The 57,671-nt window shown below is 47.0% G+C and carries 33 protein-coding genes and 1 riboswitch (2 of these 34 running past the window's edge); of the genes, 8 read left to right on the top strand and 25 right to left on the bottom strand.

What is annotated here, in order from left to right:
- The 3 genes from QUB63_RS18805 to QUB63_RS18815 all read right to left on the bottom strand — a co-directional run.
- A protein-coding gene (locus QUB63_RS18805; protein ID WP_332946786.1) for a CobW family GTP-binding protein crosses the window boundary here: on the bottom strand, positions 1-917 show its 5' portion. 55 nt of this gene lie to the left of the window's left edge; the window shows 917 of its 972 coding nt (coding positions 1-917); its start codon is at positions 915-917; its stop codon lies off the left edge, out of view.
- Positions 918-1,089: 172 nt separating this feature from the next.
- A complete protein-coding gene (cobW, locus tag QUB63_RS18810; RefSeq protein ID WP_332946787.1) occupies positions 1,090-2,124 on the bottom strand; it encodes a cobalamin biosynthesis protein CobW in 1,035 nt (344 codons plus the stop codon).
- 261 nt (positions 2,125-2,385) lie between these two features.
- Positions 2,386-2,796 carry a DUF1636 domain-containing protein gene (locus QUB63_RS18815; protein ID WP_332946788.1) on the bottom strand — a complete coding sequence of 137 codons (411 nt, stop codon included), beginning with the start codon at positions 2,794-2,796 and terminating at the stop codon, positions 2,386-2,388.
- A gap of 22 nt (positions 2,797-2,818) precedes the next feature.
- Positions 2,819-2,982: riboswitch (cobalamin riboswitch) on the bottom strand.
- 142 nt (positions 2,983-3,124) lie between these two features.
- On the opposite strand from QUB63_RS18815, the gene QUB63_RS18820 reads away from it, so the two are divergent.
- Positions 3,125-5,167, top strand: coding sequence for a bifunctional serine/threonine protein kinase/MFS transporter (locus QUB63_RS18820; RefSeq protein WP_332946789.1), 2,043 nt, complete (start codon positions 3,125-3,127; stop codon positions 5,165-5,167).
- Between the two features lie 205 nt (positions 5,168-5,372).
- Positions 5,373-6,629: a serine/threonine protein kinase gene (locus QUB63_RS18825; protein WP_332946790.1), complete on the top strand. Its 1,257-nt coding sequence runs from the start codon at positions 5,373-5,375 to the stop codon at positions 6,627-6,629.
- On the opposite strand, the gene QUB63_RS18830 is transcribed toward QUB63_RS18825, so the two are convergent.
- The 3 genes from QUB63_RS18830 to cynS form a co-directional block, all read right to left on the bottom strand.
- Complete coding sequence (locus QUB63_RS18830; RefSeq protein WP_332946791.1) at positions 6,621-7,223, bottom strand: type IV pilin-like G/H family protein; 603 nt, start codon at positions 7,221-7,223, stop codon at positions 6,621-6,623. The genes QUB63_RS18825 and QUB63_RS18830 overlap by 9 nt on opposite strands.
- Before the next feature lie 55 nt (positions 7,224-7,278).
- On the bottom strand, positions 7,279-8,661 hold the full coding sequence (gene clpX, locus QUB63_RS18835; RefSeq protein ID WP_332946792.1) for an ATP-dependent protease ATP-binding subunit ClpX: 1,383 nt from the start codon (positions 8,659-8,661) through the stop codon (positions 7,279-7,281).
- Positions 8,662-9,033: 372 nt separating this feature from the next.
- Positions 9,034-9,477, bottom strand: coding sequence for a cyanase (gene cynS, locus QUB63_RS18840; RefSeq protein WP_332946793.1), 444 nt, complete (start codon positions 9,475-9,477; stop codon positions 9,034-9,036).
- 570 nt (positions 9,478-10,047) lie between these two features.
- On the opposite strand from cynS, the gene QUB63_RS18845 reads away from it, so the two are divergent.
- The 4 genes from QUB63_RS18845 (at position 10,048) to QUB63_RS18860 (ending at position 16,381) form a co-directional block, all read left to right on the top strand.
- Entirely contained in the window at positions 10,048-10,392 is a 345-nt protein-coding gene (locus tag QUB63_RS18845; RefSeq protein ID WP_332946843.1) for a slr1659 superfamily regulator, read from the top strand.
- A 150-nt stretch (positions 10,393-10,542) separates the two neighbouring features.
- Positions 10,543-12,687, top strand: a complete 2,145-nt coding sequence (locus QUB63_RS18850; protein ID WP_332946794.1) for a PAS domain-containing sensor histidine kinase — start codon at positions 10,543-10,545, stop codon at positions 12,685-12,687.
- A 705-nt stretch (positions 12,688-13,392) separates the two neighbouring features.
- Complete coding sequence (locus QUB63_RS18855) at positions 13,393-13,665, top strand: hypothetical protein (RefSeq protein ID WP_332946795.1); 273 nt, start codon at positions 13,393-13,395, stop codon at positions 13,663-13,665.
- A 130-nt stretch (positions 13,666-13,795) separates the two neighbouring features.
- Complete coding sequence (locus QUB63_RS18860) at positions 13,796-16,381, top strand: PAS domain S-box protein (RefSeq protein WP_332946796.1); 2,586 nt, start codon at positions 13,796-13,798, stop codon at positions 16,379-16,381.
- 56 nt (positions 16,382-16,437) lie between these two features.
- Here QUB63_RS18860 and QUB63_RS18865 read toward each other — a convergent pair whose 3' ends face one another.
- The 13 genes from QUB63_RS18865 to QUB63_RS18925 form a co-directional block, all read right to left on the bottom strand.
- The gene (locus tag QUB63_RS18865; protein ID WP_332946797.1) at positions 16,438-16,899 is read right to left on the bottom strand and encodes a VOC family protein; all 462 of its coding nucleotides are present in this window, start codon (positions 16,897-16,899) and stop codon (positions 16,438-16,440) included.
- Between the two features lie 604 nt (positions 16,900-17,503).
- Positions 17,504-17,989, bottom strand: coding sequence for a glutathione peroxidase (locus QUB63_RS18870; protein ID WP_332946798.1), 486 nt, complete (start codon positions 17,987-17,989; stop codon positions 17,504-17,506).
- A gap of 360 nt (positions 17,990-18,349) precedes the next feature.
- Positions 18,350-19,243: a DUF2382 domain-containing protein gene (locus QUB63_RS18875; RefSeq protein WP_332946799.1), complete on the bottom strand. Its 894-nt coding sequence runs from the start codon at positions 19,241-19,243 to the stop codon at positions 18,350-18,352.
- 287 nt (positions 19,244-19,530) lie between these two features.
- Positions 19,531-20,400 (bottom strand): DUF2382 domain-containing protein, encoded by an 870-nt coding sequence (locus QUB63_RS18880; protein ID WP_332946800.1) that lies wholly within the window; start codon positions 20,398-20,400, stop codon positions 19,531-19,533.
- A gap of 390 nt (positions 20,401-20,790) precedes the next feature.
- Positions 20,791-21,306: a DUF1499 domain-containing protein gene (locus QUB63_RS18885; protein ID WP_332946801.1), complete on the bottom strand. Its 516-nt coding sequence runs from the start codon at positions 21,304-21,306 to the stop codon at positions 20,791-20,793.
- 72 nt (positions 21,307-21,378) lie between these two features.
- Positions 21,379-23,034: an adenylate/guanylate cyclase domain-containing protein gene (locus tag QUB63_RS18890; protein WP_332946802.1), complete on the bottom strand. Its 1,656-nt coding sequence runs from the start codon at positions 23,032-23,034 to the stop codon at positions 21,379-21,381.
- Positions 23,009-25,582, bottom strand: coding sequence for a response regulator (locus QUB63_RS18895; RefSeq protein ID WP_332946803.1), 2,574 nt, complete (start codon positions 25,580-25,582; stop codon positions 23,009-23,011). The genes QUB63_RS18890 and QUB63_RS18895 overlap by 26 nt, the downstream gene beginning before the upstream one ends.
- Positions 25,579-25,971, bottom strand: coding sequence for a response regulator (locus QUB63_RS18900; protein ID WP_332946804.1), 393 nt, complete (start codon positions 25,969-25,971; stop codon positions 25,579-25,581). Before QUB63_RS18900 ends, QUB63_RS18895 begins: the two co-directional genes overlap by 4 nt.
- 488 nt (positions 25,972-26,459) lie before the next feature.
- Positions 26,460-27,902, bottom strand: coding sequence for a hybrid sensor histidine kinase/response regulator (locus QUB63_RS18905; protein ID WP_332946805.1), 1,443 nt, complete (start codon positions 27,900-27,902; stop codon positions 26,460-26,462).
- Positions 27,903-27,908: 6 nt separating this feature from the next.
- Complete coding sequence (locus tag QUB63_RS18910) at positions 27,909-31,853, bottom strand: PAS domain S-box protein (protein ID WP_332946806.1); 3,945 nt, start codon at positions 31,851-31,853, stop codon at positions 27,909-27,911.
- A gap of 590 nt (positions 31,854-32,443) precedes the next feature.
- Complete coding sequence (locus QUB63_RS18915; protein ID WP_332946807.1) at positions 32,444-35,209, bottom strand: family 10 glycosylhydrolase; 2,766 nt, start codon at positions 35,207-35,209, stop codon at positions 32,444-32,446.
- Between the two features lie 58 nt (positions 35,210-35,267).
- Positions 35,268-35,426, bottom strand: coding sequence for a hypothetical protein (locus tag QUB63_RS18920; RefSeq protein ID WP_332946808.1), 159 nt, complete (start codon positions 35,424-35,426; stop codon positions 35,268-35,270).
- A 129-nt stretch (positions 35,427-35,555) separates the two neighbouring features.
- Entirely contained in the window at positions 35,556-38,297 is a 2,742-nt protein-coding gene (locus QUB63_RS18925; protein WP_332946809.1) for a DEAD/DEAH box helicase, read from the bottom strand.
- A gap of 419 nt (positions 38,298-38,716) precedes the next feature.
- On the opposite strand from QUB63_RS18925, the gene QUB63_RS18930 reads away from it, so the two are divergent.
- Complete coding sequence (locus QUB63_RS18930) at positions 38,717-39,850, top strand: succinylglutamate desuccinylase/aspartoacylase domain-containing protein (RefSeq protein WP_332946810.1); 1,134 nt, start codon at positions 38,717-38,719, stop codon at positions 39,848-39,850.
- Between the two features lie 69 nt (positions 39,851-39,919).
- Here QUB63_RS18930 and QUB63_RS18935 read toward each other — a convergent pair whose 3' ends face one another.
- From QUB63_RS18935 to QUB63_RS18960, 6 genes are all read right to left on the bottom strand, one after another.
- Complete coding sequence (locus QUB63_RS18935) at positions 39,920-40,576, bottom strand: serine/threonine-protein kinase (protein ID WP_332946811.1); 657 nt, start codon at positions 40,574-40,576, stop codon at positions 39,920-39,922.
- Positions 40,566-41,282 carry an FHA domain-containing protein gene (locus QUB63_RS18940; protein WP_332946812.1) on the bottom strand — a complete coding sequence of 239 codons (717 nt, stop codon included), beginning with the start codon at positions 41,280-41,282 and terminating at the stop codon, positions 40,566-40,568. The genes QUB63_RS18935 and QUB63_RS18940 overlap by 11 nt, the downstream gene beginning before the upstream one ends.
- A gap of 373 nt (positions 41,283-41,655) precedes the next feature.
- Positions 41,656-42,057 carry an endonuclease domain-containing protein gene (locus QUB63_RS18945; RefSeq protein ID WP_332946813.1) on the bottom strand — a complete coding sequence of 134 codons (402 nt, stop codon included), beginning with the start codon at positions 42,055-42,057 and terminating at the stop codon, positions 41,656-41,658.
- Between the two features lie 520 nt (positions 42,058-42,577).
- On the bottom strand, positions 42,578-43,972 hold the full coding sequence (locus QUB63_RS18950; protein WP_332946814.1) for a serine/threonine-protein kinase: 1,395 nt from the start codon (positions 43,970-43,972) through the stop codon (positions 42,578-42,580).
- 213 nt (positions 43,973-44,185) lie between these two features.
- Complete coding sequence (locus QUB63_RS18955; protein ID WP_332946816.1) at positions 44,186-46,231, bottom strand: phosphodiester glycosidase family protein; 2,046 nt, start codon at positions 46,229-46,231, stop codon at positions 44,186-44,188.
- A gap of 178 nt (positions 46,232-46,409) precedes the next feature.
- Entirely contained in the window at positions 46,410-51,833 is a 5,424-nt protein-coding gene (locus QUB63_RS18960) for a trifunctional serine/threonine-protein kinase/ATP-binding protein/sensor histidine kinase (RefSeq protein WP_332946817.1), read from the bottom strand.
- A 1,420-nt stretch (positions 51,834-53,253) separates the two neighbouring features.
- Here QUB63_RS18960 and QUB63_RS18965 point away from each other — a divergent pair.
- Positions 53,254-57,671, top strand: the 5' portion of a protein-coding gene (locus tag QUB63_RS18965) for a glutamate synthase-related protein (RefSeq protein WP_332946818.1). The gene runs 385 nt beyond the window's last position; the window shows 4,418 of its 4,803 coding nt (coding positions 1-4,418); the start codon lies at positions 53,254-53,256; its stop codon lies beyond the right edge, outside the window.

Raw genomic sequence — 57,671 nt, forward strand, 5'->3', positions numbered from 1 at the left:
CCGATGAATACGAGTTCGTTTTTCGGAGTTTCGGTGGCTTTCCAAAGTCTATCCGGCCGACCGTCGAACATCATGTGCACTCCTTGAAAAACAAATCGCTCGTTTTTTCCAGCTATGTTTAAAATGCCTTTCGTCCGAAAGATATTCGGGCCTTGAGTTCGCAACAATTCCTCAATCCAATCGCTAAATTTGTTGCCGTCAATAGCACCTGGTTCTACTATGGCTACGGAAGTTACTGTTGCGTCGTGTTCGTGTTCGTGTTCGCCCAAAAAGTCTGGTTCGATTTCTAAAGCGCGGTTCAAATCAAATGCTTTGACGCCCAACAAAGCATCCATTGCTAATTCAGCGTTGTGAGTGCGGTGGATTTTTGCCATTGCATTCATGGCGCGAATTCGCTTTTCTAATTCTGCCAATTCTGCCTCGGTCACTAAATCTGTTTTGTTGAGCAAAATAACATCAGCGAAGGCAATTTGTTCTTGAGCTTCATCTGCATCCCAATGCTGCCAGATGTGTTTGGCATCGACTACGGTGACAACTGCGTCTAGCAGCAATTTGTCCCGCATATCTTCGTCTACAAAAAATGTTTGAATTACGGGTGCGGGGTCGGCTAAGCCTGTGGTTTCGATAACCATGTGGTCGAATTTGTCGCGCCGCTTCATTAAGTTGCCGATAATCCGAATTAAGTCGCCTCGGACTGTACAGCAAATGCAGCCGTTGTTCATCTCAAAAATTTCTTCGTCGGCATCAATTATCAGTTGGTTGTCGATGCCTACTTCGCCGAATTCGTTGACGATGACTGCAACTTTTTTGCCGTGTTCGTGTGTTAAAATGCGGTTGAGCAGGGTGGTTTTGCCTGCACCCAAGTAGCCTGTAAGAACGGTTACGGGAACTGATTCGATCGCCCCAGCAGTCACCATACTTGACCTCGATTATTATATAATGATAACTATTGTCGCTATTTTACATGATTCTGAGGCTAAACGGTTAACTGCACTTGTAAGTTCGTAGTGAGGACTTTAGTCCGCATCCAGAAAAGGACTAAAGTCCTCACTACAAACCTTTGTAGGTATGACCGATGACTCAAGAGAATTAACTGCCAATCATAGCTGCAATTCGATCGCGCTCCAACTCTCTACCAATAATCACCAGTTTGGTTTGGCGGAGTTCCGAAGGTTGCCAAGGGCGATCGTAAAAATATTCTATACGCGAACCGACACCTTGCAACACCATCCGCATCGGTTTTTTGGGAACCGCCACAAACCCCTTAATCCGGTAGATTTCCTGTTGCTGCATCAAGGCTTGCAGCTTTTTCACCAAAGCATCCGGTTCAAATTCGCGATCGGCAATAAAGAAAGTCGAGTTAATATCATCATCGTGTTCGTGTTCCTCTTCCGTGTCGTGGTGACTCGGGCGGGACTCCAAATCATCCTCAACCGCCGCATTAAATCCCAACAGCACATCCGGGTTAATTTCGCCAGCCTTGCAGGGAACAATTTTCACGCTCGGGCGCAACTCTTGCTGCAACCAGGTTTGAACTTTCTGGTGAGTTTCTGAATTCACGCGATCGACCTTCGTCAACAGTACCATATCGGCACAGGCCAACTGGTCTTCAAACAATTCCTCGATCGGAGTTTCGTGATCCAAACTAGAATCAGCCTGTCGCTGCGCCATCAAAGCATCGATATCGCCGACAAAAGAACCGCTAGCAACAGCCTCGCAATCGACAACAGCAACCACACCGTCAACAGTAGCGCCCGTGCGAATTTCCGGCCAGCGAAAAGCTTGAATCAAAGGCTTAGGAAGTGCGAGGCCAGAAGTCTCAATTAAGATACAATCAATTTGGTCGCGGCGCTTCAACAATTCCTGCATAGTCGGCAAGAATTCCTCTTGAACAGTGCAGCAAAGACAACCATTTGTTAGTTCTACAATATTGCTGCTGACATTTTCTTCTTCGTCGCAAACTTGGCAATCGCGCAGCAGTTCTCCATCAATTCCGATTTCGCCAAATTCGTTAACCAAAACAGCAATGCGGCGGCCTTGATTGTTTTGCAACAAATGGCGAATTAAGGTAGTTTTGCCGCTACCGAGAAAACCAGTGATAACTGTAACAGGGATTTTGTGCATTAGTAATTTAGTTGTTGTGTGATTGAATATCTTTCAATTTTGGGTCAGTCAATTGCTGACAGGAAACTCGTTAAACCGACAGTCCGGCAGGGGTTTAAACCCCTGCCGATGGAGCGAAAGTCCTCTCAAGAGGACTAATGAGTTTAAAATTTTTATTCTCAGTCCTCTTTAGAGGACTTTCGCTATTAGCCAGGGACTTAAGTCCCTGGCGGAGTGGTAGCCTTAGTTATCGCCGATGGGCAAAGCCTGGAAGGAAAGAGCTTAATTTGGCAGCGGCGGGATTTTCGCCAAAACACCTTTTTTCAGAGCTTGAGGACGTTCAGCCCAAGGCAACAAACCGTCTGGTTTAGCATAGTATTGACCCGCGCATTCCAGTACAGCCTCGACACTTTCCGGTTCATTTGCGGGCAAATCACCAAACAGATAAGTATACTTTCCAGCAGCAGCAAAAGACACCGCACAAGAATGACTGCAAGCACTCATGCACTCAACTTCTCGAATATCAAACTGCTCGCAAAACTCCCAATCTTGAGCGAGTTTCGATAAATCTTCCATGAATTGTTGACCGCCGCTTTTACCTTCGCGCTTGCCGTCTTTCCAAACACTAGCGCAAGCAGTGCAAACCAAAAGACAGTGTTTTGTGCGTACAACCGTGTTAGTTCCATTCATCATCCGTACCTCGCAGATGCGTTCAAAAGTGAGTTAGATATCGGCGGGCATTCTGACTTCAAAGGCGAAGGACTGAAGTCCTTACTACAAACCTTATTACAGTTGCGGGACAGCGCCGGACTTGCACCGAACTTTCCCCGTTTCCTCTGGCGGCTGCTCCCCGCTAGAACCGATCGCGAATTCAAATCCTATCACACTTGCCGCCTTTTCCCAAAAAAGTTATCTTGGTAAAAGCAAGTTTTAATATCTAGCTACATAAATTAACCCGGTTCGTAGTAAGGACTTTAGTCCTCTGATATTTCTGCGGACTAAAGTCCTCACTACGAACCTTATGAACGCTTTTCGCGACTTTTCCGCACACGGCTATCAAGTAACCCGCGAACTCGGATACAACAGTCTGGGCGGCCGCGTCACCTATCTCGCCACAAAAATTAACACAACAAACTCCGTTGTCATCAAGCAATTTCAATTCGCCCAATTAGGTGCTAGCTGGACAGAATACGAAGCTTACGAACAGGAAATCAAAGTGCTCGAAAGTTTGGATTTCCCTGGAATTCCCCGCTATCTCGATGCTTTCGGGACTGACAGCGGTTTCTGCATGGTGCAGGAATACAAAAATGCCGAAAGTGCGATCGATCGCACTTTATCGCCGCCGGATATCAAACAAATTGCGATCGCCACTTTAGAAATTCTAGCTTACCTGCAATCCCAAAAACCGCCCGTAATTCACCGCGACATCAAACCGGAAAACTTGTTAATCGACGAAGAGTTAAATGTTTATTTAGTAGACTTCGGTTTTGCTCGGCTAGGAGGTGGAAATATCGCGGCTAGCAGCGTCGTCAAAGGCACGATGGGATTCATGCCACCCGAACAAATGTTCAACCGAAAATTAACCAAAGCATCCGACCTTTACGGCTTGGGGATAACGCTGATTTGCTTGTTAACTGGTACGAAATCTGGGGATGTCGGTAATTTAGTTGATGCCAATTATGGCATTCATTTCCGGCATTTAGTACCGCCGTTGCAGCAGGGTTGGATGAATTGGCTGGAAAGGATGGTAGCGTCGAGAATTCAAGATAGATATCAGTCGGCTGCGGATGCTTTAACTGCGCTACAATCTTTGGATGTCAGCAGCTTGCCGAAAGTTAGAATTTACCGCCATCGCATTGAATTCACCGCCACAGAATATGGAGAAATCTTAACAGGGACGATTGCCATTAGCAACCCAATTCCCGATACAATGCTTTGTGGCAGGTGGGAAGTCGCGCCGCATCCGAACGATCCGCCCCACACGCCCTACGACCACTCTTGGATCTCCTTTGAACCGCAGGCATTTGAAAGCAATAATATCGAGTGCAAAATCGCAGTCGATACGAGCAAATTGCTGGAAAGTCAAACTTACAACCGCCAAATCATCTTGCGCGCAAATTCTGAACCAGAAACTCATACAATAGAATTGCAAGCTACAACAGCCCCGCTGCCCGTACCGCAAAAAACTAATTTTTTGTCGGTATTCAGGCTGATTTTTATGTTCTGTTTGATATTAGCAAGTTTTATGTGCTGTTTGCTGTTAACAGTTTTGATAATTGACTGGATTGATTATGGTTTCGTCGCTCCGGAGGTTGACATCTTTTTGTATTCGGGGACTACTACTATCCTGCTCCCCCTCTGTTTTACGAGTGGCTTCTTGGGATTTGTAGTCGCCGAAATTGCCATTACAGCCCAATCAAAAAAATATGATTTTAATTGGTTTCTAGCTTTATGTGGAGGGTTAATAGGATTGATTTTTTCGGGTTTTATTAGCAGCCTATTAACCAGTATTTTTTTTGATATCGCGAAGGGTACGATCGATTACCAATTAATAAATTTTGTGTATGCTGGGTCAGTGCTGGTTTCGATCCCAGTAACTTTACTTGCAGCCTTAATACTAGGACGAAGGACTACGGATTTTACGAGCGAAAATGTTACGGTACAAGCAGCAGTTATTATGCTGTTTGTATTATTTACCTTGTATACTAGCTTTAGATTCCTCTGGATTCTAGCGCTGGCCTCCCTGATTTACAAAATAGTCTCTTCGGTATTTAACAAGCTGATTGACCAGCAGATAGCCCGACAAATTCTTGAAGTAGATGCTACCAAAAGAGCTTTTCTAACTGCCGGATTTTGTATGAGTTTGTCAGTAGCATTTATAAACTTTTTAAAGTTAAAATTTCACTTAGAAGGGGTTGAACCTAGAGAAATGTTAGTTGTAGGAGGAACGATAATGACATCTCTAGCCGTCACTGGAATTCCGTTAATTGACTCGCTCGTTTTTAAACCAAAAAGAATGCTTGCCAACTATCGCAAATCCAGACCAAATTTAATTAAACCGTAAAAACTTGTTCGCAGCAAGGACTTTAAACCTCAATGACTGAAGTTCTCACTAAAAACCTTACCAAACATTAAGAGCCTGCATTCCTGCCTGTTGTTGGCGGATTGTTTCGAGAGTTCGCTTTAAATCCAACTTTTAAAAACCTCGCTATTAACTATCACAACTCTCAACTACTAACTATCAACTATCAACTATCAACTATTTACCTATGAATGCTTTTCCTGACTTTTCCAACTACGGCTATCAAATAACCCGCGAACTCGGACACAATCGCGCTGGCGGTAGAGTTACTTATCTCGCTACCGAAATTAATACCAAACGTTCCGTCGCCGTCAAACAATTTCAATTTGCCCAAACAGGCGCTAATTGGGCTCAATATCAAGCTTGCGAACAAGAAATTCAGATTTTGCGAGAACTCGACCATCCCAGCATTCCCCGCTATTTAGATTCCTTCCCAACTGCATCGGGTTTCTGCATGGTGCAAGAATACAAAGATGCCCCTTCCTTGGCAAATTCTAACCGCTGGAAGCCCGAACAAATCAAGCAAATTGCTATCTCTGTTTTAGAAATACTCAAATACCTGCAAAATCGGGTTCCGCCAGTCATCCACAGAGATTTAAAACCAGAAAATATCTTAGTAAATGACCGGATGAATGTCAGCCTTGTCGATTTCGGATTTGCTAGAATCGGCGGGGGAGAAGTCGCCGCCAGCAGCGTTGTCAAAGGAACCTTGGGCTTTATGCCGCCAGAACAAATGTTCAACCGGCAGCTAACTGTTGCATCGGATTTATACAGTCTCGGCGCGACGCTAATTTGCTTGCTAATCGGCATCAATTCTACCGAAGTTGGCAGTTTGATGGACGATACGGGGCGGATTAATTTTAAACATCGCTTGCCGCAGCTAACTCCAGAGTTTCTTGACTGGCTGCAAAAAATGGTGGAACCTAATTTCAAACACCGCTATCCTTCGGCGGATGCTGCCCTCCATGCTTTGATTCCCCTAGAGGTAGTTCAGCAGCGTAACAAGTCAAAACTCGCACTGATATCAGTCGGATTATTAACAGCAATTGCTGCTATTTTTATTCCTTTGCTCTGGAAATTTGTCGATCTCAAACCAGTAATCACCGCAGAAAAGTTAAATCCTCAGACTCAAGTGATGTTAACTGACGAACTAGAATCGACAAAAACTAGAGATTTTTGGTCTTTGAAGCAAAAAAAAAAAGTCTATTTTGCTGTCAGTGCTGCTAACTTGCCAGAAGGAAAATATAGAAGTTATTGTAAGGTTGTCAACCCTCAAGGACTATTCGCAGCCCAGAGTCAATCTTATTTAAAAACGACGGGCGATCGATTAAATACTTGGTGCTGGTACAATTTTAAAAAAGATGACAAACCGGGCAATTGGCAGTTTCAATTTTACTTAGGGGGTCAAAGAGTGGCGCAAAATAGTTTCAAGGTTTTACCTTAACATAGTTGTTCCGGGCTGGCATTTAATTTCTTTGCCGTCAAAAGTTGGCGGGTTCCAAGTTTCTGCATAAGTTCCGTTCTCGCGATCGCTCTCGCATATAGCCCAAATAGTTTTTATTAGATTGCTACCCTTTTCTTTGTAAGCAAATACTGCGCCAGTGTAGGATTTCCCGGGGTTCCTAGCAGTAGGTTTGGCGCTCGCGATCGCGCTTTCAAATTGTGCTGGTTCGCGGTGATTGTGCCTAGTTTGAACCGGACCCATTGATGAGACGATCGTGTAATTATAGTTCTTGGTCTGTTCTTTAAGTCCTAGATCCAGTTGGGGAATGTTATCGCTAAATTGACCGTACTCTGCATAGTAAGCTTGCTGCGCTCTATTGATGCTTGCCATATATTGTCTGGCTTCTAAAAATTTCTGACCCCTTGACGGGGACGAGCGCAGGACGATCGTATTGAGTTGAAAATCGTAAAATGACGCCATCATGCCAGCCACAAGCGCGCTGTAAATTGCAATCCTCGGCAGCAAACTGGATACTGACAATCTCGATTTTTTACTGGCTTTAGCTACATTGGCTGACATTTTTTTGACTGTCATAAAGTAAATTTGCCAAGCTTGTAGGGTGCGCTGCACACACCCTACAAACTATAAACTATGCAGTTTCGTGTTGTTTGCGCCATGCGGGATGCCACAGCAATTCGGCAGTCGATCGCTTCTCGACCATTTCCTTCGTAATCGTACAGCGAGCAACATCCTTGCGAGAAGGCAACTCGTACATCACATCCAGCATTAACTCTTCTAAAATGCTGCGGAGAGCTCTGGCGCCAGTTTTGCGGCGGTAGGCTTCCTGGGCGATCGCCCGCAGCGCCTCCGGGTCAAATTCCAACTCCACGCTATCCATCTTCAACAGTTTTTGATACTGCTTCACCAGCGCATTCCGGGGCTCAGTCAAAATCTGCATCAAAGCCGCTTCATCCAGCGGCGAAATCACCGTCACCACCGGAATCCGCCCCACAAACTCAGGAATCAAACCAAACTTGACCAAATCATCCGGCTGTACCTGCTGCAAAATATCAGCAGCCCGCTTATCCTTCGCCGGCAGAGTCGAGTTGCTTTCGGTTTCTGTTGGCTGAATAAAGCCCAAGGATTTTTTACCCAAACGCTGGTCAACTATCTTTTCTAAACCGACAAAAGCACCGCCGCAAATAAACAGAATCTTGCTAGTATCAACTTGAATAAAATCTTGGTAAGGATGTTTGCGGCCGCCTTGGGGGGGCACGTTAACCACCGTTCCTTCCAACATTTTTAGCAGCGCTTGCTGCACTCCTTCTCCCGATACATCTCTGGTAATCGAAGTGTTTTCGCTTTTGCGAGCAATCTTGTCAATTTCGTCAATATAAATAATCCCCCGCTGTGCCGCTTCGACATCAAAATCCGCCATTTGCAACAGCCGCAGCAAGATATTTTCTACATCGTCGCCGACATATCCAGCTTCTGTCAGCGTCGTCGCGTCGGCTACTGCAAACGGGACTTCCAGCATTTGCGCCAAACTTTGCGCTAACAGAGTTTTGCCGCAGCCTGTCGGCCCGACTAGCAGGATGTTGGATTTTTGCAGTTCGACATCGCTGTCGGGGGAAGATTTGCCGTTTTCTTTGGTTTGGTCTGCGCTCAAGCGCTTGTAGTGGTTGTAAACTGCTACAGAAAGGACTTTTTTTGCTGAGTGCTGGCCGATGACGTGGTTGTCTAGATGCTGTTTAATTTCTGTGGGTTTGGGAATTTGGGCTAGAACGATTTTCGATTTGTTCGATCGACCAGGGCGCCGCGTTCCTTGTCCCTGAGACTCTCGCACCTCTGACTGGGGACTCTGTTGACCAATTGTTTTGCTGGAGTCAAAGAACTCCTCCTCTAAAATTTCATTGCACAGTTCCACGCATTCATCGCAAATGTAGACGCCGGGCCCAGCTATTAACTTGCGGACGTACTCCTGCGACTTGCCGCAAAAGGAGCATCTGAGATGGGAGTCATATTTTGACATATTTAGCCTCTTACTTTACGGTTCCGGTTGCTTGTTTCGACAGGGAAGTTGGGCCGGGATCGACCGATTCTCTGCCCTAGAAAGGTTTCCCGATCGGACACCCAAGCCAGTCAGTCGATTTGAGATTTTTCGATTTGAGATTTTAGATTTTAGATTTACTCGCCTTGATGAATTTTGGAGCTTGAACTTCGATCTAAAATTTTGGGCGGCTCACGACTCCTGTCGCGGGCACGGTATCCGTTTTTGGGCGGGGGTCAAGCTTCGCTATCTCTATTTCTAAGTTAACACTTTTGAGCCATGAGTCATTAGTCATCAGTGATTCGACCAAATTTTTAATTTTTAATTTTCACTCTTGAGCAAAGCGGCACGGGCTTACCATTTTTTGTATTCCAAAAATTTTCCCGACATAATTATTTTCACTCGATCGCCTTTTGGGTCTGCTTCTTTCTCGACATCCAATGTAAAGTCGATCGCGCTCATAATCCCGTCACCAAATTTTTCGTGGATCACTGCTTTGAGCGGCATCCCGTACACCTGCATAATTTCATAGAAGCGATAAATCAGCGGGTCAACCGGAACTGTTGCATCCAAAGAACCTTTTAACGGAGGTTCGCACAGCACCGCAGCCGTCTGGCTATCCAATCCCAAAGCCGAGACTATTTTCTCGGCTTCATCCACCGATGCGGTAGCTTGACGGTAAATAACCGCAGCAATCCAAACTTCGTCGCGACCCAAAACTTTTTCCAATTCGGCAAAACTAATTCCCTTAGCTTTTTTAGCAGCCAAAAGCTTTTCTGTTATTTCAGAAATTGCCATTAAATATTCTCCAACTCACTGGGGTGCCATATGAAACATCTCTCACATTTTGGTGAAATTGTCAATAGTAATTTGATAAAAAAACAGAAGTGATAAAGGAGGAACTTCAGCAAAAGCTTGTCTGGTCAACCCCACAACTCATACAATTTTAGATGGGAGATTAAAGAATTGAAGAATTGGCAATGACTGATGGCTACCAGGGTGGAGAGCGGGCCTACAGTTGCATTCTTGTTGAAAACTGGTATAGCAACTGATAAATCCCCAAATAACTCATAACAGCCCTGTGGCAATGGTACAGTTGGCAGTAGATCTAATGCAAGTTACACAAACTCATGCAAACGGCCTTTCATTCGATCGTGCCAGGCTGAACCCCGCCCAAAAACGGATACCGTGCCGCGCACGGGCTCGGGCAGCCCAAAATTTTAGACCCTAGTTGCTGCTCGCTGATTCACTGCGCTGCTTTGTAAATCTAAAATCTCCAAGGCCCGAATCTAAAATCTAATGACGCTCAATTCTCGCGGACGGAGCCAAAGCCCCTTTACCGCTCACAACCGACAACGCCAGAAAAGTATGGATATTCAGACCAAAGATTACACCATCGAGTACGATCGCGCTACCCAAACAGTCACCTGCTGCGGCTCGTTCCGGCTCAGCCAGATGGAAGAATACGCGCCGATCGTCGATCTGCTCAACGAAGTGGCTGACTCAAAGCCAAATACGATTACTCTAGACTTGCGAAAACTCGAATTTTTAAATAGTTCAGGGATTAATATTGTATCAAAATTTGTCATCAAAGTGCGCCAGCAAAAAAATATTCAAATCGCCGTCAAAGGCTCTAAACAGATACCCTGGCAGGGAAAATCGCTGAAAAACTTGCAGCGGCTGATGCCTTCCTTGCACTTAGAATTGGAATAGTAAATCGCACAAGGTAAAGGTGAGTCCCTCGCCAGCGTCCGGGAAGCTGAAGGAGGGCGGCTGAAGTTAATGCAAATAAGTCATAGTTAAGTTAGCACCAAACCGTAAAAAACTTCAGCACATACTAAAAATTACGAACAGTCAATTGCTATGCAGGAAGAAGCATCGAGAGAACAGCTACTTTTGGACGTTCAGCGACTGAGTGCGGAGCTTGAAAACTTGAAGCGCGAAAAAGCCGATCTAGAAATCTTGCTGGAGACTAACACCGAACATTCGGATACGATGGAAGCTCATTTGCTCTCTCAAGCTGAGTTGGCAGTGCGTTCGAGCGAAGAGCAGTTTCGGGCGATCGCCTCGGCCACTCCGGTTCCGGTATTGGTTTCTCGCCTCTCGGACGGCTTAATTCTGTATGCGAACGCTCAAGTGGCTTCTCTGTTGAACATACCCCTAGAAAAATTGATCGGCAGCAGCACCCCAGACTTTTACTTCAACCCCAGCGATCGCCCGCTTGTACTCGACGCCCTCGCCAAAGACGGATACCTGCAAAACTACGAACTCTACTGCAAAAAGTCAGACGGCACCCCTTTCTGGGCGACGATATCGGTTCAGTCCCTGCTGTTTAACGGTCAGCCGACGGCATTGTGCGCCTTGTACGACCTCACCCAGCGCAAGGAAGCAGAAAAAACCCTCCAAGAGAGCGAAAAGCGGCTCCGCCGCCAGAGTCTGGCTTTGTTGCAGCTAGGGCGGCAGAGGACTCTCAACAGCGGTGCGCTGAATGTGGGAATTCGCGAAATTACTGAGGCGGCCGCCCGCACTTTGGAGGTGGAAAAAGTCAGCGTCTGGCTTTACAACCATGTCAGATTTGGAACTCGTTACCCGACGATCGATCCCCAGCTAAATTTTACCAAGAGAGCGATCGCCCGCAACCAAACAGAATCACTCGATACAGAGGCGGCCGCCCGAGAGGAAAACGAGTCGGTCAATCCTTCTAAATTTAAAATCCCCAACCTCAAATTAGTTTGTCTCGACTTGTACGATCGCACTCACGAGAATCATTTGAGCCGCCAGTCCATATCGGCAAGCGATTTAAAATTTTCAATTTTAGATATCGAAGGCGACGCACCGGGCGAAAACTTAGCTGAGGACAACGGTTTAGAACCCGCGCCCAACACTCAAAACTCGATCGAAACAAATTTGTGCCACTTATCATCGATAGGCGAACATTCCGCTGTGCTGCCGAATAAGAACAAGCCAAATTCATCGATCTTAAATGTAGCAATTAGGCTCGGCGGCCAGATCGTCGGCATCCTCTCTCTGGAACATATCGGCGCGCCCCGCCAGTGGGCTCTGGAGGAGCGCACCTTCGCCGATTCTTTAGCAAATTTGGTCGCGCTGGCGATCGAAGGATTTGAACGCCAGCGGGCTCAGGAAGCACTCTCCAAAGCCAAAGCGCAGCTAGAAATGACCGTCGATCAGCGCACCGCTCAACTCACCGCCACCAATAAACTGCTCCGCATCGAAATTGCCGAGCGCAAAAGAGCCGAAATAGCCTTGCAAGAAGCCTTGCACAAAGCAGAAGCAGCTTCCAGAGCTAAAAGCACTTTTTTAGCCAATATGAGCCACGAGCTGCGGACGCCGCTCAACGCGATTATCGGTTACAGCGAAATGCTAGAAGAAGAAGCACTGGAATCGGGACTCGAAGACATCATTCCCGATACCCAAAAAATTCATAACGCCGGCAAACACTTGCTGACTTTAATTAACGATATTCTCGACCTTTCTAAGATAGAAGCCGGTCGGATGGAGCTTTACTTAGAAGAATTCGATCTCGGTAATTTAATAGAAGAAGTCGTTGCAATTTTGTACCCTTTGGCCGAAAAAAATCACAATCAATTGCAAGTTTCTTGCTCTCCCAATTTGGGAGTGATGTATGCAGATTTGACTAAAGTCCGGCAAATTCTGTTCAATTTGCTCTCGAATGCCCTGAAGTTTACCGAAGGTGGAACGGTGATCCTCCGCGCCACTCGCGAACCAGCAGGCGGCAGCGATTGGATTTATTTGCAGGTATCTGATACGGGGATTGGAATGTCTGCTGGGCAGCAGCAGGGTTTGTTTCAACCTTTTATGCAAGGGGATGCTTCGACTACTCGCAAGTACGGCGGCACTGGTTTGGGATTGGCGATCAGCCGCTTGTTTTGTCAGATGATGGGCGGCGATATTATTGTTGAGAGTCAGTTGGGTGTTGGCTCTACTTTTACTGTTCAATTAAAGGTTAAAGTAGATATTAGTCAGTAGTCATTGGTAATTGGTAATTGGTAATTGGTAATTGGTAATTGGTAATTGGTAATTGGTAATTGGTCATTAGTCATTAGTCATTGGTCATGTTTGGCGAGCACGCAAGAGCTCGCGAACGTCCGCCGTCATTAGTCATCAGTCACTAGGAAGAAGGAAGAAGGCAACGATCGCGCGATGGGAATTTAACGGATTTAACGGATTGGTGAAAGATGCAATAATAATTCGCCATTACCAATTCGCCATTACCAATAACCAATGACTAATGACCAATGACCTGTTTGACCAATGACTACTGACTACTGACCAATGACCTGTTTGACCAATTCCCCGTTAATTGTGACACCGATCGCGATCGACCTCTGTTACCGATCGCAAATTAGCATTTTTTTCCAGCCTAGAATACCTGTATTATCCCAAACTTGTGTCGCAGACAGGGTATAGCGCCTCGCTGCATTCAAAAGTCGCACCTCAACCTGATTAACGGGGGGTGGGGGGTTGCTTCTAGAAAGGCAATTTGGTAAAACTAATGCTAGGGTCGCTAACCAGTAGAAGGCAAAAGTTAACAGGAAATCAGGAATTATCAAACGTCTCTGGACGCAGAAACACAATTCTGCTTTTTGCCTGCACACTGCCGCCTCTACTGGCCCCATAGCAATGGGGCCTTCATCAGTGCGCAAGTTATCAAAATCACAGGAGTGCATCTACATGATTAAACCTTGCAGTCAACCGCTAAAAACAAATCCTTTCACTTCTTATCGCGATCCCGTTACAGGCAGATGGACTGTAGTTCCCACAGTTCAGAACGCTTGCGAAACAGACTCTAGTTTGAAAGCAAAAGCAGCAGGCGAAAACGAAAGTAAAGTAGAAACAACTCTTTCTGATTCGCCTGCTGTCTCGCTGCCGAAAAAACGCCTTTCGTTCTCCTTGCCTCCGCTTAAAAAGCTTGCTAAAAAATCTGCTGTCACTGTCAGTAGCTAGCGATCGCAAGGGCCTAATCTAGTTTCCACGGTTAGTCCCTGGCGATGCCAAACCAAAAAAAACGAACTTATCCCTAGCATAAATTGCCAAAAAGCGATATACTGGCAGCAAACTTTCTCCTTCAATATCCGTGAAGTATTTGCTCGATCGCTGCCTCCAATTTGTATGGACAGACCGACCAATTCGCCAGCGGGGAACAGTTATCGTTGCTATCCCCGTGATTTGTCTGTTTGCTTCGCTTATAGCAATTGCAGGGCTCCGGGATAGTACCCTACAGAGAAGAAGGCGAGCAGATACTAATAAGGCAATACTTCAGGAAACTAACCGCTTGTTAACCACGGTGGTGGATGCGGAAACGGGCATTCGGGGTTACGGGTTGACGAAGCGCCGCGAATTTCTAGAACCCTACTTAGAAGCAAAGAAGAGTTTGCCTCCGCTGCTGGCTAAACTCAAGGTTTCGGTGGCAGAAAATCAACTGCAAGCTCAGAGATTTGAAGAAATTAAAAAAAGTACCGAACAGCAAATAATTTTTTTGCAAAATACTTTGAATCAGCTCGACAGTTCCGCAACAAGCGTGCAGTCGCCGGCAACAATTCAGGTGTTCGCTAAAGGCAAATTGAAGATGGATAAGCTGCGCGAAAAAATAGATGCGTTTGCTGATGCCGGCGAAGCCTACCAGAACGCTGTAGAGCGGCAAATACGGGAGTTGGTAGATTTAACTAATTTCGTGCAAGTTGCTGGTTTGCTTGTCGGCTGTTTGGGTGCCGGGGCTTCCTGGTATTTATTTGATAGTTTAGAGAAGGAATTGAGGAAGCGGCAAGCGGGCTTGGAAGAAAGTAAAACTCGCATTCAAGCTGTGGTAGATAATGCGGCTGACGGGATTATTACTTTGGACGAACGGGGAAATATTGAGTCTTTTAATGCGGCAGCAGAAAAGATTTTTGGCCTTCGAGCCGATCGCGTAATTGGCTCGAACCTGCGCGGGCTGATAGCTCAACCGCAGCCGTACAGCAGTGCGGGGGATTATTCGATCGAATATTTTATGTTAAATCCCGATGCTAAGCTGAAGACTTACCAACAGGAAACAGTGGGAGTTCGCAGCGACGGAAGCAAGTTTCCGATGGAGTTGGCCCTCAGCGAGATGCGTCTGGCAAATCAACACTTGTTTATTGCGATTTGCCGCGATGCTAGAGGACGGAAACAAGCTGAGGAAACTCTGCGAAAGCAAGCGCAAATGCTGGATTTGGCGAACGATACGATCGCGGTACTCGACTTAAACTGGGTGATTTCTTATTGGAATTTGGGAGCAAAGTGGCTCTACGGGTGGCGGAAGTCGCAAGCAACCGACAAAAATATTCACGAGCTTTTGCAAACAGAATGGACGCAGCCTTTTGAGACCATTCAAAAAGTGTTTTTCGAGCGGGGCTCTTGGCAAGGGGAACTGGTGCGCACCAAGAAAGACGGCACAAAAATAATGGTGGCAAGCCGGTGGACTTTGCAATACGACGATCGAGATCAACCGGTGGCTATTTTGGAAATCAGCAACGATATTAGCGATCGCAAGCGCTCAGAAATTGCTTTAGCCCAAAGCGCGCAGCGGTTTCGCGCTACTTTTGAGCAGGCGGCAGTCGGCATGGCCCAAGCGAGTGTCGATGGCAAGCTGCTGTTAGTCAATCAAAAACTTTGCGAAATTTTGGGCTACAGCCGCCAAGAATTGATGGAAAAAAGATTTCAGGAGATTACTTGGCCCGGAGATTTGGCAAGCGAACTGGAACTTGTGCGCCAATTATTAGCAGGAGAAATTGAAAATTTCTCTCTGGAAAAGCGCTACATCCGCAAAGACGGAGAGTTGGTGTGGGCAAACTTGACGGTTTCGCTGCTGCGAGAAGAAAATGGCACTCAATTTCTGATGGGTGTGGTAGAAGATATTAGGGATCGCAAACAAGCTGAGGAATCGCTGCGGTTGCGCGCTCAAGAATTGAGTTGGACGGCGCAGACGCTGGCTCAAACGACGAGTATTTTGAGAAAGCGGAATCAAGAATTAGACCAGTTTGCTTATGTAGTTTCTCACGATTTGAAAGCGCCGCTCAGGGCGATCGCAAATCTCAGCAGTTGGATAGAAGAAGACCTCAGCGACGCGATGACAGAGGATACTGTGCACCAAATGAACCTGCTGCGCGGCAGAGTTCACAGGATGGAAGCATTGATTGAGGGACTGCTGCTATATTCCCGCGTCGGACGCATTCAAGTAGCTTCAGAAACGGTAAAAGTTGAGAAGTTATTAGCAGAAATTATTGATTCGTTGGCGCCGCCGTCGGGATTTGAGGTGAAAGTTGAACCGGGAATGCCAACTTTTGTGACCGAAAGATTGCCGTTGCAGCAGGTTTTTGCTAATTTAATTAGCAACGCCATCAAGCACAATCGAGGTGAATCCGGTCACGTAAACATATCGGTTAAAGAGTTAGAGACTGTTTACGAGTTTGCTGTAGCCGATGACGGGCCGGGAATTGCTCCTCAATATCACGATAAAGTTTTTGTGATTTTTCAGACCTTGGAAGCTCGCGATAAAGTTGAAAATACTGGCATTGGTTTGTCGCTGGTGAAGAAAATTGTCGAAGGTCAAGGTGGTACTATTTCTCTGGAATCTGCTGAAGGTGAGGGAGCAACTTTTAGGTTTACTTGGCCGAAGCAACCTATTAGCAAAGACGGAAAGTAAAATAACTTGCGCCTGTAGGATGCTACGCCGCCCACCGCCAGGGCAATAGCGACTGTTTAAACTGCATCGCAGCGGATTTCGATGATAAATCCGTCGGGATCGTAAAAGTAAATGCCGCGTCCTGTAGCGCGCGTTACCGGGCCGCTGTCGATCGCAATTTGATTTGACTTTAGCACTTCCAGAGCGCGATCGAACAAATCGCGATCGATATCGAAGGCCAAGTGGTTGGCGCGAGTAAAAGCTTTCTCGGGATCTGGGTTTGGCGGTTCCAAATCTGGCTGCCAAAATAAGTCAATCACAGTCCCGTCTGGAGTGATGAAATTAGCAACTTTACCATCCGCGACCATTTCTGTTAAACTTGCGGGAATTTCTGCACCTGTGAGTTCGTGCAAGCCGAGAATTGTACCGTAGAAGTGGCGGGAAGCTTTCATGTCTCGCACGTTTAAAGCGATATGGTGCACGCGGCGCAAGTTCCCCGGCGCGAGGACAATTTTGACGGTGCTTTCGGTAGTTTGCATGATTGTCAATTGCGAATGTTAAAATTGGATGCTGTGAGATTTATCCCGAGTTCGATCGTGAGGACTTCAGTCCTCAGAGAAATTGGAGGACCCAAGTCCGCGGAGGCGAACCAATTTTAAGTTTGATCGTGAGGACATAATCTCAATTATGGTTATTTTTCTTTAGGGAACGATGCCATACCTACAAATAGCATTGCCAGCCCGCCTCCCAGAATCGCGAAGGCAAGTAAACCTACAGCTAAATCTAATCCCGATGTATTTTCCATTAACTTAAAACTTTCTCCTATTAAATCCAATCACCGGCATTTGTTAATTGCTGATTGCTTGTCAACAATGGGGAAGAGAAGAAAAAAACAGGTAACTAATCGTAGGGTGCCCAGCGGGGGAAAAGTGTTAGTCTGTATGCAAAACATTCAGCCCTGACGCACCCTACAATAACTTGTCAACAATGGGGAAGAGAAGACAAAAACCAGCTAACTAATCGTAGGGTGCCCAGCGGGGAAAAATTGTTAGTCTGTATGCAAAACATTCAGTCCTGATGCACCCTACAATAACTGTCAACTGTCAACTGTCAACTGTCAACTGAAATCGGTTGCCGAACTTCTTATTTTGCCAATTCTCGCTCAATCGCAGCGATCAGTTCTGGCGAATCAGGGCCCACGCTGCTGCGGAATCGGGCAACCACTTCACCTTGTTTGCTAACTAAGAATTTCTCAAAATTCCACGAAACCTCGCCCTTGGGATCGACTGCATTCGTAAGCTTAGCGTACAGCGGGTGCTGCTGGCTGCCTTTAGCCCGTACTTTGTCAAATAATTCAAAGCTGACGCCGTATTTTGTAGTGCAGAAATTGACGATTTCTGCGTTACTTCCGGGTTCTTGAGCTCCGAAGTCGTTGCAGGGAAATCCTAACACGCAAAGGCCCGCAGCGCCGTACTTCTGGCTCAATTCCTCGAGTCCTTTGTATTGAGGTGTATAGCCGCATTGAGAAGCTACGTTAACTATCAAGAGTACCTTGCCAGCGTACTCTCCTAGCTGCTTGTCTGCGCCTGCGATCGTTTTTACATTAATGTCGGAGATGGTGCTGGGCATTTTCAAATACTTCTAAATTTGACCACGACAATCTTACCGCAATTCGGTACAATCTTGTCTAGATGCCGATCGCTCAAAAATTAAATATCCCGACCGGGGCAGGTTGACGGAGCTCGGGTTTATATTATAGATATTGGTGAACGCGCCCCTACCAAAATTACGGTTAATTTACCGAACACGATCGATCTTAGTAGATGGCCATGAAATTTCCCAATAGGTACGTAGTTGCGCTTTAGCGCTATATTATATATAAGATAGCGCTAAAGCGCAACTACGTACTTTTATTTGTACTTTTATTTAATGTGACAGTTGGGTCCAGGACTGTAATAGCTAAAGTCCACAGCGAAAAGGACGAACAGTTTAACTATCAGAGTGGCTTTGGGTCATCCATTTTTGGTACGTATCCTCAAGTTGCTTGTCTTCCAAAACTATTTCTAGGCGGACTTTGACGCAACCGTGGCGGGGTTGAGAGGCGATCGCATTTAAGATTTTGCTAGCTTTCTGCACCGAGGTAAATTCAGCCTTAACAGTCGGTTCCTGGCGATCGCTCTTAATCTCAGTCAAATCTATACCAGTAATGTTTCCCTCGCCCAAATCTATTTCGGCCAACACCTTCGGATCGTCGCCGACTTGTTCGACAATCAACTTTTCCCACTGGATCGGCACTTGTACCATCCGAGTTTCAATTTCTTTGCGGACAATGACTTCGCCGACTTTGCGCTTGCTGCGATTGATCACCAATCGTTCTTCTAGCAGGCGAATTACTTCTCGATCGACAATATCCAAGTTTTCCTCATGCTCATCAGTATCCAAATTTTCATTTGTGCGATCGGCATCTGTTAGATTTGACATAACTGTTGAGGGATGAGTTGACTCGCTGTTGCTCGCTTCACTAAGCTGTTCAGAGGGATTTTTCCAAGACTGAGGCTCGCCATTTGCCGAAATTCCCGGCAGCCGATCGACTTGTTCCGAATTAATACTTACATACAGCGCTTTTTGGTGATAATCCACTTTTTTGAGCAGCTTAATACTTACTAAAAAGATGCGGCGATTTTCGCTCCCTAGCCCTGCCACCACAAAGTTTAGCTGACCGTTAGCATCAAAATAGACATCTTTAATTTTGCCTACCAAGTGATCTTGGTTATCTTTGACGGTAAAACTTTTTAGCTTAGTTCTGACTTTTTCCGGCACCCGGTTGAGACGGGTCATTGATTGGGCAGTTGCTATTTTTGCGGCTGATGCTTGACCGTTCATTTTTTAAACTTTCCTGCTAATAAGACCTGGTTGAAACCCGGTTTATACAAACTTGCACCCGCTTGTATAGCGGGTTTCCGAGTGGGCGGTTAAAATTACGTTATCTTCTTGGGTCCGCGGAGGACGTTCGGCTTCGCGAGCGTCGAGCCGCGGACGAAAGTTTTTGTAGACGCGGTTTCAACCGCCGTCTGCATCTAGGAATTGCGCGATGCCACAATTCAAACCTGCGCGCTGACAGAATTATGTCATTAATGCGCAATTCCTATTCAATACCTCCTGCGGTTGGTTTAGATAGTTTTATTATCTACAACCGGAGTTCCATCGGTCTTAATGTCTAATTCTTCACGGCGCAAGGTTTCTTCGGCGTCAACCGTGCTGCGAACAACTTCTTTCTTGACGTTGACTTCTTCGCGCACGTAGGCTTCCTTGTGAATGTCAGCCGTTTCTTCGTAGACTTCCATGCGTGCAACTTCCCCTGATTGGAAGTCAGCTTCACCGACAGAAACTACTCTACCCGCTTCTACAGGTGTTACTCGCTCGATTACAACTCGTTCTTTTTCAATGGGAACTGAAGCTCTTGCTGTTTCAGTTTCCACGCGCTTACCAACTGCTACTTCGCCTGTTTTGGCGCGCTGTTTGTTGGCAATCAAGCGTTCTTCATAAAGCTTGAGATTTTGGTGGTTCTGTTCGTTGGTTTCGTAGAGGGGGCGATCCATATCGTAGCTGTAGTTGCTGCGATCGTAGCTAGCAGGAGTTGCTGTGCTTGCTGCTGCTGTGCTTGCTGCTGCTGTGCCTTGATTGCGGTAGACGCCTCTTACCTGTTCTTCGCGATCGTAATCTAATGGTTCTAATTCATTGTAAGCCGGCAGTTGTTCTGCTTGAGCTTTGCTGCGAAGGCCTGTTGCGTAGACGCGACGGGCTCCGTAGTCGAAGCGGGCCGAGCCGATCGGCAGCAATACTTTTTTGCCAAAAATCCAAATACCGGTATCAATTACCAGATAGCGAAAACGGCCTGTTTCATCAACCAAAGCATCATAAACGGTGCCCACTTTTTCATCAGAGTCGCCGGCATAAACATCAAATCCCTTGATGTCGTCTCCAGCAAAAATTTCTTCCTGGTAATTCGGATAAAATTCAGCTAATTTTTGAAGTGCCATGTGTTTTTTCCTCGTTGCTCTACTTAAATTAATAGTAGAAATTAATTGGTTGACTTCCCTCTCCCTAAAGTCAGAAGTGTATAATTTAGGGTGTTTAATACTAGAGGAATACTGCCCCTTCTCTTCTTTTGTGCTAGCGCGCTTAGCTATTTTAAAGGTTGTAAAACTTTACCACCCTCAATCTCATACCAATTATTAAAAGTCAAAGCGAACCGTAGGGACACGGCAATGGCGTGTCCTACTCCCCGCGCCGGACACGCCATTACCGTGTCCCTACTGTTAATAATTGTTAAGTAGGTGGTTAGAAATAAACATTACATAGTGTTACACAAAAATCCCAGCCCCTCATCTTGCGGGAGAGGGGCTTCGGGAAAGCTAGAAATTTTAAGTTCAGAGTTGATTGAGTTGAGTTCTGATAGTTTCTATCCGGCTGCGGTTGACTCCTAAATCAGACTCTCCCAGACGGGAAGCCGATCGCACGTGGATGACTTTTGCTGCATCATCTACCAAAAATTCCACGTCATCGACAAAACCCATCAAAGCACTGGTAAACTCCGCATACAGGTAATTATCAGTGGCGGTGATAATTTTAGTTTTTGCAGAGGACTCGATCGCCCCGAAGAGCTTGGCCATTGCTTCTTTCGCCGACGAAGTGTAAGCCAAAGGCTCAATCTGGTGTTCGGCATCTTGACTGAAGCTGCTGACGCAGTTGGGCGAAGCAGGGCACGCGGCGAGTTTTCCCGACACAATGCCGATATTGGCAGGTCTTTTTCCAGCAAACACGGTTTTTTCTCCGGGAATTAGGATAAAAGTAGCGATCGACAGTACCGCTACCGCTACCAGTGATATTAAAATAACTAGGACTCTTTTCAACCCAGCCGGCGATTTTGTTTCAACTGTTTGCATGCAGATTAGCCCTCCAGAAAGTGCAAATTCGATCTAATTTTAATATTAATTGAAATTGACCTCTCAAACTCATCAAAATTTTATTTGTTCTTCAATCAACCAGTAAGTCAGCATTGTTCCTTTACCTTTAACCGCTATTTTACCCCGTTCTTCAAAAATAAACTGCTCTTTCAGACGCTCGTAAGTCGGCGCCGTCACTTGAATTTTACCCGGCAATCCGTTCGACTCCATCCGCGAAGCAACATTCACAGTATCGCCCCACAAATCATAGCTAAATTTGCTAATCCCAATAATGCCCGCCACCACCGAACCGCTGTGAATTCCGATCCGCAATTCAAAACTTTCTCCTATTTTGACATTAAAATTTCTCAAAGCTGCCTGCATCTCCAAAGCTAAAAGTGCGATCGCCTCAGAGTGATCCTGCCTTGAAGTCGGCAAACCCCCTACCACCATGTAAGCATCCCCAATCGTCTTAATCTTTTCCAACCCGTGCAACTCAGACAACCGATCGAACTCCGAGAAAATCGCGTTCAAAATTTCTACCAACTGCGTCGGACTTTTGTGAGCCGAAAACTCTGTAAAACCCACCAAATCAGCAAACAATACCGTCACCTCATCAAAATGCTCCGCTATCAGCTTTTGCTCTTTTTGCAAGCGCTCAGCAATAGGTTTCGGTAAAATATTCAGCAGCAATTTCTCTGTTTGCTCTTGCTGCAATTTCAGCGCGGCTTCAGCTTGTTTCCGCTGAATCAGCGAACCGAGCTGCGTAGCAACTGCATTCACCAATTCCAACAACCGCGGCTGAGCTTCCAGAACTTTCTGGCGATAAAAAATCAAAACCGCTAAAACTTGCTTGTCCGCCACAATTGGCAAACCAAAAGCCGCTTTCAATCCCACATTCACCGCAATTTCCGATCGCAAAAAAACTTGTTCCGGTGCAGTAGAAACATCCTCGATCCATTCAAACTGCTGCGACTGCCAAATTCTCCCCGGGAGTCCCGCACCGGGAGGAAAAGTTAGCTGCCAACTTGCCTTTTGGAATTGGGCAAAACTCGAGTCGCTGACGTACCTGCCTTTAGCGCATCTTAAAACGCCGTCACTGCTAGGAATCCAAGCTTCGCCGAGATTCCATTCAATAGTTTGGCAAATTAAACCTAAAATCACATCTATAGCCGACTCAAAATCCTCAGATTTGCTAATAGCTTGAGTTGCCTCCAGCAGCAACCTCGTTTCCATTTCAACCTGCCGGCGTTCGGCAATTTCCTGGTGCAACTGAACATTTTGATCGGTCAACTTTTGATTTTTTTCTTGCAATTGCATTTGCAAGGAACGCACAGTAAGCTGATTGCTCACTCGCGCCAATACTTCTTTCAACTGAAAAGGTTTTGTGATATAATCGGCTCCGCCCACTTCAAAAGCTTGTGCCTTATCTATTCCTTCTTCTAGCGCGCTGATAAAAATGATGGGTATTTCCCTAAATTGCGGTTGTAATTTCAATTTTTTACACAGTTCGTAGCCGTTAATATCCGGCATCATAATATCGAGCAAAATCAAATCTGGTGCGCTCGATTGAATCGCATCTAGGGCCGAAAAACCATTAGTAACAGGTCGAACTTTATAGCCCTTTTTCTGCAAAATTCTAATCAACAAACGCAGATTATCTGGCGTATCGTCAACCACTAAAATATCTGCTTGATAGTTTTCAGTTTGTTCCGCCTTCATCTCCACGATCTGATTCCTCCGCCTCGGCAATTAAATTGAGAATTTTCTGGTAATCAAAATTATCGAGATGACCCTGAAGGATTTCGGCAAATTCAGGATGAGCATCCCTTAATTCCTCGATTGTCATCGCAATTAAGTCAAAATCAGCACTGCGGATTACCTGCCTCATGTTATCTATCCATTCTGCGGGAAGTGTGGGTAAATAAGCAAGCGCAGCATTAGAGGGTGAGTCAGATTGATTGTGGCGATCGCCTGTTGAGGTCATGTCCGTTGGGTTAGAGTAGAGATACTTCACACCCAAATGTTTGTTGAGGGTATCAAATATATCAGTTTTGCGGAATGGTTTGCTAATAAAATCGTCGCAGCCGACCAATAAAGCAAACGATCGCCTCCCTTCAATTGTACTGGCTGTCAAAGCAATAATCTTCGGAATCGGGGATTCTTGATGGTCCATATTGATTTCCCCGCTTCCTTGCTGCTCTTGCTCTCTCTGCTGTATTCTGTCCCTAATTTCTTTAGTAGCTTCGTAGCCGTCCATCACTGGCATTCGCACATCCATCAAAATTATGTGCGGGTGCCAATTTTCCCAGATTTCAACTGCTTCGCTGCCGTTGGCTGCTTGTTGCAGCTTGAAACCCAAGGGGGAAAGCATTTTGACTAAAAGTTGGCGGTTGTCTTCGCGATCGTCCACAATTAAAATCCGGTAGCACGGTTGATTTGGTTCCAACCCAGTAACTTCGCGGTGAATTTGCGGGGCGGGAATATCATCCGCATCAGCCACGCCGACTGGAATCTCAAATTTAAAAGTAGTGCCGACTTCCCGTTCACTTTCTACCACGATTTCTCCTCCCATCAGGCGGACAAATTGACGGCTGATCGTCAATCCTAAACCCGTGCCTTTCTGAGTTTTTTGACCGGAAGCTGTTTGCACAAATGCCTTAAAAACATTGCCCAATTCTTCCGGAGCAATGCCAACTCCTGTATCTTCAATTTCAAACTGAAGGAAAACCACCCGCTCCCGAGTTAAATCATCTGCCTCGTCCCTCAATTCAACTGTTGCAAACTCACTGCGATCGCTCGAAAACTCCCTAATAGTTTTTGTAGTATCAAAGCAAGCTGTTGGACTCGCCACTAAATCAACAATTCCCGAAGTTTCTAATTTTCTTACTCTTAATATAATCGCACCTGTTGGCGTGAATTTAATCGCATTGCTGAGGAGATTTATTAGCACTTGTCGCAGTTTAATGTCATCGGTTCGCACGTACTGGGGAAGGTTATCGTCGCGCTGGAAAATCAACTGCAATTCTTGATTTTGTGCCCGCAGTAAAAACATATCTTGCAAGTCGTCAAGCAAGCGGTAGAGGTCGAAGTCTTTCGGGTCGATCATCATCCGCCCAGCTTCGATTTTTGACAAGTCTAAGACTTCATTGATCAGGGCCAGCAAGTGTTCGCCGCTGCGGCGAATAATACTCAGATTGTCTCGGTTTTCGACGGTAAGATTTGGGCTGGGTTCCATGATTTGCGCAAATCCGAGTATGGAATTGAGAGGGGTGCGCAATTCATGGCTCATATTGGCCAGAAACGTGCTTTTAGCTTTGTTTGCTGATTCAGCAGCTAATGCGGCTTGTTGCAGTTGTTCTGTGCGTTCGTCAATTTGGGTTTCTAAGGTGTGCTGGTAATCTGCTAGTATTTTTTCGGCTTGTTTGCGATCGCTAATATCTTGAAAAGCTGCGATCGCGTAAACAATATTTCCGCTAGCGTCAAAAATCGGCGTAGTATTGATCTCGATCGCAATTATTCTGCCATCTTGACGGATTTCTACATCGTCAACCTTGACAAATTCTCCTTTCAGCGCGCGCAAAATTGGCAGATTATCCGGCGGGTAAAGCTCATCAGTATTGGCAACATAAAGTTGATAAGTTGCAGCTAATTGTTCCGCTGTGCTTTCCGGGATCGTGTCTGCACCCAGCAATTCCCGCGCTGTGTGGTTGAAATAGGCGATCGAACCGTCAGGATTGTAAACAGATACCCCCACTGGCAAAGCTGCTAAAAATTGATTCAGGCGGCTTTCACTCGCCGACAGCGCCTCATTTGCTAGCTTCAACTCCTCGTTTACTTCTTGCCGCTTCAGGATTTCATCTGTTAACTTTTGGTCTTGCAAGTAACTGTGAACTGCTTCTACTACCGTTAATTTTAAGTCTTCATTTTGCCAAGGTTTAGGGATATAACGGTACAATTTAGCATACTTTATCGCATTGCTCAGAGCTTCCAAATCAGCTTGTCCCGTCAGCATAATAGTCAGCGTATCCGGCGAGCGTTCGTGAATTCGTTTGAGCAGTTCATCCCCTTTAATATCCGGCATGATATAATCGGAAAGCACCAAAGCAATCTCGTATTCATCGGCCTGCAAATCAGACAGCAACTCTAAAGCATCTTCCCCCCCTTCCGCCGTTTCAATAATACACCGATCGCCGATCGCCTTTTTCAGTTCAATCTTTAAACTGTTCAAAACATCTGGTTCGTCATCTATACAAACAATCACAGGTTTTTTCATAACTTAGCCAGCCCCGATTTTATAGTTTCTATTAAGTCTTTGCTCTTCCACGGTTTGTACAAACAGCAGTATAAATCGGCTTCTTGTACTGCCCGATCGACTGCCGCTGCATCCGCTTGTCCCGTCAACATCACCTTAATAATTTTAGGATATTTTTGGTGAACTTTAATTAAAAGTTCGTCACCTTTGATTCCCGGCATCAGCCAATCAGAAACAACCACAATTACCTGAGCTTCTTCTTCAAAATCCTCAAGTAAATCTAAAGCTTCATCACCACTTTCAGCTAATTCGTAAAAATAATCATCTTTAAATTCATTCTTGAGCTGCATCTTGAGAGTATTCAAGATATCCGGTTCATCATCAACGCAAAGAATTACAGGCTTATTCATCTTTTGCTCTCTGCTTTTATTTTAGCGGGTTTACCGACATGACTTGCATCTATTTTATTGATTTCGGGCGAGGATGCACGATATCTGCCCCCTATCTTATTTTAAGAGGACTTCCGAAAAGAAACCCGGTTTATCGCAATAAATCTTATGTTTGTCAGCGAGACAGCCACTTGCGCTACCGGGAATCAGCCCCTGCGGGTAATACCATTTTCGCATGGGAGCATTGGGGATTTTCGATTGGGCATCACTAATGAGTATCGGGGTTCGGAGCTTGCTGAGAGTGGGATTTTTTTTAACGGGTGTAAGTTTTGTTTAATATAGCCGAGTCTCAAGAGCGGTGAGGTATGTCTGGTAATGGGTAATGGGTAATGGGTAATGGGTAATGGGTAATGGTAATGGGTGAAGCAAAATCCGCAATCCGCAATTACCAATCCGCAATTACCAATTCCCTTTTTCCCAATTACCCATTACCAACGATCCAGCGTACCTCATCTTACGCTCGAAGTGCTATAGATTGGCAGCGACACTGTAAAGGTTGTCTGCCCCGGTACAGACTCTACAGCAATTGTGCCGTCATGTTTTTCAACAATTTTTCTCACAATATCCAATCCCAAACCGCTACCTTCGCCCGCAGATTTAGTCGTAAAAAATGGCTGAAAAATTTTGGGAATAACTTCTGGGGGAATACCTTTGCCGTCATCAGTAAATTTCAGGACAATATTTGCCTCTTGCTGCTGAGTTTCGAGGGTCAAAATACCTTTATAATCCATTGCTTGCAGGGCATTGTGAATGAGATTAGTCCAAACTTGATTTAAGTCATCGGGATAGCACATAATTTTCGGTATATCCCCATAATTTTTAACTACTTCTATACCGTGTTTCAGTTGATTTTGATAAAGGGTTAACACCGTTTCAATGCCCTCGTGCACGTTCGCCTGGACTTTTTCTTGCTTGCTATCGAAATGAGCGTAGCTTTTCAAGGCAAATACTACTTTTCCAGACTTGGCTGTCGCTCTTTGGATCAGGCTAATACTTTTCTTAAAGCTCGCAAACTGGTAAGCAGTATTGAAAACCACTTCCCAATCCGGCAATTTAAAAAGCGGCAACAATTGTTCTATGTTATCGTAAATTTCCATATCAACTAAACTATCCGCAATTTCCTCAGCATTTTCAACAGAGCCTGCAATCAAATCGTTAGTCAACTGCTGCTTAATTTTTCGCTTCTCTCTGCTGGTAAATAACGTTTCTTGATGGGTAGACCTGTAGAGTAAAGTTAAAAAATAAGCTTGGGTTTCTTCAGAAAGTTGTTGAAAAAATTGAGGCATTTTTGCTAAATTATCGTCCCAAAAATTAGCGATATTATCAATAGAGGAACCTATAATGCCCAGGGGGGTATTGATTTCGTGGGCAATGCCGGCAATCAGTTGTCCCAGTGCGGCCATTTTTTCCGATTGAATCAAATGCTCTTGGGTGGCTTGCAGTTGGTAGATAGCAGTTGCTAAATCTTGATTTTTTTCTTGCAAACTTTGCTGCAGCGAACAAATTTTTAAATGAGTTTCAATCCTGGCTAAAACTTCTTCAACCTGAAACGGTTTGGTAATAAAGTCCACTCCCCCAACTCCAAAAGCTTTAACTTTATCCATCACGTCGTTAATCGCACTGATGAAAATTACCGGAATGTCTTTTGTTACTTCAGAATCTTTGAGCCGCTGACAAACTTCATAGCCATCCATCTCCGGCATCATAATATCCAGCAGCACTAGATCCGGGGGCATTTTTTGAGCGGCAGACAGTGCTAGCTTGCCGTTGGGAACCGGGCGAACTTGATAACCTTTTTCGCTCAAAATTCCGGCCAGCAGCCGCAGGTTTTGTGGCGTGTCGTCCACTACTAAAATATTAGCTCGATTGGTGTTCGGTAAAGTTGAATTCATCGGTAGTTACGGGTTTTCACTGCGTTCGATTACGTTCAAAATCTTGTCGTATTCAAAATTATTAATGCAATCTTGAAGCGTGCCAGCCAGAGAGGGGTTGACAGTGTGGATTTGTGCGATCGAACTGGCGATCGCCTCCATGTCCACACTCAAAATATTTTGCTTGAATTGAGTCCTCCAGTCGGGAGAAAGAGAGGCGAGCTCCTCCGGTGTCAGCGCCTCATGACTGGACTCGCCTACACCTGCCACACTGACTGCTGTTGGATCTTCATAAATATAGCTTACTCCTAAATGTTTCCCCATTGCTGCAAAGATATCCTCTTCTCGGAACGGTTTCCGCATAAAATCATCGCAACCCGCCGAAAGAATCACCGCCCGTTCTTCCTCCAAAACGCTAGCAGTCAGGGCCACAATCGCCGTTGCTTGCCCGCCAGTTGTAGTTTTAATTTGTTTCGTTGCCTCGTACCCGTCCATCACGGGCATTCTCATGTCCATCCAAATCAGATGCGGTTCCCACTCCATAAAAATATCCACCGCTTCTTGACCGTTATTCGCTTCTCTCAACTCAAATCCGAGCGGACTCAGAAGTTTTACCAACAGTTGACGGTTCAAAGGTTTGTCGTCCACAATTAGCAAGCGGTAACTCGGCTGATTCGGTTCGAGGGCAACAACTCGACGTTGAGCTTTTTTGCTTTCAATATCGGCAGCTTCAACCAGATGAACTTGGATGTCAAACTGAAATAGTGTACCCTTTCCGAGTTCGCTGCTAACCGTAATTTCACCTCCCATCAATTGCACGAACTGGCGGCTGATCGCTAAACCTAAACCCGTGCCTTCCTGAGAATCTTTACCCGTTGTTGTCTGCACAAATGCTTCAAACAACTGATGGATTTCTTCAGCAGCAATGCCTGCACCAGTATCTTGAACTTCAAAATGGAGCGAGTAGCGGCCGGGCAATTGGTCAGCGCTGTTTTTGTGTAGCTTCCGCCTTCCTCCTTTGACTTGTACCGAAACTCCACCTTGAGAAGTAAATTTAATTGCATTGTTGAGCAAATTAATTAAGACTTGACGCAATTTCACTTCATCGGTGGAAATGTAATGGGGAACTTCGCCGTCCCGATCGAACATTAATTGCAAGCCTTTTTCCTCACATTTTAGAGCAAACATATCTTCTAAATCGTCGAGCAGCCGGTATAAATCGAAACTTTTTTCATTAATTGTAGTGCGTCCGGCTTCGATTTTTGACAAGTCTAAAACTTGGTTGATTAAAGCCAGCAAATGTTCGCCGCTCCGCAGGATAATTCCGACATCTTCTTGATTTTCGGGAGACAGATTTTTACTGCGGATCATGACTTGAGCAAAGCCGATAACTGCGTTCAGGGGCGATCGCAATTCGTGGCTCATGTTGGCGAGAAAGGTACTCTTAGCTTTGTTGGCTGCTTCGGCCGCTTCTTTCGCCTGCTGCATTTTGATTTCCGCTTGTTTGTTATCACTAATATCTTTAATAAAACCTTCGTAGTAAAGTAGATTTCCCGCTTCATCGCAGACAGCGCGACAATTTTCGGAAATCCAGATAATGCTGCCATCTTTGCGGTAAATTTCCGATTCAAAGTTTGACAGTATCCCGCACTCGTCGATCAGCGCTGCAAATTCGCGGCGGCGGTTGGGATTTACGTAAAGCTGGTTCTTGAAATTCGGCTGTGCTGCGATTAATTCTGCGGGCGATTCGTAACCGTAGAGGTGAGCTAAAGCAGGGTTAGCGCTGATGTATTTTCCGTCAGCAGCAGTTTGAAAAATGCCGTTTAAAGCATTTTCATAAATGTTGCGGTACTTTTCTTCTGCTTCGCGGAGGGCTGCTTCTGCTTTTTGGCGATCGGTAATATCGCTCGACATCGACAAAAAACAAGCTTCTCCGTCAATATCGATGGTTTCGATCGACAGCAGCGCCGTTCTTTCTGTACCGCTTTTATTGCGAAACCTCAGCTCGTAATTGTGAAGTGCCGTCTGGTTTTTTAACATTTGAATCATGCGGTCGCGCTCCCCTAAACTCGCCCAAAAATTTAGCTCTACCGCTGTTTTACCAATAATTTGTTCGTGACTGTAGCCAATCATCCGGCAAAAGCTGTCATTGACTTCTATGTGGCGACCGTCACTGATTCTCGTGATCGTAATCGCATTTGGACTCGAACGAAAAGCTTTAGAAAACTTTTCTTTTGCCTTAGCCAGAGCGGCGGTGCGTTCTGCAACTTGCACAGCTAAATTTTGGTTGTATTCCGTTAACAGTTTCTCCGCTAGTTTGCGTTCCGTAATCTCTTGAAAAGCACACATCCCGTAGGTGATATTTCCTTGGGCGTCGTAAATAGGAGTTCCCCAAACTTGCAGGGGAACAGTTCTGTTGGTCGAGCCGATTTCTATGTCATCAACAGTGACACTTTTGCCCTGCAAAGCATTTAAAATTGGGTCGCGTTCCGCCGGGTAAATTTCCTGAGTTCCCGCTAAATAAACTTTGTAAGCTTTGCGCAAATTTTCAACATCTGCTGCTATAAGTCCTTGACTTAAGAGTTGCTCTCCTGTAGGATTAATGTAGTGAGGTTGACCGTTTGTATCAGCAATAAAAATGCCGAGCGGTACGGCATTGAGAAATTGTTTGACTCGGTTTTCGCTTTCCGAGAGCGAAGTAAATGAATGCTGCAATTGCTCTGCCATGCTGTTAAAAGCAGCGGCAAGTTCTCCGAGTTCATCTTCGCGATTCAGAGCGAGCTTGGTATCCCATTCATTCCTAGCCAAAGCTTTCGCCGCCGCATTCAATCTTAAAATCGGCCGCACCACCCATTTAGCAGTAAGAATCCCCAGAATTGTCGCCCCGATCAAAGCTGCCACCGACAGCAAAAAAGTGGTGCGCGTATTGGCGTTAATTTGCTGCATAAAGTCGGACTCGGGCACAACTACCACAATCAGCCAATCCAACCCTCGCTCGTCTTGAAAAGGAGTTACCTGAATAAAATTTCGCTTGCCGTCAACATCGAAAGTAAGCTGTTGAGAATTCTTGATTTTAGCTAAGTTTTGGTAGGATTTCTCTAAATGCTGTGCGGTTTGGCGAATTACTGGATTCTCGCTTGCTGAAGCTTTGATGCGTTTGGCTTCTTTACCTTCGACTGCGAATTCTTGACCGGGGGTGGAAGTGGCAATTAACATCCCCGATCGCTCCATCACAAAAGTTTGTCCCGACTTGCCAATTTTGAGGCTGACGAGAAATTCTTTGATTTTGGAAAACAGCAAATCGCTGCCAGCTACTCCTAACAGCTTGCCAGCATCGTCGTAGATAGGCAAAGCAGCAGTAATTGCCAGTTCTCTGGTCAAGAAATCTGTATAAATTGGAGTCCAAATAGGTTTTTTAGCCGCTGCGGCTGCTATGTACCACGGGCGAATTCGCGGGTCGTAAATATCGGGGGAAATTTGCACTAATTGAACGCGGTTTCCCTGAGAGTCACCAGTATATCGAGCTAATTTATTGCCAGTCGAGCTGTCAGCAGCAGATATCAGAATCCGATCTTTAGTGCGGATTGCTCCCGAGTGTTCTCCCTTTTCTGTGGCTGTGTAAATGATGCTGATCGAATCAAAATATTGAATTTGTTGGAGGAAATGAAGTTCGAGTTTTTGTTTTTCTTCTAGGTTCAACTGCCCCAATTTTATGCCTTGAACGTTCAGGTGATTGACAATGTGGGGAATTGACATATAATTTTCCATGCGGTCTTTGATGCGCTCGCTAATTTCTCCCCGCAACTGAGCTGCCACATCGTTGACCGCGCCCTGACCGTTTTGGAACGACAGCCAACCTACAACTCCTACCGTGCCGACAATTTGCACTAAAAAAGGAACCACGAGCACAGTTTGTAATGGAGCTTTGCCGATAATTTTGGTAGCAAAGCGATTGAGCGGTTTAGGAAACATATTCATTCTCAGAGTAATTGAAATTGGCAAGGGAAATTAGTAGATGTTAAAATCTTGGAGCGATACACGAACGAGTCAATCGATTTTAGATTTTAGATTTTAGATTTTAGATTTTAGATTTACTTGCAGCGCAGTGAATCAGGGAGCAGGAACAGCAGTCTAAAATTTTATTATCGACCCTGATGCTCGCGTCGGAAAGCAAGTACCTGTTTTTGGGCGAGTCATATCAAATGCGGTTAATCACTCATCGTAAAATTTGGGCGCTCGATATTTCAGAGTTTTGAGAACTTCTGTCGTCACTACAAACTTAATTAGAGTTTTTTAACCTGATTTGAGAGTGCGAAGCAATCCTGGGTGTTGGCGATCGCGATCGGAGCGCAACGCTGGCATTCCTGTCTTCGGAAATGCAATATAGATATCTACGCCTATTTATTGCAGGCAATGGACATTACTATGAGTGCGGGGCTGGGATTTTAGCTTACTGACAACTGTACAGGTATGAATTCAAATAACTATAGCGTATTTTCGCCCAGAGCAGATGATTGGGTGCGATCGCCTGCTCTGGGCAGCCGCACGCGAAAAACCTGCATTTACCTGCGATTCAACTCCAGCCTTTCGCCGTAACGCAACAGCATATCTAAACTTTCCAAACGATTTTGCCAAGTTTGCACCTGATAGCTATTCTCTGCTGAATGCAAGCGCATCGAAGATTGAAATTGAGATTGAAAACTCGCCAACAATCTTTTAGCGGTTGTTAAACTTTCACCAGAAGGAGTGGCAGCCAATTTGCTCAAAGCAACACCCAATTCTTCCGATCGACTTTGCAGAACTTTCAGTTCTGATTCCGACACCCGCAACTGATTGTTAGCCAACAAAAAACTCCATTCCTGCTTGAGAGCAGTATACCGCGAAGCCGCCGCCGCAAAGGGCTGCCGGTAAGGAATTGGTTCCGAAGCATTCGTCGAGCGCACGGGCCGCCCTTGAGTGCGGTTAAAAAAGCCCTGCATCCCGCTGCTGATACTTTCCACCGCAAAAATAGCATAGCCCCCTGTCGGCAAATCGCGCAAAGCTTGAATTTGGTCGATCGCCACAACTTCCGGGAGAGTCAACAACTTAACCGACGGAGAAATCAAAGCCGAACCGAGCATTTGTTCCTTTGCTAGCGGTTCAGTTATGCGCTGAAGCCTGTTAGTATCCAAGGCATAAGTCATCGGCACAATCAAGTCTACAATGCCCTGACGGGCCCAAACTTCCCAATTTTGCTGAATTTTGTAAATCCGCTGACTTTCCGGGTGCGGAAACACCGCCACCGACAGAATTGTGCGCGGATAATTCTGCCGCAAAAGCTGAGAAACTTCAGCTACAAAGCTATTAATTTGATTAGTTTTAAACTCAACCCACTGCCGCCACAAATTGCCGGAACTCGGCGAAATATTCACCGGATCGGTACCAGTTAACTGTTGAAATTGCTGCCTCGCTGCCGCACCGTAACCGTAGGTAAAACCCGCATTGTCATCTTGAAAAGGATAGCGAATATAGTCGAGTTGCACTCCATCTACTTTGTACTTACTGGCAATTTCGCTAACAATTTGTAGCAAATAACTGCGCGCTTCCGGGTTTGCCGGATCGAGATAAAATTTACCGTCATTGACGTGTTGGCGCCGCCCTTGATTGTCAATATTTGCCCAATCGGGATGAGCGGAAAGTACCGGCCCTGGATAAGAACTCGGCTTGCCAATTAAAGTATTGTGGCGCTTATTTCCGGCGGCAAAAGTCCAAATCCAAGCGTGCAGTTCCATGCCTCGCTCGTGAGCTAATTTAACTGCCGATTCCAGCGGGTCCCAGCCAACTGTGAGGGGGTTTTGTTGCGGTGCAACTTGACTGGGATAAATCGGATATCCGGCATTCAAGGTTTCAAAGAAAACGGTGTTGATCCCGGCGGCGGCGAGCCGATCGAACACGGCGGCCAAACCCTGTTCCGATCGCGCTGCGACGATCGTACCGCGATCGAGCCAAACCGCGCGAATTTCCGCCCCAACCCGCTGCCCGAACTGCGGGTAATTTTGCCACAGAAGCTGGCGGGCTTCCACCCACTGCTGTCTGGCCTGGGCGTACTTTTGCTCTTGCAGGAGTTGGTCAAAATTTTGCAAAACAAGCCGCGCTTGGGCGATCGCCCGCGTTGTTGCGCCTTGCAAAACCAACGGGCGACTTGCAGCAGGCCCACCGACACTGTTGGTTGACGCCACGAGTTGAGGGGGGGTAGCAGCATTGAGATTGACGGCGGTATTGCCTGAATTAGCTGCTGTCAGGGCGCTTTCAAACCTGCCGAGGAGGTTGGTGAGTTCTTGGCGCATCAAGTACGCTTCAATGCTGACGATCGGCTTATTGGAATTTGCCTGCACGTCCAAACCCGCCGGCGCCGACTGATCGGAAGGGTCTGTAAAAGTTGCAGGTACTGGATCGGGAAGGGGGGGAGAAGGAGAAAGTCTGCTCAGCGGGGTACTGCGCGGCGAACTAGGGGTGTTTCTGGTGACTCTGGACGGGGGGGGAGTTGGGAGTGGGGGCGCGGCCGCTGTTGGCGCAGCAGGCGCACCGATTGTTCCTCCCCAGCGGGCGATCGAGGCCCGCAGCCAAGCCGAGTCTATATTTGGCGAACCGTCGCTACCCCAGCGCCAGCCGAGATAGGTAGCGCGATCGGTGGCGATCGCAGCAGAGGAACCGGAACTATCTTTCCAAGTAGCGACTGTTTGACTGTTCGCATCGGCGGGAATCAAGACACCGCCTTGGACTGAGGCATTTTTTTGTTCTGCCGGAACCCAATTGCTAGAAGCGGTGCAAGCGAGATCGCGGCAGCGGGTGCGGGGTTGCGGCAATCCCCGCTGGGTTAAGGGAAAAGCCCAATAGGCCCCGAGGAGCGATCGCAAAGATTGACGCACCAAAGCCGGGGAACTGCGGCCGACTGGGCCCGAAGCAATCAAGCGGCCGCCCTGTTTTGTCCAAGCTTCTAAAACTTTAATTTGTGCCGGACTCAAAGTTTCAATATTGGGCAAAAACAGCACGTTAACGCCTGCTAAATCCCCCAAATTTTTGATGTTTTCGAGATTGATTGGTTTGTAAGCAATGCCGCTTTCCCAGAGGCGCGTGGTAATCTTCACCCAGTCGGGGGAATTCTCGGAACTGCGAACAACTCCCAAAACTACTTCTGCGAAACTCGGAGAGGGAAATATGATGGAGAGATTGAGTAATGTACTTGCTAGAGTTCCAATTAAGACTCTTTGCAAGAAAGTGAAAAAGCGAGTTTTTTGAGCCTGAGAGCCGGCTTCAGGCATTCGATCGGGCTTTTTGATTTGTTGCATTGACACGAGAATTACCCACCACACCACTTAGGAAAATTTAAATAAAAATTTCGAGGCATTAATCCGCACGATACAATTTTTTATCGTGTCCTGCAACCTGAATCAGGAAAATATGCGATCGCCCGCCTGCGACGGGAGCAAATTCGATCGAACTCATACCGCGCGCGATCGAACAACCGCCATAAAATAGGTTTGTAGTGAGGACTTCAGTCCGCATTCATCAAGGACTTGCATTCCGAACGATCGAACCTTGTCCGATCGAACAACCGCCATAAAATAGGTTCTCCGCATCGGAATGCAAGTCCGCATTCATGAAGGACGCTCAGTCCTCACGATCGAACCTTATTTACTGAGTTGCAGCTTCATTTACCGGGAATCGATCGATCAACTGCATCGCCCGACAAGCATTCCTCCGCAAAGAATCCGACAGGTGAGGAACATGAGGAATCTGAGACAAGAAATCCAAAGTCCGGCGCAAAATCCGCACCACATCCCCTTCATCCAAACTCGTATGGCTAATTAGTTCCAGCCATTCCACGCCCAGAGCCCACTGTTCCACCAAAGTCACTAAATCCCGTTCCAGCCAAATCGGGATCGCAGCTTCGTGGCGGTACTGCACTTGAAACAACCGGCGGCGCAGGCCTTTTTGCAGGTTGTCCAAAGGCGCCAAAACTTCCGGCGACAGCGAGTAATGAGTCCAACTGTCGGGCCTGGAAACTTCTGTAACCAATGCCGCGCAAGCAGCAGCGAGGTGGTGGGGATCGAGTTCGTCAAACTCCGAAGACATCAGGGACAAACCCAGCCACAGTTCGTTATCGCCGCGAATGGCGGCGCAAGCTTGGCCCAAGACTGTGGGCACCAACCTGTCGGAGGAGTCATCTCGGTTTCCATTTGCCGAAACTACTCTTTCCAAACAGCCGAAATTCAGCAAGATGTCAATTAAGTTGAGAAATTGCTCCCAGTAGCGAGCTCGCTGCTTTTCTAAGTCTTGTTCGCTTTTGCGGATTTCTTTTTTCAATTCTTCCCGGCGGCGCTGGCGCTTGAGCAAAGTACCGGGATTGCCCCATTCTAGAACTGGGTGAATTTCTAGTTTATCTTCTAGGGCGGCGATTTTCTGCTGTTGCTCCTGAGCCTCTGGGCTCGGTTCCGGTGCGGGCAATTCTGGGATGGATTGAGCGATTGCAGCAGTTTCTTCGGTTCCCAAGCGGCACTGGCCGAGTCTCAGGGTCATTTCCGGCGGTGGGTTCAAGGTATCTGCAACGCTCAAGCGAGGTAATTCGGCGTGCAGGCTGGCCACATCGCTAATGGCGACGACATACCAGCGGTTGTCTTTACCCAAGCATACCAAGTTGGGAGCTTGGCCGGAACCTGCGATTTTGGCAACCAAGACGGCGGGCACGGGAGCTGTGTGCGATCGTTTAGCTGTGGGAACGTGCTTGCCTTTGAGACTAAGAACCGTACCGAGGACTGCAAAAGCCACAGCCACGGACATCTCCTTAATTCGAGCTTCTTCTGCTTGCTGCAATAGAGTTTTCAGCAAACGTTTGTCTTCTTTGAGCCTTCCCTGCAATTTTTCGTAATGGGCTAGCTGCTTTTCCAGGGTGGAGACATTACCTCCGGCCGCCAAGGACTCTTCGAGCACCGCCAATTCTGCTAGCAGCCGGTCTAATTCAGCTTGCTGCGGCTCCAAGTACAAAGTAGACAGATATTGACCGAAACTGCGCTCTACCAACTCTTGAGCTTCATCGAGAGTGTGAGTTTGCAGCAAATTCAGCACCATGCCGTAGCTGGGCGTAAACTGACTGGCGAGGGGGTCAGCTTTGGCTGTTGCCAAATAGGAGGCTTCTTTTGCGCCTTCAAAGCGCGTCTGAACTGCGACCACGTGCCCGAGCTCGTCCATCCCCCGGCGACCTGCCCGACCGGCCATTTGCAGGAATTCTGAAGCGTTTAGCAGTCGGTGTCCCTTGTCGGTGCGCTTGGACAGGGTGGAAATTACTGTGGTGCGGGCGGGCATATTGATCCCGGCTGCGAGGGTTTCGGTGGCAAATACGACTTTAATCAAACCTCTGCCAAAAAGTTCTTCTACTAAACCTTTCCAAGCGGGCAAAATGCCTGCGTGGTGGGCGGCGATGCCTTTTAAAAGTGCTTCTTTTTGACCGAAGCGTTCTGCTTCTGGGTTTCGCTGTAAAAAATCGTCAATGATGCGTTTGAGTTCGGCTGCTTCGGCTGCGTTAACTAGGGATAAATTGCCGACTTCTGCGACGGCTTGGTCGCACCCGCGACGGCTGAAGATAAAGTAAATTGCTGGTAGCATATCTCGATCGTCCAACCGGGACAAAACATCGGTCAAACTCGGGGTGGGAATGCTACCTCTTTCTGCTTTTTGCTGCTTCTTTTTGGGGACTAACCGGATATTAGCTCTTTTGCCGGTTTCGTCTAGCAGGGGAAATATCCCTTTTTGATTGGCGAAGTGGAATTGCAGCGGCACTGGCCGAAAGTCTGAGTATACAAGCTCTGTGGGCCCGTGAACTTTGTTAATCCAGTCTGTGAGTTGGCCGCTATTGGCTACGGTTGCTGAGAGGGCGAGCAGTTGAATTTCGCTGGAACAGTAGATGATCGATTCTTCCCAAACTGTACCGCGCTGGCGATCGTTCATGTAGTGACACTCGTCGAGCACCACGGTTTCGACTCCGGTGAGGGAAGCACCGACAGCGCCAATGGGCGTACCGTAGAGCATATTCCGAAATATTTCGGTAGTCATCACCAAAATCGGCGCATCTCGATTGAAGGAGATGTCGCCCGTCAGCAAACCTACCATGTCGTCTCCAAATTGACTGCGGAAGTCGCGCAGCTTTTGGTTAGACAGAGCTTTGAGGGGAGTGGTGTAGAAGACGCGCCGCCCCCGTTCGAGCGCTTGATGGATGGCGTATTCGCCGATTAAAGTTTTCCCTGAGCCTGTAGGAGCGCACACGACAACGGATTTACCTGCATCGAGGGCGGCGATCGCGTCTCTCTGAAAGTTATCTAGCTCGAATGGAAATATGGTCTTCAGATCCAGCGCTTGGCGGTTCTGGGAAGTTTCTGACACAAGGATTATTATGAGGTTCCAGGGTAAGTATGCTTAAATCTTGCCCAAAGCAAGGCAGCAGAGGACTGTATTGATTTTAAACCAACGCCCGCAAATCAGCACTCGAATCAAGAGAGAGTGTTCGAGGGGGAGAGGGGGAGAGTGTTCGAGTGTTCGAGGGGGAGAGGGGGAGAGGGGGAGAGGGGGAGAGGGGGGAGAGTGTTCGAGTGTTCGAGGGGGAAAATCTTCCTTGCGATGAATTTTCCAATTACCAATTCCCCATTACCAATTCCCGATTACCAATTACCCATTACCAGAAAGAATTGGTTTAAAGCCCCAAGCTTTTTCGGGAGAAATTAAAATCAGACGATTCATTACTCCAATCCTCTTACTTCCCAGTCAAATGCTGTCAACTGTCAACTGTCAACTGTCAACTGTCTATGATTCCTGTTATTTCGACTATTCCTGTGGTGCAGCTTGCTTCGGGCGATCGGCTTTCGCTGCAAGTCTATCAGTTTCGAGGTGCCGTTCCCGGCAAAAAGGCTTACATACAGTCTAACCTGCACGGGGCCGAAATTAGCGGCAATGCTGTGATTCACCAGTTAATTGAGTTTTTAATGTCCCAAGACAGCAATCAGTTAATCGGGGAAATTTGGCTAGTGCCGGTTTGCAATCCTGTAGGTGTCAGCCAGCGATCGCACCATTTCTCTCCCGGCCGCTACAATCATTATGACGGAGCCAATTGGAACCGAATTTTCTGGGATTTTGAAAAAGCAGGCGAAGATATTGAGGCTTTTGCGAAGTCTCACATCAATCTCGATGCTGATACGATCAAATTTAACTACAGAAAAGAAATTGCTTTGAGTTTTGCTAAACAGTTGGCAAAAATTAATGCTCCCAGTTGCCGGCCCTACAGCGAAATTTACCGCTACAAGCTGCAATCTTTGTGTTTGGATGCCGATTGCGTGCTGGACTTGCACAGTTCTACAAATCAAGCTGTAGACTACGTTTACTGTTTCAGTTCCCGCGAGGAAAGCGCGAAGGCTTTTTTGCTCGATCGCGCAATCTTAATGAACGAGTACGACGGCGATGCTTTTGACGAGGCGTTTCTCAAGCCTTGGCTGGCGCTGGAGAAGATTTTGGCCCAGTTGGGAAGTGCACTCAAATTTGACGTGGAAGCTTGGACTTTAGAATTAGGTTCGGGGATGGAAATGAATCCCCAGTCGGTGGCGAATGGCTTGCGGGGCATCAAAAATTACTTAGCAAGTAAGGGTTTATTGAAACTAGATGGATTTCCTCTCCCGGAAACGGCGGCGCATCAAGTTATTTTCACCCCCAAGAATTCCGCGATAAAATACTACGCGCCGGCGGGCGGGATGATTCAAAATCGAGTGGAGTTGGGGAGTCTTGTCAAAAAGGGCGATCGGCTTTATCAAATTCTCAGTTTTAATAAGAATGGGGAATTTCCCAGTTTGGTTGATGTTGGTGCTGAGTCGGATGTTTTCATTTTTGATGTTTCGACCAATCAGTCAGTAAATCAAGGAGAGTATGTGTTGTCTGTGATGGCAGATTGAGAATATCAAGAAACCCGGTTTCTTGAAGAAACCGGGTTTCTGAAAACCTATCGGTAGTCGAACCCTAATTTACGATATACTATTTAATAGGGCTTGTTTAAATTCCGCTGCACTTTTATAATAAATTTCAGGATTGTCAATTAAAGCGCGATCGATAACTGTGGCTAGCGGTTGAGGAATCGCAGAAGTGCGATCGCGCACAGGAACCGCATCATTTTGTAAAACCGCCAAAAACGGGTCTTGACCCTGCAAATTTCGCGGGGAATATCCCGTTATCATCACATACGAACAAGCCGCCGCCGCCCAAACATCAACCTCTGGTTTCGCATACTTATAATCAATCACTTGCTGTCGCGGCATAAAACACGGCGTACCCACAGCATTACCAGTCATCGTTTGACCGCTTAAACCCGCTTGGTCAAAAGCTTTTGATAGCCCATAATCCCCAATTTTGGCAACTTGTTTCCCACCCACATTCGCCAAAAAAATATTCCCCGGTTTCAAATCCCGGTGAATCAAACCCCGTCCCTTTGCAAAACTACCATCAGCCAATCTGACATTCGGAATTTCTGCATTGTGCGTGTAAGTCAAACCATCTAAAACTTGCAAAATAATAGTCACAGCCTCACCAATCGGCAAAGTGCTGAAACCGCGTTTTTCCATCAAATCCACAACACTGCCGCCGTCGCAGTATTCCATCGTGAAAAAGAAAGTTTCACGACTCATAACCAAACTCTTTTAATCCTACCACATTGGGATGTTTTAAAACTTTCATATTTTCAACTTCCCGCAAAAACCAATTAACAGCCCGCTGATTTGCCGCTACTTTTGGCAGCATCACTTTCAGCGCAACTTGTTCGTTAGTCCGCTTGTGTCGCGCCAAATAAACTAAACTAAAACCGCCCCTACCCAATTCTTTGAGCAAAACGTAATCGCCGAGAACTCCGATATGGCTTTCATTCGCCACTGCTTTCAACAGAAAAGCTTGCAGCATTTCCCACAGATTTGCTTGATTTGAGGGAATGACAGGGGGTGTTCGGTGTTGGAGAGTTTTGACAATTTCCGGGTCAAGGGCAACGCCAACTCGAAAAGAAGTATCGCTGAGTGTAAATTCATCTCCCCCTTGCAAGTCGTATTCTGGGAATTGAATTTGAGCAGCTTCTTGGGGAGTTTGATGAGCTTCTCGCTGACCGATTTTTTTGCCGTTAACAAAAGTGCCATTTTTGCTACCGAAATCGCGCACCCGGATATCGGGAGGATTGATATCCAGCAAGCAGTGATAGCGGGAAATCGTGCGGTGTTTTTCGTCGTCGGGAATCTTGGGATAGCAATCTTTGGCGCGGCCAATAATGCAAGTTGTGCGGGTGTCAAAGATGAATTCTTGGCCTTTGAGATTCCCGGAAGTGATGGTGAGGGTAACTTTTGAGTTCATATCGATTTCGTATTTGGGATTTTGGACTATCGAAACTCTTACTCCCCCCTTAACAAGAGGCTAACTCTTACTCCCCCCCTTAGCAAGGGGGGGCTGGGGGGGGGTAAAAGAGTGGATGTTTTAAACGATAGAATCTAATCTACCCTCCTAACTCTTACTCCCACCCTTAGCAAGGGATTAACTCTTACTCCCCCCCTTAGCAAGGAATTAACTCTTACTCCCCCCCTTAGCAAGGAATTAACTCTTACTCCCCCCCTTAGCAAGGGGGGGCTGGGGGGGGTAAAACACCCGATACTCTCAACGATTAAATCTAATCTACCCTCCTAACTCTTATTCCCACCCTTAGCAAGGGGCTAACTCTTACTCCCCCCCCTTAGCAAGGGGGGGCTGGGGGGGGTAAAACACCCGATGTTCTCAACGATTTAATCCCCTCTACAATAACCTCTAAAACCCCATCCAAATTATGATAAACATCCTCATTAGTAAACCTCAAAAAATTAATCCTTGCCGACTTAATAAACTCTTGCCTTTCTGCATCATATTCTACAGCGCCATCCACAAAATGGCTGTCACCATCAACTTCTAGTGCTAACTTGATTTCGGGCGAGTAAAAATCTAGCACAAATGCTGCTACACTATATTGTCTGCGAAATTTACAATTCTCAAGCTGTCTGTTTCTGATACGTTTCCATAGTTCCTTTTCAGCTTCAGTCATTTCTCTGCGAAGCTTCTGCCGTTTGAATTTTTCTGAGTTTTTGTTGTAGAGTTTTGTCATTGTTCTATAGGATTTTAACCCCCCCAGCCCCCCCCTTGGTAAGGGGGGAGTAAGAGCGTTTTTTTAGTTTGTTCGTTGGTTGTTTAGATTTTAACCCCCCCCAGCCCCCCCTTGGTAAGGGGGGGGAGTAAGAGCATTTTTTTAGTTTTTTCGGTGGTTGTTTGGTTTTTTTACTGCCGAAACCATCCGAATGCTTCGCCCAATTCACGCGAGTAAACTCGAATCTTCAGGGTTATCACTAATCAGCGCGGGTTTACCAATATGTGCGGTGGGAAATCAGATCGATCAAATTCTAAAACATCGGAATTGTATCTGGGGCGGAGGCCTGGGCGAAGCATTCGGGCAATATATTGTCGGTTTTGAAGCTCATATTTTTCGCCGAATGCTTCGCCCCTACTGTTAATAATAAAGTTTATCTTATAGTCATGGTAACTCCGGGTTTTAGGAATTAGCTTAGAAGTGGCGATCGTGGTTTTGGGCTTTGTTATAAATATTTATGAAATCCTGAAACGCTTAGATGTTACAGTCTACAAGTCTCGACGCGAGAGAAGAGAACCACCCACCCCACCCCCAACCGCCACCCCACCCATCCACTCCGAAGTGGGAGGTGAGCTTCTGGCGCTTTCTCTGAAAAAGTGAGGTCTTTGTAGTACAGCCATTTGTTATTTTTTCTCCACCCTACCCGATCGCCAAACTTTTCCCAAACCTCACTATCATACTCCCTAGTTCCCCCCAGACTTTTATAAATGCGCTTCTGCACGCTAAAGCCGAAGCGCCCATTGCTGTATTTTACCCAAAGTTGGTCAATGGTACGCAAGTCCTCGCAGGGAAAATTATCAATACTTTCTGTATTCAGCCCTCTTTCTTTCTCTCTACCCGCCACCTTCAACATAACTCTCGCCGTTTCCTCATCGGCTTCTCGCCACTTTTTAGCCGCCAATAAATTCTGCAAATTTGTATAATCCATCCCCACGGCTGAAATCACTCGCGTAGTCTCAGCAGCCACGGGTTTCGGTATCAGCAAATTCAACCATTCCTGCACCGACTGCGGGCGATTTTGCGGTTCCAACTCCATCCCTTTCATAATCGCCGCATTCACCCTGTCGCTAATCTCAGAATTGAATTGCTTTGGCGGAGTTAAAGGAATATTTTGCTTCCTGAATTGCGACGGAAACGGCAACTCACCAGTCAACATGACATAAAGCGTTGCTGCTAGGGAATAAACATCTGTATAAGCGCCCAGTTCAGCGCGTCTTTCTAATAGTTCGATGGGTGCGTAACACTCAGTCCCGGAATTGCTATTTGTCCGCAATTTCCCCGGTGCTGTCACCTGTCGCGCTAAGCCAAAATCAATCAAAACTGCACCCCCCTGGCCCCCCTTATTAAGGGGGGAAGAAGAGAAGGGGGTATTTTCTCTTACTCCCCCCCTTACCAAGGGGGGGCTGGGGGGGGTTCTTAGCATAATATTTTGGGGTTTAACATCGAGGTGAGTAAATCCTTGCTGGTGAACAAAACTCAAGGCGCTTCCGACTTGCTGAACAATCGGCAAAGCTTTTTCTTCGGACAAAATGCCGTTATCTTCAAGATGGCTAGCTAAGTCAATTCCGTCGATTAATTCCATCACCATGCACCACAATTCGATATTTCCGGCCATTTCGGGAAATACTTCGTAAACTTGGACGACGTGAGAATGGCTGCACCGGGCTAAAGATAAAGCTTCGTTGACAAATTTGGTTTGGAATTCGCGAAAGTTTGGTTTACCTTGAACGTTGGCATTTAGGGTTTTGATGGCGACTAATTTGCCTTCTTTGCGGTTTTGAGCGCGGTAGGTGACACCGAATCCGCCACCGCCCAGGAGTGCTTCGATTAGGTATTTGCCTTGGTGGAGTTGTTGTCCAGGGGGCCAGTGCCTCATGATGGGTATGTGAGGATGTGGAGAGGATGGTTTTGATTATAGCTGAGATGGGGGGAGTTTGTGGCAATGCCCCGGCGGTTGGAAACCGCGGCTACAAAGACGAAACCTGCCTCCGCAGGTTGGGACATTCACATTTACCAGTCCACGTAGGTGGACTTTGTTTGTGTAGTAGCGGTTTCTAACCGCCGAAAATTAATGTCGAAGATTAACTACTTATGGTTCAATGAAAATGCCGATCGCATTATGGACTCTCGCCGCAGTTGACGGCGGGCGATCGAGCAAACTACCTCCCAAATACAAACTCGTCGAACTTCCCCCATCCAAGTTTAAAGCCTCCACAGCACCCATTTGCTGCAATATCTGCGCCAGTTCCGCGAAATTTGGCCCCGCCCCGCCCGCGCGGTTGTGCACCGCTACAATTAGCAAATTCCCCGCAGCAGTTCGCCCGATCGCACTCCGAATCGCCGTCTGTCGGACATACGCATCGCTAAATCCTTCCGCCTTAGCATCCAAAGCCACTCGACTGTTTTGTACCAACACCGGCCCGCCGCCGAGAATATAAGGAAAACGGTTGAAATCAGGCGGAATTGTGTTAGTTTCCAAACGCAATAAAGTACCGATGGAAAGTTGAGTTGCAGGGGACAAATCGGAACGCAAAGCCAACAGATAACCGTTCCCTGGAATAGGGAAATTTGTTTTTCCCGCCCCACCTCCGGGCGATTGGCTGACAACTCGGTCGCCCGCAACTGTCACAACTATTTCCTCGTCCGAAAACGGAGTATAAGTCGCTCCCCAATCTGGATTGTAGCGGCCGATTCCCGATTCCACGTAGGCACTATTTAACTGTGAAACAGGCAAACGTTGATTCGCAGAAGTTATCAAAGTTTCTTGCAAAGTCAAACGATTGATGACAAATTCTCCCCGATCGTTCCAAGCGATCGCCCCGCGATTCAAAATCGGCCCGGAAAGCCATTTATTATCACGCCGAATCGCGCCTAAAGCTAATCGATTTATCCGATTGAAAAACCCGGCGTTAATCGCAGCAGCCGTTCCCGAAACTTCCGCTGTTTGCAGTAAAGGTGCAGTGCCTTTCTCGGTCGGCGGATTGCTCAAAAGCGGTCTGACTTTTACACCTGCTTGACGGGGATTAACTTCTAACGAAACTACGGGAAAACGAGATGTTCCTAAATTTTGATACTGCTGTCTCCATCGAACTCCCGCCGCCCAAAGAATGTTTTTTTCTACTAACGAGTCGGGGCGAATGTCGATAACTAATCGATTGGGATTTCCCAGACTGAAAACTTGCGGCCGCCAACCTAAAGGAATTTGTACCTTCACTCTGGTTTGATTCCCCGCAGGTTCGACTTTTAGCGATCGCAATTGTTTGCTGGTTGCAAAGGCGCGCTGAATTAAAGTGCGATCGACTTTGGCATCAAGGGCGATCGACCATTCTTGACTGGTTATCTGCTGTACGGGCGCTAGCGGCTGCGGCAGCGCGGGTTTAGTCGGGTCGTCTGGTGTTTCGAGGTTTGGCGCTGCGGGCGCGCTCGGCAGCCGGATAGCGGGCTTTGTGGGGTCGTCTGTTGGCGACGGGCTCGGTGTATCGACGAAGTTGACTTGCCACGGGGCGGGGCGATCGAGATCCAGAACAATGCGATCGCCCCATTCTTTTTCTGCTTGCCGAATTCCGGTGACAATTGCAGCTATAGAGGTGATTTTGAGAACATTGTTGTCGATCGATATCTGCCAGCCGGCAAGTTTAGCAAAATCTGTAACATCTAAGTAACGATACGGGCCTGTTGCACGTGCTGTCAAACTTTGAACGTCGCTTAAAGATACGGAAAACCACTGCACCGGTTGTTTGGTACTATCGGCTGTGTTGAGCAAATCCACTCCCGCAGATTGCATCAATCCAACATCAGCAATCCAAGTTCGCATATTCGCAGAAGTGCTGTTTGCGGGCTGCTGAGTCCAAGTTAGGGGGAGAAGGCGGCCGTTGAGAGACACTTGGCCGCCTTGTCTAATTCTCGAAGATGGCGGTACAGATTGAGCCAAATTGACCTCCGTGAATTCACGATTAAGAAATAAGGAAGAGGGTAATGACTTTTGTAATGGATTGGAGGAAAAACCAGCACTTCTCCCACTCGAAACTTCTTTTGCTCTTCCGGGTAGATTCCAGAGCAAAGACGGGGCGATCGCCAGTACCGGTAAAATCGAGGCTGACAATATTCGACGCCAATACAACAAATTACGTTTCACAGTTTACAACTCACAATTTCAGTCCTAAACGCATGGGGATTTAGAAACCCGGAATATCCGTATGTTTCTTCCGACTAAACCCGATATTTTTGCCGATGACTACGATCGGCATGAAGCTGTCGATCGAGTCTAGGTTAGTCGATGGCGCTAATTGCGCTAAAGACCTACTACGAACGGCTCACCCCGGAATACAAATCACAAACTCCGCACCCTGCCCCAGGCAGGAATTCACGACTAATGTACCTCCATGTTTTTCCACCACAATTTGGTGGGCTATAGACAATCCTAATCCGGTTCCTTGACCCACAGACTTAGTTGTGAATAAGTGGTTAAAGATGTTTTCTTTGACTTCGCTCGACATCCCCACTCCATTATCCTTAATGCGAATCAAAACCTGATTGTTGTCTTCGCTCATAACAGTTTGAACAGTGATTTGATTAGGTCGGGCTTTAATTTCACTAAAAGAGCGCCCCTGATTTGACTCCTCCAGAGCGTCAATAGCATTGGCCAGTATATTCATAAATACCTGGTTTAACTGTCCGGGAAAGCATTTTACTAAGGGTAAGTTACCGTACTCTTTCACAACTTCAATGGCAGGGCGAAACTCGCTGGCTTTTAAACGGTGCTTGAGAATCAGCACAGTGCTTTCGAGTCCGTCGTGAATATTGAAAGAAACTGGTCGATCGCTATCTGCCCTCGAAAACGTTCTCAAACTCGTACTGATATTGCGGATGCGATCGACTCCCTCCTTCATCGATCCAATCAATTTGGGCAAATCTTCTCGCAAATACTCCAAGTCCATGTCCTCAATTTCTGCTTCAATTTCCACTCCCGGAGCGGGAAATTTTTCTTGATACAAATCAATCAAGTTGAATAAATCCCCTACGTATTCTTGAGCCGGCTGCAAGTTGCCGGCGATAAAGCCTACGGGATTGTTAATTTCGTGGGCTACCCCTGCGACTAAATTTCCCACAGCAGACATCTTCTCATTCTGTACCAGTTGCAGTTGCATCTGTTTGAGCTCGTTGAGATAAAGCTCTAGTTTTTGGGCATACTCCTGGGATTGCTGATACAGTCGGGCGTTCTGTAAGGAAATTGCAGCTTGCGAGCACAGGATGTTGAGGATGGCGACGCGATCGCCCGTAAATGCCCCCATTGTCAGATTATTTTCCAAATACAAGATTGCCATTATTTTGCCTTGATGGACAATTGGAGTACATAAAATGCTCTTAGGCTGCTGCTGCTTCATATAGGGGTCAGAAGCAAATGTTAATTGAGTCCTGACATCATCGAAAACTAGGGTTTCTTTTGTACGTTTGACGTAATTAATGACAGTCTGGGGAATTGATTGGCTCTCCTCTATCGCCATAGTTTCTTGCAGAAGACAGCCTTGGCGATCGCTACAGTAGACGGCGATTTTCCAGTTCTCCTCTTCTTTCAAAATCAATACTCCTGTTTGAGCGCCTGCATTCTGAATTGCCACTTGCATCAGGGTAGTGAGCAACTGATCGAGCTGAATTTCGCTAGAAAGAACTTGAGAAGCTTTGATAACCGTTGGTAAATCTATTACTGTGGTGCTGGTACTCCCAGTAATTGTTTGGTTCGTGCTAGAAGATGAGGTGCTATTGGAGGTAGTAACTGTCTCGAACAAACGAGCTTTATTCTGTTTTAAGATAGGAGCAAGTAGTTGGGGATAGCGTTGTTCTAGATGGTCAATTTTTGCTTTAGCTCCCCAACGAGCGTAGCCGTAGTAAGCATCTACGAGATACACCTGGGCAATTTTTTCTTTTCCCCATTCCAGGTAAAATTTAGCCGCCAATTCGTAGGCGATCGCTTCTTCTTGCTGATAGTTATTTTCCCGCGCTCCCTGAAGGGCCATCTCATATTCGTTGATGGCGGTTAGATGGTCGCCTAATACTCGTGCTTTTTCGGCTTCTACTAGATGATATTTATGCTCGTAGTTCATCGGAGCGTGCTGCATCCAAAGCTGCATTTTCTCCTGGTTAGCAGCAACCTGATTTAGGTAATGCGATCGCTCTGACAAACTGACGTTGGGATAGTTCGCCAGCAGTGCCAGCGATTGGTATAAGTGCAAATGAACAAAATTTTCTGACCCGACGCTAGAGTAACTGACTGCCTTGGCTGCACTGTCAACTGCTCGGTCGAACTCTTCAAGCAGATAGAACAGAATCGTCTTTGCTAAATAGGCATGGAACAAAGCAATATTATCGTTCTGAGCTTGGAGTTCCAACAACATAGTAGATTCGTCAAAGCTCTCGCCAATTAACTGAAGCGGATTGACTACTTTCCCCAACAAATTCAACAACAGTTGATGCCATATCTGAGACAAACAGAGGGAGTGTTCCTGTTTTAACTTCAACAGCAAGTCGTGGTATTTTTTGTGTTCGCATTGAACAATTTCCAGATTTTCTCCCGCCAGGAAGATGTAGAAGCAATAGTTGGTGATGCAGTAGCCTGTATATTCGTAATTCCCGCCTTCTAGCCCACTCTGCACGCCCTCGACCAGGGGAGCTATGCTTTCTCGTAAAGGCTCTTTCCAATGGTGGACGAAGGTGTAAAACATATTATAGGTAACAGTTTTGTGTTCTCTGGCCTCAAAGTGTTTGAGCAGTTGCAGCGCCAGCCGCCCTGCCTGATATCCCCTATCAATGTTGCCCAGAGCACCGCATAGAAGCGTGCCATACCAAGCATAAGTTCCTGATGCTAGGGGAGAGTGACCGCCTTCAATACACAGTTTCACTTGTCTCACGACTACTGGCAGCAGAATTTGTTGTCTGCCTGCTAAAACGGGAGCAAGACAGACTTTAAGAATCCGCATGGCTGCTAGTTGTGCCGGATCGGTCATGATGGGGTAGTCTTCTAGGGATTCTAGAGCGGGCAGTTTCACTAAAAAGTCTTGCTCACTCAGATTAACGGGGTAGCCAAGCACTTCTAATGCCTGCAATCCGGTATCAATGGCATCGTTAAATTGGTGTTGCGCCATATCAATTTGTATTTTTATCTCGTAAGCCGGGATGCGATCGAGCAGTGTTTTCCCGTGCTGCAACACCATTTCAATTAAGGTAGTGGCGGCGGGGAAATTGGTATTGAGATATTCTGCCTCTGCCGCTTCCACAACAATTTCTAGAGTCAAATCGTACTGAGTCTGCCAGCGTGAGCCAAGTGTCTCCCCAGAAGAATCGCCTGAGAGCAAATTTATCGCCGTACTCAGGTACTTCACCGCCGCCGCATAGGCTGTAGATGCTTTAGCTTTCCGTCCTGCTATCAAGTTCAACCGCGCTAGTTCTTCGATTTCCGCTGGTTGAGAAATTAATTCCCATCCCATATTCAATTGGTTAACAATGGCAAAAATCCGCTCGTCTCGTTCTTGAATCGGGGTATTTTGGAGCAGGAGTTGCCCGATTTTCAGGTGAGTTGCTTGTTTTTGGCTGGCGGCAATTAAGGAGTAAGCAGCTTGCTGGACGCGATCGTGTAAAAATTTGTAGTTCGGTAATGGGTCGGAGTCTTTCTGACCGATTGCTAATTCCCCATTCCCTTCTCCAAGGTAAAATTTATAAACTTCGCTAACGGGTAAAATTAGACCTTCTTGTAGGGCTTTCCACAGAAAATTTGCTGTTTCTATTGGCGATTTTTCACTAACAATTCCTAACGTTGCTAAATCAAACTGGTTGCCAATGCAGGCAGCTAACTTCAAAACTTCCTGTGTCCGGCTTGGCAACTTTCGCAACTGAAGCGCCATGAACTCCACCACATCATCGGTCAGTGCCAAAGTTCGCACTGTGGCAATATCGCACTGCCAATACCGAGCTTCCAAATTAAATTCAATTAGCCCATCTTCATACAAAGATTTCAGGAATTGTGTACTAAAGAATGGATTGCCTTTGGTTTTCTGATAAACGAGTTCTGTCAAAGGCAGCGCCAACTTTGTAGAACAAGCTAATGTATCGGCAATCAAACAATTCAAATCCGAGCGATCGAGAGGAGCTAGGGTAATGGTATTTACCGTTGCCCCGGTTTTTTGAATGTCGGATAATGTCAGCATCAAAGGGTGTACCGGACTGACTTCGTTATCTCGATACGCTCCCATTAAAAAGAGATAACGCCGTTCGCGATCGCTCGTCAGAAGTTGAATCAAGTTCAACGAGGCTGAATCAGCCCATTGCAAGTCGTCTAAAAAGATGACGAGGGGATGTTCTTCGGTTGTAAAGACAGAGATGAAGTTGGCAAATAAGCGATTAAATCGATTTTGGGCGGCGCTCCCAGAAAGTTCTGGTGCTGGGAGCTGATGTCCGATAATCCGCTCTAGTTCTGGAATCACGTCAACAACAACTTGAGCATTCTCGCCCAAAGCTGCCAAAATTTGAGTCTTCCACTGCTCAACTTTAGCGTCACTTTCCGATAGCAATTGACCCATTAAGTCTTGAAAAGCTTGGACAAAGGCACTGAAAGGAAGGTTGCGTTGGAATTGGTCGAACTTGCCTTTGATAAAGTAGCCTCGCTGTCTCACAATGGGTTTGTGGACTTCGTTGACAACGGCGGTTTTGCCAATGCCGGAGAAACCGGCAACGAGGATCATTTCGGTGCTGCCGGCACTCACGCGCTCGAAGGCTGCTAGTAGGGAGAATACTTCGCTTTCTCTACCGTATAATTTTTCGGGGATGATGAAGCGATCGCACAAATCTCGCGCTCCCAATTTAAAGGAAGCAATTTCACCTGTCTCTTGCCACTGATGCCAACAAGTTTCCAAATCAAACTTAAGTCCGATCGCACTTTGATAGCGATATTCAGCATTCTTTGCCATCAGTTTGCTAACAATTTCCGACAGCACCAGTGGAACGCTTTTGTTGAGGTGATGGACTGGAATGGGCTGCGAAGCAAGGTGACAGTGTACTAACTCTATCGGATCGTCAGTTTGGAAAGGCAACTGTCTCGCGAGCAGTTCGTAAAATGTGACTCCCAGCGAGTAGAAATCTGTGCGGTAATCAATGCCTCGGTTCATTCGCCCAGTTTGTTCGGGAGATATGTAAGGTAAGGTGCCTTCAAGGACGTTGGGATTTTGAATTTCTTGGGTTTCGCGAGGTAGCAGGGAAGCGATGCTGAAGTCAATCAGCTTCACTTGTTTGCTGCTGGGGTTAATGAGAATGTTGGCGGGTTTGAGGTCTTTGTGGATGACGTGGTGGCGATAAAGTCCGTCCAGGGCACTGGCAATTTGAATGGCTATGGGAAGAAACTCGTTAACGGGCATACCTTCTAGGGGTTCGTTGCTTGCGAACACTAGACTAGCTAGGTAGCTACTTAAGGAAATTCCGCCAAAGTCTTCCATTACCAGGGCATAGTGGTTGTGGTAAGTCTCCAGGCTGTATGCTTTGACAGTGCCGGGGAGTTCTAAGTTTTTGGCAATGACGTATTGGTTGCGGAAGTGAACCAGTTCGTTGAAGCGGGGAAAGTCATTTCGCAGCATTTTGATGGCGACGGGCTGCCCATTTGAAGACCGAAGACCGCGATAAACTAGAGTTCGATTTCCTGCGTATATTTGCTCGTTAATGTGATATCCTAGAAAAAGATTTGTGATGTCAGCCATATCTACGTATTCCTACTGCTTCTGTCAAGCCTGAAGCTTCTTATAGTTGATATCTACTATTGTCCCTCTATCTGCCGTGCTATTCATTAATTACATTTTTCTTAACATATTGTGGATAGCCAATTATGAAAGAGCGATTTTAAAAACAAGACTTAATATTTTATGTAAGAGCTGTGGATAGTGGAGTTGAGACTAAGTAGAAAAGGACTCCGCGAACGCTGATTGAACGACAGCAGTTCATTGAACAGGAACTTAAGAAGCTAATTAATAAGCGTGGCATCATTATGGGATGAGTTTTGAGACTCTCGGCCCTAAAGGAACTGAGATTCTTGATTCAAAGAGGCGACTTGCTGATACAGGATTCCTCCAGCCTCAGTAGAGGTTATAAAAAAGAGAACTGAAATGTCCCAAATGCCAACTCACTCACATCCGTAAGAACGGCCACCGTTGACCCCCACAAAATTACCAAGGTCAAATTTGTGGGGGTCAGTCGATTTTCCATTTTTCGATTTGAGATTTACTGCACAGATGAATCTGGGAGCTTGAACAAGAGCGTTGCCCGCTCGCGAAGTCGTTGGGTCTAAAATTTTGACCTCTCCACGACTCCTGTCAGAAAGCAAGTATCCGTTTTTGAGCGCGATAAAAAAGGCTGCGCTGGCTCTACCAGATGCTCCTAATGTATCATAAATCCTTGAAATAGCCTTCAGTGATGAGTTACAAACGTTTGTCGGTCAAAAAACACAAATTAGGGTTATGCACAACTGTCAACCTTTTTCGGCCAGGCATCTTAGCCTGGGTTTTGGGCTGACGCTTACAAGACTTGCGCGCAAACTCTGACTGCAATCGGTGAAAATTTATCAGTTTCTTGATACACTTGATGTTCGCGGCCCGATAGTTGACTGCACAATAAGACAGGTTTCACGAGTTGTGAACCGCGCTGCTACATTGCACCTACCGACTGAGCCCGCAGGTGGCTTTTGTGTCTGCAGGCGCTGACGAAAGCAACTCAACAGCGCAGCAAGCAAAATAAAGCTAGATTTACTATCTACCCGTGTTCGCTGCAAGGCTAGGGAGCGGACTCAGGAAAAAAAACACCGACAAAACTCGTGAAGCGCAGCTATCCCGTAGGGAATCGCCTGCAATGTATTTAGTTGCAGGGCGGCGATTTCCCAAAGAATCACTGCTTTTTAACAGCAGGGTATTCTAGGAGACATCTCCGAGACTATGCGAGCGAGATAATTTAAAATCTGCAAACAGGGTTTCAGTGCTAAGTACAGGCAGCATAGACGTAAATTTTTATCAAATCAGCTTGCTATGTGCTGTTTTCAGGTGAACTCGGCTCCCACCGCTCGGCAGCCTTCTCTGTCCGAGCTATAAAAACGCATCAACCGCACAATCACAGAAATAACATTCAATCAACATGGGTAACACGATCGATCGAAACAGCAACGTGCATCAGACTGAGCGAGGAACTCCATTTGCCGGCCAAAGCTGGTTAGTGGAAGAAAGAGATGCCTGCGGTGTGGGCTTTATTGCCAACCAAAGCGGCGAAGCTACCCACTCAATTATTCAAAAAGCGCTGCCAGCTTTAACTTGTCTGGAACACCGCGGCGGTTGCAGCGCCGACTCCGATTCCGGCGACGGTGCGGGTTTGATGACCGCGATTCCTTGGGAATTGCTGGATGCTTGGTTTGCCGAACAGGGAATTGTGCCTCCCCCACGGGAAAACTGCGGCGTGGGAATGCTGTTTCTGTCCCAAGATGAAACTCAAGCGAATACCGCGCGGCAGGTGGTTGAAGAAGTTGTGAAAGCACGCGGTTTCACTGTGGTGGGATGGCGGAAAGTTCCCGTTGTACCGTCGGTTTTGGGCCCGCAAGCCCTAGAAAATCAACCTCAAATCGAACAAATAATTGTCAGTTCACCGAACTTAGCCGGAGACGAGCTCGACAGACAGCTATTTCTGGCCCGCCGCACGATCGGACACGCGCTATCAAATCGCCCCGACTTCACCCGCCAAGAATTTTATACTTGCTCTTTTTCCTGCCGCACGATCGTCTATAAAGGCATGGTGCGATCGGCCGTACTAGCAGAATTTTACCTCGACCTGAAAAATCCCGCTTACAAAAGCGCCTTTGCCGTCTATCACCGCCGCTTCAGCACCAACACCATGCCCCGCTGGCACCTCGCCCAGCCCATGCGCTTGCTGGGACACAACGGCGAAATTAACACGCTGTTGGGCAATATTACCTGGATGACGGCGCGCCAAGCCAATTTATCTCACCCGAATTGGAGTCAAGCCGATATCGACACGTTCAACCCAATTGTCAATCCCGAAAGCAGCGATTCGGCAAACTTGGACAACGTGATGGAATTGTTGGTGCACTCCGGCCGCACTCCCCTGGAATCCCTGACAATTATGGTGCCCGAAGCCTACAAAAATCAGCCGGATTTGGAGCCATATCCCGAAATTGTCGATTTTTACGAATATTACAGCGGCATTCAAGAACCTTGGGACGGCCCGGCGCTGCTGGTGTTCAGCGACGGCAAGCAAGTAGGTGCTACGCTCGATCGCAACGGTTTGCGTCCGGCCCGCTACTGCATTACTAAAGACGGTCTGGTAATTGTCGCCTCCGAAGCCGGAGTTGTCGATATTCCCGAAGCAGATATTGTCGAAAAAGGTCGCTTGGGCCCGGGACAAATGATTGCAGTTGACCTGAAAACCAAGGAAATTCTCAAAAATTGGCAGCTAAAACAGCGGATTGCGAAGCGCCACCCCTACGGCGAATGGCTCAAACAAAACCGCGAAACCTTGCAGCCGCAGCCTTTTGCGGAAACGGCAACCCTAGACTCGCAAACGCTGTTAGCAACCCAAACTGCTTTTGGCTACACCGCCGAAGATTTGGATATGGTAATTGTCGAGATGGCAAGTTCTGGAAAAGAACCGACTTTCTGCATGGGCGATGACATTCCCTTGGCTGTATTGTCAGAAAAGCCTCAGTTACTTTATAACTATTTCAAACAGCGGTTCGCTCAAGTGACAAATCCGCCGATCGACCCCCTGCGCGAGGGGATGGTGATGTCGCTGACGATGAATGTGGGCCTGCGCGGCAATTTACTGCAAACAATCCCGGAAAATGCCAAGCTGCTCAAGATTGATTCCCCCGTACTCAACGACGCTGAACTTTCTTTCTTGAAAGACCAAAAGTCTTTCCCCGCAACCGAACTGTCAACGCTTTACAAAATTACTTCCGGGCCTGCTGGTTTGCAACGCGCAGTCGAGCAACTTTGTCAAGATGCTGTTAAATCGGTGCGCGACGGTTCGAGAATTCTGATTTTGAGCGATCGACCATCGAAGGAAGCAGGCGAATCTGCTGCTGTGGGATTGAGTGATGAATGCACTTACATTCCGCCCTTGCTAGCAGTTGGCGCAGTTCACCACCACTTAATTAGTGTCGGTATGCGGATGCAAACTTCGCTGGTTGTCGATACGGCTCAATGTTGGAGCACTCACCACTTCGCTTGTTTGATCGGTTACGGTGCGGTGGCTGTTTGCCCATATTTAGCCTTGGAAAGCGTGCGCGGCTGGTGGTTTGACACCAAAACCCAAAACTTGATGGAACACGGCAAAGTTCCCAAGATTACGGTGACTGAGGCTCAAGCTAAATACCGCACGGCGGTAGAAAACGGCTTGCTGAAGATTTTGTCGAAAATGGGGATTTCGCTGCTGTCTAGCTATCAGGGGGCGCAAATCTTTGAGGCGATCGGCATTGGCGGCGATTTGCTCGATTTGGGTTTCAAAGGCACTGTTTCTCGGATCGGCGGTTTGAGCGTGGCGGAATTGGCTAACGAGATGATGTCTTTCCACAGTCAGGCTTTCCCAGAATTGCTGCTGAAAAAGCTGGAAAATTTCGGCTTTGTGCAGTACCGCCGGGGCGGCGAATATCACATGAACAGCCCGGAAATGGCCAAGGCTTTGCACAAGGCTGTTGCTGGATTTAAGGCTCAGAGTAACGGTAACGGCAACGGGGCCGAAGCAAAAATGACACCAATTGGTGACAAAAATGCCGAAGCAAAAATGACACCAATTGGTGACAAAAATGCCGAACCAAAAATGACACCAATTGGTGACAAAAATCCTGAAACCGCCTACGACCATTACGAGGTTTACAAGAAACAGCTCGAAAATCGCCCGGTAACGGCTTTGCGGGATTTGCTCGACTTTGCGAGCGATCGCCCTTCAATTCCCATCGAAGAAGTCGAATCTGTAGCAGATGTTGTCAAACGCTTCGCCACCGGCGGAATGTCCCTCGGCGCTTTGTCCCCGGAAGCCCACGAAACTTTGGCGATCGCCATGAACCGCATCGGCGGCAAATCCAACTCCGGCGAAGGCGGCGAAGACCCGGTGCGCTACAAAGTGCTAAACGATGTGAGCGCGGCGGGTTTCTCACAAACGCTACCTCACTTGAAAGGTTTGCAGAATGGCGATACAGCTTCTTCATCCATCAAACAGGTAGCTTCGGGGCGTTTCGGGGTGACTCCAGAGTACCTGATGAACGCCCGACAAATCGAAATTAAAATCGCACAAGGTGCGAAACCGGGTGAAGGCGGTCAATTGCCGGGGCCGAAAGTGAGCGAGTACATTGCTTATTTGCGCCGGTCGAAACCGGGTGTCACGCTGATTTCGCCTCCTCCTCACCACGACATTTATTCGATCGAGGATTTGGCGCAGTTGATTTTTGACTTGCATCAAATCAATCCGAAAGCCGGAGTTTCAGTGAAGTTGGTATCGGAAGTCGGTATCGGCACTGTAGCAGCGGGCGTCGCCAAGGCAAATGCTGACATAATTCAAATTTCCGGCCACGACGGCGGTACCGGTGCGTCTCCACTTAGTTCGATTAAGCACGCAGGCTCTCCGTGGGAACTCGGATTGACAGAAGTTCACCGAGTGCTGATGGAAAACAAGTTGCGCGATCGAGTTTTGCTCCGCGTTGACGGCGGCTTTAAAACTGGTTGGGACGTGATTGTCGGCGCTTTGATGGGCGGCGAAGAGTACGGTTTCGGCACCGTGGCAATGATTGCCGAAGGCTGCATTATGGCTCGCGTTTGCCACATGAATAGTTGTCCTGTCGGCGTGACAACTCAACAGGAACACTTGCGGAAACGGTTCCCCGGAACGCCGGAACACGTTGTCAATTTCTTCTATTTCGTAGCAGAAGAAGTGCGGAGTTTGTTGGCGAAGTTGGGTTATAAGTCGATCGCAGATATCATCGGCCGCGCGGATTTGCTGAAAATGCGCGATGGGGTGAAACTAACTAAAACTCAAGCGATTAATTTGGATTGTTTGACGAAGTTGCCGGATACTAAGAGCGATCGATCTTTCTTGGTGCACGGCGACGTACACAGCAACGGCCCGGTTTTGGATGACGATTTGCTCGCGGATGCTGAGATTCAAAGTGCGATCGCCAATCACGGCACTGTTAGCAAGAGTGTAAAATTGGTGAATACCGATCGCACTGTGGGAGCGCGTTTAGCAGGTGCGATCGCACTGCAACACGGCAACACGGGCTTTAGCGGTGAAATTACCCTCAACTGCACGGGCAGCGCGGGCCAAAGCTTCGGCGCGTTCAATTTGCCGGGGATGACGCTGCGACTGTCGGGCCAAGCTAACGACTACGTTGGTAAGGGGATGCACGGCGGCGAAATTGCGATCGAACCACCCGTTGATGCGACGTATGATGCTGCCGAAAATGCGATCGTCGGCAACACTTGTTTGTACGGTGCGACGGGCGGAACTCTGTTGGCTGCGGGTAAAGCTGGCGAACGGTTTGCGGTGCGAAA

This window comes from Microcoleus sp. ARI1-B5, assembly GCF_036705795.1.
In the GTDB taxonomy this organism is placed as follows: domain Bacteria; phylum Cyanobacteriota; class Cyanobacteriia; order Cyanobacteriales; family Microcoleaceae; genus Microcoleus.

Coding starts and splice junctions, on each gene's coding strand:
- cobW (WP_332946787.1), bottom strand. CDS start 2,124: ATGCACAAAATCCCTGTTACAGTTATCACTGGTTTTCTCGGTAGCGGC.
- QUB63_RS18815 (WP_332946788.1), bottom strand. CDS start 2,796: ATGATGAATGGAACTAACACGGTTGTACGCACAAAACACTGTCTTTTG.
- QUB63_RS18820 (WP_332946789.1), top strand. CDS start 3,125: ATGAACGCTTTTCGCGACTTTTCCGCACACGGCTATCAAGTAACCCGC.
- QUB63_RS18825 (WP_332946790.1), top strand. CDS start 5,373: ATGAATGCTTTTCCTGACTTTTCCAACTACGGCTATCAAATAACCCGC.
- QUB63_RS18830 (WP_332946791.1), bottom strand. CDS start 7,223: ATGACAGTCAAAAAAATGTCAGCCAATGTAGCTAAAGCCAGTAAAAAA.
- clpX (WP_332946792.1), bottom strand. CDS start 8,661: ATGTCAAAATATGACTCCCATCTCAGATGCTCCTTTTGCGGCAAGTCG.
- cynS (WP_332946793.1), bottom strand. CDS start 9,477: ATGGCAATTTCTGAAATAACAGAAAAGCTTTTGGCTGCTAAAAAAGCT.
- QUB63_RS18845 (WP_332946843.1), top strand. CDS start 10,048: ATGGATATTCAGACCAAAGATTACACCATCGAGTACGATCGCGCTACC.
- QUB63_RS18850 (WP_332946794.1), top strand. CDS start 10,543: ATGCAGGAAGAAGCATCGAGAGAACAGCTACTTTTGGACGTTCAGCGA.
- QUB63_RS18855 (WP_332946795.1), top strand. CDS start 13,393: ATGATTAAACCTTGCAGTCAACCGCTAAAAACAAATCCTTTCACTTCT.
- QUB63_RS18865 (WP_332946797.1), bottom strand. CDS start 16,899: ATGCAAACTACCGAAAGCACCGTCAAAATTGTCCTCGCGCCGGGGAAC.
- QUB63_RS18870 (WP_332946798.1), bottom strand. CDS start 17,989: ATGCCCAGCACCATCTCCGACATTAATGTAAAAACGATCGCAGGCGCA.
- QUB63_RS18875 (WP_332946799.1), bottom strand. CDS start 19,243: ATGAACGGTCAAGCATCAGCCGCAAAAATAGCAACTGCCCAATCAATG.
- QUB63_RS18880 (WP_332946800.1), bottom strand. CDS start 20,400: ATGGCACTTCAAAAATTAGCTGAATTTTATCCGAATTACCAGGAAGAA.
- QUB63_RS18885 (WP_332946801.1), bottom strand. CDS start 21,306: ATGCAAACAGTTGAAACAAAATCGCCGGCTGGGTTGAAAAGAGTCCTA.
- QUB63_RS18895 (WP_332946803.1), bottom strand. CDS start 25,582: ATGAAAAAACCTGTGATTGTTTGTATAGATGACGAACCAGATGTTTTG.
- QUB63_RS18900 (WP_332946804.1), bottom strand. CDS start 25,971: ATGAATAAGCCTGTAATTCTTTGCGTTGATGATGAACCGGATATCTTG.
- QUB63_RS18905 (WP_332946805.1), bottom strand. CDS start 27,902: ATGAATTCAACTTTACCGAACACCAATCGAGCTAATATTTTAGTAGTG.
- QUB63_RS18910 (WP_332946806.1), bottom strand. CDS start 31,853: ATGTTTCCTAAACCGCTCAATCGCTTTGCTACCAAAATTATCGGCAAA.
- QUB63_RS18915 (WP_332946807.1), bottom strand. CDS start 35,209: ATGCAACAAATCAAAAAGCCCGATCGAATGCCTGAAGCCGGCTCTCAG.
- QUB63_RS18920 (WP_332946808.1), bottom strand. CDS start 35,426: ATGCGGACTGAAGTCCTCACTACAAACCTATTTTATGGCGGTTGTTCG.
- QUB63_RS18930 (WP_332946810.1), top strand. CDS start 38,717: ATGATTCCTGTTATTTCGACTATTCCTGTGGTGCAGCTTGCTTCGGGC.
- QUB63_RS18935 (WP_332946811.1), bottom strand. CDS start 40,576: ATGAGTCGTGAAACTTTCTTTTTCACGATGGAATACTGCGACGGCGGC.
- QUB63_RS18940 (WP_332946812.1), bottom strand. CDS start 41,282: ATGAACTCAAAAGTTACCCTCACCATCACTTCCGGGAATCTCAAAGGC.
- QUB63_RS18945 (WP_332946813.1), bottom strand. CDS start 42,057: ATGACAAAACTCTACAACAAAAACTCAGAAAAATTCAAACGGCAGAAG.
- QUB63_RS18950 (WP_332946814.1), bottom strand. CDS start 43,972: ATGAGGCACTGGCCCCCTGGACAACAACTCCACCAAGGCAAATACCTA.
- QUB63_RS18960 (WP_332946817.1), bottom strand. CDS start 51,833: ATGGCTGACATCACAAATCTTTTTCTAGGATATCACATTAACGAGCAA.